Origin of the sequence: Marinomonas sp. CT5 (genome assembly GCF_018336975.1) — a bacterium.
GTDB lineage: Bacteria > Pseudomonadota > Gammaproteobacteria > Pseudomonadales > Marinomonadaceae > Marinomonas.
The window spans coordinates 4,671,176-4,728,846 of the sequence record NZ_CP025572.1 but is presented as its reverse complement, the minus strand read 5'-3'; the positions used below and the strand labels follow the sequence as shown (position 1 = coordinate 4,728,846).

General features: G+C 43.7%; 53 protein-coding genes (2 of these 53 running past the window's edge). 34 read left to right on the top strand and 19 right to left on the bottom strand.

Annotation, left to right across the window (positions count from 1 at the left end):
• Together C0J08_RS22430 and C0J08_RS22425 are read right to left on the bottom strand one after the other, a co-directional pair.
• A protein-coding gene (locus tag C0J08_RS22430; RefSeq protein ID WP_249344437.1) for a TetR/AcrR family transcriptional regulator crosses the window boundary here: on the bottom strand, positions 1-130 show its start. Its footprint begins 497 nt before the window's first position; the window shows 130 of its 627 coding nt (coding positions 1-130); the start codon lies at positions 128-130; its stop codon lies beyond the left edge, outside the window.
• A 133-nt stretch (positions 131-263) separates the two neighbouring features.
• On the bottom strand, positions 264-1,541 hold the full coding sequence (locus C0J08_RS22425; protein WP_212654069.1) for an NAD(P)/FAD-dependent oxidoreductase: 1,278 nt from the start codon (positions 1,539-1,541) through the stop codon (positions 264-266).
• Positions 1,542-1,791: 250 nt separating this feature from the next.
• Here C0J08_RS22425 and C0J08_RS22420 point away from each other — a divergent pair, with 250 nt between their 5' ends.
• Both C0J08_RS22420 and C0J08_RS22415 read left to right on the top strand, forming a co-directional pair.
• A complete protein-coding gene (locus tag C0J08_RS22420; protein ID WP_212654068.1) occupies positions 1,792-3,135 on the top strand; it encodes a glutamine synthetase family protein in 1,344 nt (447 codons plus the stop codon).
• A gap of 87 nt (positions 3,136-3,222) precedes the next feature.
• On the top strand, positions 3,223-4,344 hold the full coding sequence (locus C0J08_RS22415) for an extracellular solute-binding protein (RefSeq protein ID WP_212654067.1): 1,122 nt from the start codon (positions 3,223-3,225) through the stop codon (positions 4,342-4,344).
• A gap of 94 nt (positions 4,345-4,438) precedes the next feature.
• Here C0J08_RS22415 and aguA read toward each other — a convergent pair whose 3' ends face one another.
• Both aguA and aguB read right to left on the bottom strand, forming a co-directional pair.
• Entirely contained in the window at positions 4,439-5,515 is a 1,077-nt protein-coding gene (gene aguA, locus C0J08_RS22410) for an agmatine deiminase (protein WP_212654066.1), read from the bottom strand.
• Between the two features lie 8 nt (positions 5,516-5,523).
• Positions 5,524-6,402, bottom strand: a complete 879-nt coding sequence (aguB, locus tag C0J08_RS22405; RefSeq protein ID WP_212654065.1) for an N-carbamoylputrescine amidase — start codon at positions 6,400-6,402, stop codon at positions 5,524-5,526.
• 230 nt (positions 6,403-6,632) lie between these two features.
• Here aguB and C0J08_RS22400 point away from each other — a divergent pair, with 230 nt between their 5' ends.
• Both C0J08_RS22400 and C0J08_RS22395 read left to right on the top strand, forming a co-directional pair.
• Positions 6,633-8,123: an aldehyde dehydrogenase gene (locus C0J08_RS22400; protein WP_212654064.1), complete on the top strand. Its 1,491-nt coding sequence runs from the start codon at positions 6,633-6,635 to the stop codon at positions 8,121-8,123.
• Between the two features lie 116 nt (positions 8,124-8,239).
• Positions 8,240-9,523, top strand: coding sequence for an NAD(P)/FAD-dependent oxidoreductase (locus C0J08_RS22395; RefSeq protein WP_212654063.1), 1,284 nt, complete (start codon positions 8,240-8,242; stop codon positions 9,521-9,523).
• 133 nt (positions 9,524-9,656) lie between these two features.
• Here C0J08_RS22395 and C0J08_RS22390 read toward each other — a convergent pair whose 3' ends face one another.
• Complete coding sequence (locus C0J08_RS22390) at positions 9,657-10,070, bottom strand: winged helix-turn-helix transcriptional regulator (protein WP_212654062.1); 414 nt, start codon at positions 10,068-10,070, stop codon at positions 9,657-9,659.
• 83 nt (positions 10,071-10,153) lie between these two features.
• Between C0J08_RS22390 and C0J08_RS22385 the strand changes: the two genes are divergently transcribed.
• From C0J08_RS22385 to C0J08_RS22355, 7 genes are all read left to right on the top strand, one after another.
• On the top strand, positions 10,154-10,999 hold the full coding sequence (locus C0J08_RS22385) for an SDR family oxidoreductase (RefSeq protein WP_212654061.1): 846 nt from the start codon (positions 10,154-10,156) through the stop codon (positions 10,997-10,999).
• Positions 11,000-11,254: 255 nt separating this feature from the next.
• Complete coding sequence (locus tag C0J08_RS22380) at positions 11,255-11,929, top strand: GntR family transcriptional regulator (RefSeq protein ID WP_212654060.1); 675 nt, start codon at positions 11,255-11,257, stop codon at positions 11,927-11,929.
• Positions 11,930-12,013: 84 nt separating this feature from the next.
• On the top strand, positions 12,014-12,850 hold the full coding sequence (locus C0J08_RS22375) for a transporter substrate-binding domain-containing protein (protein ID WP_212654059.1): 837 nt from the start codon (positions 12,014-12,016) through the stop codon (positions 12,848-12,850).
• Positions 12,851-13,014: 164 nt separating this feature from the next.
• Positions 13,015-13,713, top strand: coding sequence for an ABC transporter permease (locus C0J08_RS22370; protein WP_212654058.1), 699 nt, complete (start codon positions 13,015-13,017; stop codon positions 13,711-13,713).
• Between the two features lie 13 nt (positions 13,714-13,726).
• The gene (locus tag C0J08_RS22365; protein WP_212654057.1) at positions 13,727-14,422 is read left to right on the top strand and encodes an ABC transporter permease; all 696 of its coding nucleotides are present in this window, start codon (positions 13,727-13,729) and stop codon (positions 14,420-14,422) included.
• Between the two features lie 58 nt (positions 14,423-14,480).
• Positions 14,481-16,073: a gamma-glutamyltransferase gene (ggt, locus tag C0J08_RS22360; RefSeq protein ID WP_212654056.1), complete on the top strand. Its 1,593-nt coding sequence runs from the start codon at positions 14,481-14,483 to the stop codon at positions 16,071-16,073.
• Positions 16,074-16,121: 48 nt separating this feature from the next.
• Entirely contained in the window at positions 16,122-16,949 is an 828-nt protein-coding gene (locus C0J08_RS22355; protein WP_212654055.1) for a sulfite exporter TauE/SafE family protein, read from the top strand.
• Positions 16,950-17,051: 102 nt separating this feature from the next.
• On the opposite strand, the gene gyrB is transcribed toward C0J08_RS22355, so the two are convergent.
• The 4 genes from gyrB to dnaA all read right to left on the bottom strand — a co-directional run bounded on the left by gyrB (position 17,052) and on the right by dnaA (position 23,361).
• A complete protein-coding gene (gene gyrB / locus C0J08_RS22350; RefSeq protein ID WP_212654054.1) occupies positions 17,052-19,475 on the bottom strand; it encodes a DNA topoisomerase (ATP-hydrolyzing) subunit B in 2,424 nt (807 codons plus the stop codon).
• Complete coding sequence (recF, locus tag C0J08_RS22345) at positions 19,476-20,582, bottom strand: DNA replication/repair protein RecF (protein ID WP_212654053.1); 1,107 nt, start codon at positions 20,580-20,582, stop codon at positions 19,476-19,478.
• A gap of 98 nt (positions 20,583-20,680) precedes the next feature.
• Positions 20,681-21,778 (bottom strand): DNA polymerase III subunit beta, encoded by a 1,098-nt coding sequence (gene dnaN / locus C0J08_RS22340; RefSeq protein ID WP_212654052.1) that lies wholly within the window; start codon positions 21,776-21,778, stop codon positions 20,681-20,683.
• A gap of 32 nt (positions 21,779-21,810) precedes the next feature.
• On the bottom strand, positions 21,811-23,361 hold the full coding sequence (dnaA, locus tag C0J08_RS22335) for a chromosomal replication initiator protein DnaA (protein WP_212654051.1): 1,551 nt from the start codon (positions 23,359-23,361) through the stop codon (positions 21,811-21,813).
• 513 nt (positions 23,362-23,874) lie between these two features.
• Between dnaA and rpmH the strand changes: the two genes are divergently transcribed.
• The 4 genes from rpmH to mnmE all read left to right on the top strand — a co-directional run bounded on the left by rpmH (position 23,875) and on the right by mnmE (position 27,681).
• Positions 23,875-24,009, top strand: coding sequence for a 50S ribosomal protein L34 (gene rpmH / locus C0J08_RS22330; protein ID WP_013663328.1), 135 nt, complete (start codon positions 23,875-23,877; stop codon positions 24,007-24,009).
• 8 nt (positions 24,010-24,017) lie between these two features.
• On the top strand, positions 24,018-24,416 hold the full coding sequence (gene rnpA / locus C0J08_RS22325; protein ID WP_212654050.1) for a ribonuclease P protein component: 399 nt from the start codon (positions 24,018-24,020) through the stop codon (positions 24,414-24,416).
• Positions 24,417-24,510: 94 nt separating this feature from the next.
• On the top strand, positions 24,511-26,166 hold the full coding sequence (gene yidC, locus C0J08_RS22320) for a membrane protein insertase YidC (protein ID WP_212654049.1): 1,656 nt from the start codon (positions 24,511-24,513) through the stop codon (positions 26,164-26,166).
• Between the two features lie 135 nt (positions 26,167-26,301).
• A complete protein-coding gene (gene mnmE / locus C0J08_RS22315; RefSeq protein ID WP_212654048.1) occupies positions 26,302-27,681 on the top strand; it encodes a tRNA uridine-5-carboxymethylaminomethyl(34) synthesis GTPase MnmE in 1,380 nt (459 codons plus the stop codon).
• 77 nt (positions 27,682-27,758) lie between these two features.
• Here the strand turns inward: mnmE and acuI are convergent, their stop codons facing one another.
• From acuI to C0J08_RS22300, 3 genes are all read right to left on the bottom strand, one after another.
• The gene (acuI, locus tag C0J08_RS22310) at positions 27,759-28,742 is read right to left on the bottom strand and encodes an acrylyl-CoA reductase (NADPH) (RefSeq protein WP_212654047.1); all 984 of its coding nucleotides are present in this window, start codon (positions 28,740-28,742) and stop codon (positions 27,759-27,761) included.
• Between the two features lie 70 nt (positions 28,743-28,812).
• Positions 28,813-29,484 carry an acrylate utilization transcriptional regulator AcuR gene (gene acuR / locus C0J08_RS22305; protein WP_249344436.1) on the bottom strand — a complete coding sequence of 224 codons (672 nt, stop codon included), beginning with the start codon at positions 29,482-29,484 and terminating at the stop codon, positions 28,813-28,815.
• Positions 29,485-29,588: 104 nt separating this feature from the next.
• Positions 29,589-30,467, bottom strand: coding sequence for an AraC family transcriptional regulator (locus C0J08_RS22300; protein WP_249344435.1), 879 nt, complete (start codon positions 30,465-30,467; stop codon positions 29,589-29,591).
• Between the two features lie 186 nt (positions 30,468-30,653).
• On the opposite strand from C0J08_RS22300, the gene C0J08_RS22295 reads away from it, so the two are divergent.
• Complete coding sequence (locus C0J08_RS22295) at positions 30,654-31,712, top strand: NAD(P)-dependent alcohol dehydrogenase (protein ID WP_212654045.1); 1,059 nt, start codon at positions 30,654-30,656, stop codon at positions 31,710-31,712.
• Between the two features lie 76 nt (positions 31,713-31,788).
• Here the strand turns inward: C0J08_RS22295 and C0J08_RS22290 are convergent, their stop codons facing one another.
• Positions 31,789-33,150 (bottom strand): 8-oxoguanine deaminase, encoded by a 1,362-nt coding sequence (locus C0J08_RS22290; RefSeq protein WP_212654044.1) that lies wholly within the window; start codon positions 33,148-33,150, stop codon positions 31,789-31,791.
• A gap of 691 nt (positions 33,151-33,841) precedes the next feature.
• Here C0J08_RS22290 and mnmG point away from each other — a divergent pair.
• The 13 genes from mnmG (at position 33,842) to C0J08_RS22225 (ending at position 45,394) form a co-directional block, all read left to right on the top strand.
• On the top strand, positions 33,842-35,731 hold the full coding sequence (mnmG, locus tag C0J08_RS22285) for a tRNA uridine-5-carboxymethylaminomethyl(34) synthesis enzyme MnmG (RefSeq protein WP_212654043.1): 1,890 nt from the start codon (positions 33,842-33,844) through the stop codon (positions 35,729-35,731).
• 51 nt (positions 35,732-35,782) lie between these two features.
• Complete coding sequence (gene rsmG / locus C0J08_RS22280; RefSeq protein ID WP_212654042.1) at positions 35,783-36,409, top strand: 16S rRNA (guanine(527)-N(7))-methyltransferase RsmG; 627 nt, start codon at positions 35,783-35,785, stop codon at positions 36,407-36,409.
• A gap of 3 nt (positions 36,410-36,412) precedes the next feature.
• Positions 36,413-37,180, top strand: a complete 768-nt coding sequence (locus C0J08_RS22275; protein ID WP_212654041.1) for a ParA family protein — start codon at positions 36,413-36,415, stop codon at positions 37,178-37,180.
• 45 nt (positions 37,181-37,225) lie between these two features.
• The gene (locus C0J08_RS22270) at positions 37,226-38,110 is read left to right on the top strand and encodes a ParB/RepB/Spo0J family partition protein (RefSeq protein WP_212654040.1); all 885 of its coding nucleotides are present in this window, start codon (positions 37,226-37,228) and stop codon (positions 38,108-38,110) included.
• Between the two features lie 164 nt (positions 38,111-38,274).
• A complete protein-coding gene (locus tag C0J08_RS22265) occupies positions 38,275-38,682 on the top strand; it encodes an ATP synthase subunit I (protein WP_212654039.1) in 408 nt (135 codons plus the stop codon).
• A gap of 48 nt (positions 38,683-38,730) precedes the next feature.
• A complete protein-coding gene (atpB, locus tag C0J08_RS22260; RefSeq protein ID WP_212654038.1) occupies positions 38,731-39,579 on the top strand; it encodes a F0F1 ATP synthase subunit A in 849 nt (282 codons plus the stop codon).
• Positions 39,580-39,642: 63 nt separating this feature from the next.
• On the top strand, positions 39,643-39,900 hold the full coding sequence (gene atpE, locus C0J08_RS22255; protein ID WP_012072127.1) for a F0F1 ATP synthase subunit C: 258 nt from the start codon (positions 39,643-39,645) through the stop codon (positions 39,898-39,900).
• A 57-nt stretch (positions 39,901-39,957) separates the two neighbouring features.
• Entirely contained in the window at positions 39,958-40,428 is a 471-nt protein-coding gene (locus C0J08_RS22250; protein ID WP_212654037.1) for a F0F1 ATP synthase subunit B, read from the top strand.
• Positions 40,429-40,439: 11 nt separating this feature from the next.
• Positions 40,440-40,976: a F0F1 ATP synthase subunit delta gene (locus C0J08_RS22245; RefSeq protein WP_212654036.1), complete on the top strand. Its 537-nt coding sequence runs from the start codon at positions 40,440-40,442 to the stop codon at positions 40,974-40,976.
• A 38-nt stretch (positions 40,977-41,014) separates the two neighbouring features.
• Positions 41,015-42,559 (top strand): F0F1 ATP synthase subunit alpha, encoded by a 1,545-nt coding sequence (atpA, locus tag C0J08_RS22240; protein WP_212654035.1) that lies wholly within the window; start codon positions 41,015-41,017, stop codon positions 42,557-42,559.
• 85 nt (positions 42,560-42,644) lie between these two features.
• The gene (atpG, locus tag C0J08_RS22235; RefSeq protein WP_212654034.1) at positions 42,645-43,505 is read left to right on the top strand and encodes a F0F1 ATP synthase subunit gamma; all 861 of its coding nucleotides are present in this window, start codon (positions 42,645-42,647) and stop codon (positions 43,503-43,505) included.
• A gap of 29 nt (positions 43,506-43,534) precedes the next feature.
• On the top strand, positions 43,535-44,911 hold the full coding sequence (atpD, locus tag C0J08_RS22230; protein WP_212654033.1) for a F0F1 ATP synthase subunit beta: 1,377 nt from the start codon (positions 43,535-43,537) through the stop codon (positions 44,909-44,911).
• A gap of 63 nt (positions 44,912-44,974) precedes the next feature.
• Complete coding sequence (locus C0J08_RS22225) at positions 44,975-45,394, top strand: F0F1 ATP synthase subunit epsilon (protein ID WP_212654032.1); 420 nt, start codon at positions 44,975-44,977, stop codon at positions 45,392-45,394.
• Between the two features lie 84 nt (positions 45,395-45,478).
• Here C0J08_RS22225 and C0J08_RS22220 read toward each other — a convergent pair whose 3' ends face one another.
• Positions 45,479-46,219, bottom strand: a complete 741-nt coding sequence (locus C0J08_RS22220) for a TrmB family transcriptional regulator (protein WP_212654031.1) — start codon at positions 46,217-46,219, stop codon at positions 45,479-45,481.
• A 110-nt stretch (positions 46,220-46,329) separates the two neighbouring features.
• On the opposite strand from C0J08_RS22220, the gene tcdA reads away from it, so the two are divergent.
• Positions 46,330-47,136 (top strand): tRNA cyclic N6-threonylcarbamoyladenosine(37) synthase TcdA, encoded by an 807-nt coding sequence (tcdA, locus tag C0J08_RS22215; RefSeq protein WP_212654030.1) that lies wholly within the window; start codon positions 46,330-46,332, stop codon positions 47,134-47,136.
• Between the two features lie 161 nt (positions 47,137-47,297).
• On the opposite strand, the gene C0J08_RS22210 is transcribed toward tcdA, so the two are convergent.
• From C0J08_RS22210 to C0J08_RS22190, 5 genes are all read right to left on the bottom strand, one after another.
• A complete protein-coding gene (locus tag C0J08_RS22210; RefSeq protein ID WP_212654029.1) occupies positions 47,298-49,052 on the bottom strand; it encodes a M14 family metallopeptidase in 1,755 nt (584 codons plus the stop codon).
• A complete protein-coding gene (locus C0J08_RS22205) occupies positions 49,049-49,900 on the bottom strand; it encodes an ABC transporter permease (protein ID WP_212654028.1) in 852 nt (283 codons plus the stop codon). The genes C0J08_RS22210 and C0J08_RS22205 overlap by 4 nt, the downstream gene beginning before the upstream one ends.
• A gap of 6 nt (positions 49,901-49,906) precedes the next feature.
• Positions 49,907-50,830: an ABC transporter permease gene (locus tag C0J08_RS22200; RefSeq protein WP_212654027.1), complete on the bottom strand. Its 924-nt coding sequence runs from the start codon at positions 50,828-50,830 to the stop codon at positions 49,907-49,909.
• 132 nt (positions 50,831-50,962) lie between these two features.
• The gene (locus C0J08_RS22195; RefSeq protein WP_212654026.1) at positions 50,963-52,492 is read right to left on the bottom strand and encodes an ABC transporter substrate-binding protein; all 1,530 of its coding nucleotides are present in this window, start codon (positions 52,490-52,492) and stop codon (positions 50,963-50,965) included.
• A 50-nt stretch (positions 52,493-52,542) separates the two neighbouring features.
• Positions 52,543-54,375, bottom strand: coding sequence for an ABC transporter ATP-binding protein (locus tag C0J08_RS22190; protein WP_249344433.1), 1,833 nt, complete (start codon positions 54,373-54,375; stop codon positions 52,543-52,545).
• A 210-nt stretch (positions 54,376-54,585) separates the two neighbouring features.
• Between C0J08_RS22190 and C0J08_RS22185 the strand changes: the two genes are divergently transcribed.
• From C0J08_RS22185 to C0J08_RS22170, 4 genes are all read left to right on the top strand, one after another.
• Positions 54,586-55,509 (top strand): LysR family transcriptional regulator, encoded by a 924-nt coding sequence (locus C0J08_RS22185; RefSeq protein WP_212654025.1) that lies wholly within the window; start codon positions 54,586-54,588, stop codon positions 55,507-55,509.
• 62 nt (positions 55,510-55,571) lie between these two features.
• Positions 55,572-56,402, top strand: coding sequence for a helix-turn-helix transcriptional regulator (locus tag C0J08_RS22180; protein WP_212654024.1), 831 nt, complete (start codon positions 55,572-55,574; stop codon positions 56,400-56,402).
• Positions 56,403-56,453: 51 nt separating this feature from the next.
• A complete protein-coding gene (locus C0J08_RS22175) occupies positions 56,454-57,038 on the top strand; it encodes a LysE family translocator (protein WP_212654023.1) in 585 nt (194 codons plus the stop codon).
• Positions 57,039-57,608: 570 nt separating this feature from the next.
• Positions 57,609-57,671, top strand: the 5' portion of a protein-coding gene (locus C0J08_RS22170) for a LysE family translocator (protein ID WP_212654022.1). 555 nt of this gene lie beyond the right edge of the window; only the first 63 of its 618 coding nucleotides appear in the window; the start codon lies at positions 57,609-57,611; its stop codon lies off the right edge, out of view.

Here is a 57,671-nt window from a genome sequence, read left to right as displayed (position 1 = left end):
CAATAATCGCCGTATTTAGATCATTTAATCCCACTGTTTCCAAAAGTTCGCTGGTCACGTCTAAGATTTGCTTTGCACGTTTAATTGAACGCGACTGTACTGGCTCACTACGCGGCGAAACAGGTTGCATGGTTTTCACTTGGGATGGAGGGGTGGCCATGGTCGAAGTTGACTTCCTTTTAACAGAGTTCGAAAAATTGGTTGCTTAAATTATACACATGGCACCTCACACTGGACATGGCAATGCCAGTTCATCCATTACATTAGGGCAATCGATCCAACAGAGAGTAATACAACATACCTGCCACTAGGCCTGGCCAGCGCAGTAATGTACCGCCAGGAAAATCACGTGAAGGCAATTTTTCAAATGCATCCACTTCTTCTAGTGAGCCTTGTACCGCTTTGGCAAAAATCGCTCCGGCATAAGTCGCCAGCGCGACACCATGACCGGAGTACCCTTGTGCGACAAAAATGTTCTCTTGTTGGCGCGTAATCTGTGGCATGCGATTAAGTGTAATCGCCAACGTGCCGCCCCAAGCGTAATCAATGTGGTATTGGGCTAACTCTGGGTAAGTCGCCAACATGTGCTTTTTAACAAATCCGGCAATGTCTTTCGGGAAAGAAGGGGTATAGTTTTCACCACCGCCCCATAACATTCTGCCATCGCTGGATAAACGATAATAGTTGACCACAAACTTAGAGTCCGCAACGGCCAAGCGCTCAGGATTGATAAGCTCTGTCACTTTATCTGGCAAAGGTTCGGTAGCAATAATAAAGTTATTAATCGGCATGATTTTTCGCGCCGCAGGACCATTCAAATTGCCCAAGTAGCCATTACAAGCAAACAATAAATAGCGACATTTGACACGACCTTTATTGGTAATTACTTCAGGCTCTTTACCATCTGTATATTCAATAACTTCTGAATGCTCATAAAGTGTCGCGCCATGAGACTCAGCGGCGTTAGCCAGTCCCAAGACAAAGTTCAAAGGGTGAATATGAGCTCCATCTTTATACCATTCACCGCCAAAGTAACGATCTGTACCCAATTTAGCCGCCACCGCGTTCGCATCAAGATAATCGACCTTGTCATAGTTTAGCTGTTGCCGTTTATATTCTACTGCTTGTTTGATGTCATCGGCATGACGAGACTTCGAGGCCACATGCAATACGCCCGACGTTAAATCACAATCAATTTGGTATTGTGCAATCAGATCTTTGACTATCTCTACAGAATCGACAGAGGTTTGCCAGAGTAAATCTGCCGTCTCTTTTCCCACCTTAGCAACCAAATCCGCATGACCCATGTTATGACCTTGACAAATTTGACCGCCATTACGTCCTGATGCCCCCCAACCAATATGATTTGCTTCCAACAAAGTCACCTTATAACCGGCCTCGGCAAGGTGCAAAGCGGCCGAGGTTCCGGTAAACCCACCACCAATGATGCAAATATCTGTACTGTGATCACCAACGAGCTGCGGACGGTTTTTTACTGCGTTCGCCGTCGCCTCGTAGTAAGACGATTCATGTTTGCTCAATGGGCACTCCTGTATAGTCAAAAAGCTCAATAACCGAATGATTGATCGATTATATATTTGTGTCAATTGTAATTTGAACTTATTTTTAAACAAGGTGTTGATTTAAAAATCAAACTAAAATAATGTTGAAACCGAATCATTGTTCGGGTTGTTGTGAAGTATCATCCTCCTAACTAGGGCCCAATAATTCAAATCAATGTAAGTATACTGATCAGAAATATTCGTTAAGTAGCCAAAGTTAAGGTGAGTTATGACAGAGTTTGAATCTTTTTTAAAAGAGCATGGCATTACGGAAGTCGAGTCGACATTAGCAGACCTAACAGGGAATGCACGAGGTAAGTTTTATCCTACCTTTAAGTTTCTTGCCGAGAAGACTGGACGAATCCCAGAAACGGTACTCGTTCAAAGTGTCACCGGTGATTGGGCCGATAATCACTATGACATTATCGACTCCAGTGATCGCGACATGATCCTCAAACCAGACGCCAATACCTTGCGCATGGTGCCATGGGCGGACGAACCGACCGCTCAGGTGATTAATGATTGCTACACCACAGATGGCAATTTGCACCCATTAGCAAGTCGTACCATCTTACGTAATATTTTATCCCTCTATGAAAAAGAAGGGCTAAGCCCAATCATTGCGCCCGAAGTAGAGTTCTATCTTATCCACCCCAACACAGACCCTGACTACGAACTCAAGCCAGCAGTGGGTCGTTCTGGTAAACGAGAAACCTCGCGTCGTTCCTACAGTATTGATGCCGTTAATGAATTCAACACCATCATAGATACCCTTTACAGCTATTGCGAAGCCCAAAATTTGGATGTCGACACATTGATTCATGAATCCGGCGCCGCACAAATGGAAATCAACTTTATTCACGGTGACCCGCTTGATCTGGCCGATCAGGTCTTTGTGTTTAAGCGCACCTTACGTGAAGCCGCCCTAAAACATGGTGTTTATGCGACCTTTATGGCAAAACCGATGAAAAACGAGCCTGGTAGCTCCATGCATATCCATCAGAGCTTAGTCGATACCAAAACAGGCAAAAACGTCTTTGATGATAATGGCCAACCCAGCGATCTGTTTTTCCACTATTTAGGCGGCTTGCAACAGTACACACCAAATGCGATCTCCTTCTTTGCGCCAAACGTCAACTCCTATCGACGCTTCTCACCTGAAATGGCGGCTCCCATTAATATGAACTGGGGATTTGATAACCGCACAGCAGGTTTACGTATCCCTTTTGCACCACCTCAAGCAACACGAATAGAAAACCGCTTTCCGGGAGCCGACTGTAACCCCTATCTCGCTATTGCGGCGACATTGGCCTGTGGCTACTTAGGTATGAAACAAAAGCTTCAACCAACAGAACCGGTCAAAGCAGAAGTAACACCATCGGAATATCCAGATGTAGAAATAGCTCGAACACTTGAAGAGGGCTTACGCCTGTTGGAAGAATGTGAGCCACTGTGCGATATTTTAGGGAAAGATTTTGTGGCCGCTTACATGGGAGTGAAACGCAGTGAGTTCGAAACTTTTAACCGCGTGATCAGTTCGTGGGAGCGAGAGCATCTATTGTTGAACGTGTAACCATTGTTAATCTGCTTTACGCCGCCACGACAAGGATAAAAAAGCCTTGCGTGGCTCTAATGACTTCATCATTAAAGGAACTAAATCATGACACAAAAGAATCGTAAGATCCTCAAAGCACTTCCCATTGCCGGCATGGCGTGCGCTCTAGGTGTAATGGCGACCCCCGCAGTAGCCGAAACACTTAAATTTTTCAACTGGTCGGATTACATGGCTGAAGACACAATAGAGCGCTTTGAAGCCAAAACAGGAATAGAAGTTATACAAGACGTTTTTGACAGCAACGAAGTTTTAGAAGCCAAACTGCTGGCAGGCAACTCAGGGTATGATTTAGTGGTTCCGACGGCGTCCTTCATGGGCCGTCAAATCAAAGCCGGAGTATTTAGTAAGCTGGATAAAGATAAGTTGCCCAATCTTAAACACCTGGATCCAGAACTCATGTCTTTCCTTGAAGCCGTCGACCCAGGTAACCAATATGGCGTACCTTATTTATGGGGTACCACAGGAATTGGCTACAATGTCGATAAAGTCAAAGAAGTACTGGGTGACGATGCGCCAGTAAACAGCTGGGATTTGGTATTTAAACCAGAAAACATGGAAAAACTGCAAAAATGTGGTGTTATGTTTTTAGACTCTCCAGATGAACTGTACCCACTAACTCTCAATTATTTAGGCAAAAACCCAAACAGCCGCAACCCACAAGACTATGCTTTAGACAGTGAAGCCGTGACATTGCTTAAAAGTGTACGACCTTATATTAGCCAATTCCATTCTTCGCAATACATTAGCGCCTTGGCCAATGGCGACATCTGTGTGGCCATTGGTTGGTCGGGCGATGTGATTCAAGCACAAGATCGTGCAATTGAAGCCGGTAATGGTATCAATATCGAATACAGCATTCCCAAAGAGGGCACACAAATCTGGTTTGATATGCTAGCTATACCAAAAGATGCCAACAATAAAGCCGCCGCTTATCAATTTATTAATTTCTTATTACGTCCTGAAATCATCGCGGATATTTCCAACTATGTGGCCTACGCCAACCCCAACTTGGATGCAATGGAACTGCAAGACCCAGATATTTCTAGTAATGAAGGCATCTACCCAAGCGCTGAGGTGAAAAAGAAATTGTTCGCCCAAAAAGTACGAGGGTTAAAAATCGAGCGCTTAATGGTGCGTTTATGGACGGACATTAAAACCGGACATTAATCTGAGCAATCCCACAGATTCATACCATGATAAAAAAATGCCTAGCGATATGAGTCGCTAGGCATTTTTATTCACGCTCTATTAAAAAGAGAAATTAAGCTGGTATTTGCTGTGTAATACAGTGAAGATTACCGCCGCCGAGTAAGATATCTCGAGCAGGGATGCCGATGATCTCGTGTTTAGGAAACGCCGCCTGCAAAATAGCGTGAGCTTGTGTATCCCTTTTTTCATCCAATAACGGATAAAATACCGCCCCGTTACAAATCAAGCAATTCGCGTAAGAGCCAGCTAAACGATCATTTGCGCCGCGTTCCATACGTTCTGGTTGCACTAATCCTGAAGACTCTTCTTCCGTCATGTACAAAGGACCAGGTATAGGCAAAGCGTGAACAATGATCTTACGTCCGCGAGCATCGCGGGCCTCTTCCAGCACTTTCAACGCTTGCTGACTAATGGCATATTGCGGATCATTTTCATCGTCACACACAGCGAGCAAAACTTCCCCAGGCCGCACAACATGTAAAATGTTATCGATATGCCCATTGGTTTCGTCGTTGAACACGCCCAAAGGTAGCCAAATAATTTTTTCAACGGATAAAAAGTCTTTCAGCAAAGACTCAATCTGTTTTCGGCTTAAATCTGGGTTACGACTAGGATGCAGCAAACATTCTTCCGTGGTGTAAAGCGTGCCTTCACCGTCGCTGTGAATAGAACCACCTTCCAAAATAAAAGGCGCGTCATAACATTCAACGCCTTCATTGGCTGCAACTAACTTGGCGACCAATTCGTCATTCGACCAATCATCGTACAAGCCATCTAGCTCACCACCCCAAGCATTAAACTGCCAGTTGACGGCACGCTTCTCGCCCGCCTCATTGATCACCATGGTTGGCCCTATGTCGCGCATCCATGCATCATCATAAGCCATTGGAATAATCTCAACAGCACTCGGTAACATGCTTCGCGCTTGAGCTTCGTATTCAGGCAAGACCGCCAATTTTACGGTGACGTAACCCGCTAGACGCTCAATAAAGTGCGCAAAAGCCGCTTGTGCTGGCAAGCCGTTATCGCGCCAATTATCTGGACGCGTTGGCCAAGCAAGCCAAACCGCACTCTGTGGACTGTGTTCGCCCGGCATCCAAAATTGATCTGCTTTTGGAGTGGTTAACATGAAACCTCCTATTTTACTTGGCCATCCAGTGTATTGATAACGCCATAATGTTCTGGACGACGGTCGCGGAACAGTCCCCATGCTTTACGCTGAGTACGCACTTTGTCCAAATCAAACGTATGCACAAGAATCGCTTCACTCTCACGGTCTGCTTGTTCGATCAGTTCACCGCAGTCGTCACAAATAAAGGAAGAACCGTAGAAGGTCAGTTCCAAGTCACGATGTTGTGCTTGCTCTGTACCAATACGATTGGACGCGATCACAGGGATCTGATTCGCGGCGGCATGACCACGCATGGTATTCGTCCAATGAGGCATACTGTCTAAATCTGACTGGCTCGGCTCGGAACCAATGGCCGTTGGGAAAAGCAGTATATCCGCACCCATTAACGCCATGGAACGAGCGGTTTCTGGGAACCACTGATCCCAACAAATCCCCACACCAATGCGACCAAACTTGGTGCTCCAAACTTTAAAACCGGTATCACCAGGGCTGAAATAATATTTTTCCAAATAACCATCACTATCTGGAATGTGTGTTTTACGGTAAACGCCAAGCAATTCACCACCAGCATCTATCATGGCAACCGAGTTAAAACGTACTTGTCCCGCTTTCTCAAACCAACTGAATGGCAATACGACATTCAGCTCCGTAGCCAATTCTTGAAAGCGTTTAAACGCCGCATTTTCATCTAATGTAGTGGCCAAATCGTGGTACGGTTCGTGGATCTCAATGCAAAAGTAGGGCGTTTCAAACAGTTCTTGAATCAGAATAACTTGGGCGCCTTTTGCAGCCGCCGAACGTATTAATTTTTCAGCACGATCAAGGTTTTCTTTTTGATTCCACGTGCAATGCATTTGCGTAGCGGCAACGGTTACCTTAGACATAATTTGAATTCTCCAAGTGATATTTTGCTGAGGATTTTTTCATTCTTTTATACTACTTACTACTTTGCATTACTAAACGATGTTAGCAAGCCATTTTGACATCTTATACAAGTCGCAAGATTACGATATACCCCCACGGGGATATGGTGTGAAAGAACACTGACTGTTAGTTTAGATTCAAAGCAATCTTATTCAGCGTTTTGATTGAACGCCAAAGAAAGGAATTACGTATGAAAACTTACCAAGAATGGCAAGCCCTTCGTAACACAATTACCCTACATTCCGACGCATATATTAACGGTGCGTTCACGCCAGCACAAAGCGGCGAAACGTTCGATTGCATCAATCCAACGGATGAATCTTTATTAGCCAAAGTCGCTAGCTGCGATGAAGCCGATGTAAACCTTGCTACCGCTGCAGCCAAAAAAGCATTTAAAAGCGGTGTTTGGTCAAACATGGCGCCAAACAAACGCAAACGTATCCTACAAAAATGGGCCGATTTGCTCGAAGAGCACCAAGATGAACTAGCCCTGATCGATACCTTAGATATGGGTAAGTCGATATCAGAAATGGTTGCCATTGACGTACCAGACTCCATCGATAGCTTACGCTGGTCAGCGGAGTGCATTGACAAATTGTACGGTGAAATTGCGCCCACAAACCCAGACAATTTAGCGCTAATTAGCCGCGAACCTTTGGGTGTTGTCGCTATCATTACGCCATGGAACTACCCATTAATGATGGTGATGTGGAAGATTGCACCAGCTCTCGCCGCAGGCAACAGCATTATTTTAAAACCATCTGAGAAATCGCCTTTGAGCGCTCTCAGAATTGCCGAGTTAGCAACGCAAGCAGGGGTTCCCGATGGTGTATTTAACGTCCTCCCAGGCTTTGGTCACACCGCTGGGAAAGCCCTTGCGCTGCATAATGATATTGGTACCTTGGCCTTTACCGGCTCTAGTCGTGTTGCTGGTCTATTAATGCAATATGCAGGTCAATCCAATATGAAACGCGTTTGGCTAGAAGCGGGCGGTAAATCACCTTGTATCGTTTTTGAAGACTGCAAGGACATTCAAGCCGCGGCTAAAGGTGCTGCGACTGCCATCTTCACCAACCAAGGGGAAGTCTGTATAGCCTGTTCTCGTTTGTATGTTCACAGCAGCATCAAAGAAGAGTTTATGGTCGCGTTACTGGACGCAGCCAAAGCTTATGTACCAGGTGATCCACTAGATCCGGCTACCAAAATGGGGCCAATGGTCGATAAAGCCCAGCTCGATACCGTGACAGGTTTTATCGAAAGTGCCATTGCTGACGGTGCCACTCTGGCACTTGGCGGCGCTCCTGATTACCAAGAAGGGCAAGGTTTTTACGCTAAACCAACCATCTTTACGGATGCAAGCCATGCTATGAGCTTCGTACAGGAAGAGATTTTTGGTCCTGTTTTAGCCGTGATGACATTTGATTCTGAAGCCGAAGCCATTGAGTTGGCAAACGATTCAAAATACGGCTTAGGCGCTTCTGTTTGGACCAATGATTTGGGCCGCGCACACCGTGTCAGTCGTCTACTAGAATCCGGCATGGTATGGGTGAATACATGGGGCGATGGCGATACAACGGTTCCATTTGGAGGCGTGAAAGCGTCTGGAAATGGCCGAGATAAATCATGGCACGCACTAGAAAAATACACTGAGATTAAAAACACTTGGATCAGTTTGAAATAAGCCAATCCTAGAACTCAAATAACTTAAGTCGAATAGGGGCGTTATTCGCCCCACTTTTTTTACACTACTGTAGACGCACAATGTAAAGCGTCTACACGCTATAGGAGAGGTTCTATATGTCATCCCCTACTCATGCAAACTCATACTACGCGGCCTCCGCAAATGATAAAGCCATTCGTCCACAGCTAACGGGTGAGCATCGTTGTGATGTCTGTGTCGTTGGTGCTGGGTTCACTGGCATATCGACCGCATTAAGCCTAGCGGAAAAAGGAAAGCGCGTTATTGTGGTTGAAGGCTCACGCATCGGTTTTGGCGCTTCTGGTCGTAATGGCGGTCAAATCGTAAATAGCTTTAACCGTGATATTGACTACATCTTCCAAAATTACGGCGAAGAAGTTGGCCAGAAAATGGCAAAAATGGCCTTTTCTGGTTCTGAGTTAATTCGTCACCGTATCGAAAAATACAACATCGATTGTGATCTAAAACATGGCAACGTCTTTGCTGCCTGTAATAAAAAACAATTCGAAGAACTCAAAGCTAAAAAAGCCCTTTGGGAAAGTCATGGGCATAACGAGTTAGAGCTTTTAACGGCTTCTTCTATTCAAGATCATATCGGCTCAGATCGCTATGCTGGTGGCTTGTTGGATAAAAAAGGGGGACACATTCAACCATTGAACTTGGTACTTGGACAAGCCAAAGCATTCGAGGAACTCGGTGGTCAAATATTCGAAGATTCTGAAGTCATCCGCTTAGAAAAAGGCAAACCAGGCAAAGTCGTCACCAATCAAGGTACGGTCGTCGCAGATACTATCGTCGTTGCTGGTAACGCCTATGTATTTGGCTTACTGCCAGAGATAGAGAAAAAGGCCATGCCATGCGGTACTCAAGTCATCGCAACAGAACCACTATCGGAGGATATGCAGAAGCAGCTGTTACCAACAGATCGTTGTGTTGAAGACTGTAACTACGTATTGGATTACTACCGTCTATCAGGGGATGGGCGCCTTATCTATGGAGGCGGCACAACCTATGGTGCTCGTGATCCAGGTAAGATTGAGTCCATCATAGTGCCAAAGATGTTGGAAACCTATCCGATGCTCAAAGACACCAAAATAGACTTTGCTTGGACTGGTAACTTCCTACTGACCATGATGCGCATGCCACAAGTGGGTAAAATTGGCGATAACCTTTATTATGCACAAGGCTACTCAGGTCATGGTGTGACCAACTCACATCTGATGGGAGAAATCCTATCCGATGCAATTGATGGGGACATGGAGCGCTTTAATGTATTCGCCAGCATGCCTCAATACCCATTTCCAGGAGGAAGACTACTGCGCATACCATACACAGTCGTAGGCGCGATGTACTACAATATGCGTGATAAATTCGGCATATAAGTTCAGTTATCTGTCACTTCCACTAAGCACGCCGCTTACCAGCGGTGTGCTTAGCTTCAAGCAAAAAGTAAGTATTTACTCTCATAGAAATCTTAAAATACACACACTCAGAACGACTTCCCACGGTTCTAATTCATACATTTAATGAATTATTTTGCTCAGACTGAGCCGCTAAAATATCGGCAATATTGTCTTCAATCCAATCCGCTAAACTGGCGACACGAGCAGACACTTCAACCCCTAACGCCGTCAGACTATATTCCACATGAGGTGGTACAACGGGATAAGAAGTACGTAAAACAAAACCATCTAATTCCAAGGATTGCAGAGTTTGTGCGAGCATTTTTTCGCTCACACCAGCAATCTTACGACGCAATTCACTAAAGCGATGTGTCTGTCCATCTTTTAGGGCAAACAGAACCAATACTCCCCAACGACTCGTAACATGCTTCAAAATATCACGAGAAGGGCATTTGTCTGAAAAGACATCGCCCTTATCAAATAAGCGTGACATACCGTTCTGAGAATCTTGTAAATTATTTTCCATACTTACCTTTTTGTGCGTACTTACTAAAAGTTTGTTAGTGATATATTCTACTTTTATCAACTTAAAACGCAAAGGAGAATAATATGATTTTAGTAACAGGTGCATCGGGTCAACTTGGTCGTCTTGTCATTGCTTCACTTTTAGAAAAAATACCAGCAAGCCAGATTATTGCCGCGGTTCGTAGTCCAGAGAAAGTTGCAGACCTAGCTGAAAAGGGCGTTCAAGTTCGTCAAACCGATTACAACGATATGGCATCACTGGTGGCGGCCATGCAAGATGTAGAGAAAGTACTGCTGATTTCTTCCAGTGAAGTAGGCCAGCGCACCACCCAACACAGCAATGTGATTAATGCCGCTAAACAAGCCGGTGTTTCTTTGCTGGCTTACACCAGTATTTTAAACGCGGATAACTCGCCACTTATCTTGGCACAAGAGCACGTAGCCACAGAAAAATTATTAGCAGAATCAGGTGTTCCTTATGTTCTACTTCGCAACGGCTGGTACTCGGAAAACTACACAATGGGCGTGGCAACCGCATTACAATACGGTGTTGTTGGCTGTGCAGGAAACGGCAAACTGGCTACCGCGGCACGTGCAGATTATGCTGCCGCGGCCGCGGCCGTACTGGTAAAAGACAGACAAGCAGGCAAGGTCTATGAACTGGCTGGCGATAATGCTTTCACGTTAAGCGAATACGCCGCAGCGATCAGCAAGGTATCAGGTAAAACCGTCGCTTATCAAAACGTTCCTGAAGCGGAATTCACCAAAATCCTCGTTGGCGCAGGTTTACCAGAAGGCTTCGCCGCCATCCTTGCTAACTCAGAAATTGGCGCATCCCAAGGTGCCTTGTTCAGCAACAGTAAAGATCTATCCACTTTAATTGGCCGCCCAACCACATCCATTGAAGACAGTATCAAAGCGGCCTTATAAGCCTAACGCGATTAAAAATAGCTAAAAAAAATGCCATTCAAGACTTTCTTGAATGGCATTTTTTTATTCTCTTTTCCTTCTAATATGATTTTTCCTATATAAATCAAATAATTAAATTCATATAGGTGAACTTTCTTACTTTTTTCTCTCATCTACCCCTAGGGGGGTATACAAAAAATAAAATTTGCCAAATATGATATTTGTGTATTATTGGATAAATGTATCCAATTTATAAAGTGATAGGAAAATCAGATCATGCCATTTACAACGCAAGCAGCGACAGCAGAAGAAGAAGCTTACCGCCACATTCAGAATAAATTGAGAATGGGCCATTATCCGCCCAACTCCAGATTGATCGCGGATGACATAGCCACTCAAATCGGTGTCAGCCGAATGCCTGTACGAGAAGCTTTAAGACGCTTAGCGGGGGATGGTTTGGTTATTTTACGATCCAATCGCAGCTGTATTGTAGCTGGACTGACACTTGATGAACTCTACGAAAACTTCGAAATACGTTCGGTACTAGAAGGATTAGCGGTTCGATTAGCGATGCCGCATATAGACCAAGATGTGATTGCCGAATTAGAGTTTTTACTCGACAGAATGGAATTTGCTGGATCAAAAAGTGGTACAGATTGGGTTGTCCGACACCAGGAATTTCATAATTACATCGTTCGTCTGTCGGGCCGACCAAAACTTATCCGACAAATTGCAGCACAACACATCATCATCGAACCCTATATGCGTATTTGGTTTGATTCAATCGAAAAGCCCATTAGTTCACGACAAGAACACCAAGAGCTGATCAATGCCTTCAAATCGGGTGATATTAATTTGGCTGAAAACGTTATCAAAGAACACATACTTGAGACAGCACCTTTGCTGGCCGAGTATGCAACCCCCAATCCTCGCCCTACAGGCGTCGATTGATTCTAGATACTGACGGATAACTCCGCAGTATTAACCTCCTAAAAGACTGTAAAAATACAGCTAGGAACAAAAGGAACTCAAGTTATGAAAAAGAAATTTAACCTGATCGCGACCTTACTCGCTTTAAGTGTTTATCAAGGTGCTCACGCCGCATCAAATTCCATTACTATTGCTACCGAAGGAGCTTACGCCCCTTGGAACTTCACGACAGCAGACGATCAATTGGCTGGTTTTGAAGTGGATTTAGCCAATGTACTGTGTAAAAAAATGGCGATGGATTGCACGATTATTGCTCAAGACTGGAGCGGTATGATTCCAGCACTTAATGCAGGTAAATTCGATGTCATCATGGCTGGCATGTTCATTACCGACAAACGCCTAGAGGTAATGAACTTTAGTCAACCTTATGCGATTGACCCTTCAAGCTTTGCTGTTGAAAAAGACAGTAAGTTAGCCAAATCAATCGACTCTGAAAAAGTTTCTTTAAATGACACCCAAAAAGCCAAAACAGCAATAGAAAAATTACGTCCGTTACTCGAAGGTAAAACGATCGGTGTGCAAGCCTCCACTACGCTGTATGAATTTCTAAAGAAATACTTCGGCGACGATATTGATATCCGTACCTACAAAACAACGGAACAACGAGATCTTGACCTAGAAGCAGGCCGTATAGATGCCATTTATGGTCAACGTACTGTACTAGCAGCAACGTTAAAAAATGATGGTTTCCAAGACTTCACCATTGCCGGTCCTGGCTTTTACGGCGGTATATTTGGCCGAGGTGTTGGTGCAGGAGTTCGTAAAGATGATAATCAACTTCGTGAGAAGTTAAACAAAGCCATTCAATCCGCTACGGCTGATGGAACCATTAAAAAGCTTTCTGAAAAATGGATGGGCGTAGACATTACCCCTGGCAGCTAAATCACGGACATAATCGAAAAGTCATTGCTCCAGCTCTTCCATAGAAAAACCTTTCTATGGAAGAGCTTAAGGTCGCAATCGCTCTATCGTTCATGCCAATTTTAGTAATCCGCTATAGCGCTTCTTACCGAAGCTATTTACCTAATTTCAGAAAGGCTCGTAATATGATTGATGTATTACATTTTCTTGGCTTTGGAGACGGTGGCTGGGGGAAATCTCTGCTTGCCGCCACCTTAGTCACGCTCCTTCTTTCCTTTTCTAGTTTTTTAGTTGGCATCCTATTTGGTGGTGTCATTGCAACATTTCGTGTTGGAAAGTATCGGGCTTTAAACATCTTTGGTCGCAGCTACTGCACTTTATTTCGAGGTATTCCAGACCTTCTTACCATCTATTTGCTTTATTACGGCGGCAGCATGTTGCTGACATCAACAGGTAAATTGTTAGGTTGGGATGGCTTTATTGGTTTACCGACCTTCGCCACAGGTATGTTGGCGTTAGCCATTATCTCTGGAGCTTATCTAGCGGAGATTTTTCGTGGCGCGTACTTAGCTCTTGATAAAGGCCAATTGGAAGCCGCCCAAGCCCTAGGCTTGCCAAAGTGGCCGACACTGCGATTCGTCATTATGCCGCAGATAATGCGCTTAGCCTTACCCGGGATTTCCAATGTTTGGCAGTTAATCCTTAAAGACTCAGCGTTAATTTCAGTGATCGGTTTAGTGGAATTAATGCGACAAGCACAAATTGGCGCAGGTTCAACTCGAGAACCGTTTATTTTTTATATCGCAGCGGCTTGCCTCTATCTGGTAATAACCGTCCTGACGGGGTTCGTTTTTAAATACGCAGAAAATCGAACCTCTCATTGAATAGGACAATCATATGGATTTTTCGTTTTATCTCATCATTATTCCTAAACTGTTGTCCGGACTGCCAGTTACCTTGCAGCTAACGGCCATCTCGGTCAGTTTAGGTTTTATTTTGGCACTGACTTTGGCTCTGCTTTTACAAACTAAGCAACGTCTAGTCACGCTACCTATACGCACCTTTGTCGCCGTGTTTCGTGGAACGCCACTATTACTGCAAATTTTCCTTATCTATTATGGCTTAGGTCAGTTTCGTAAAGAGCTGCAGTTTGTGGGGTTATGGGGCTTTTTCCGTGAACCTTATTGGTGTGCCATTCTGGCATTAAGCCTAAATACGGCCGCCTATGGCAGTGAAATTCTTCGCGGAGCAATTCAATCTGTTCCGAAAGGGTTAGTCGAAGCGGCACGCGCCTCGGGCTTATCTTATTACTTAACCATGCGTCTTGTCGTTCTTCCTATCGCCTTACGACAAGCGATTCCTAGCTACGGTAACGAAATTATTCTGATGGTAAAAGGCACATCCCTCGCATCGGTAGTCACCTTGATGGAAGTCACTGGCATAGCCCATGGCTTAATTTCTGAAACTTATCGAGCAATTGAAGTTTTCGTCTGCGCTGGAGCCATTTATTTAACCATCAATTTTTTAATCATTCGCGGGCTCGCCGCTTTGGAGTATCGATTATCACCGCCTTATTTACGAAAACGAACCTAACCAGATCATCAATACCCATTAACACAATGACTCTTTAACATGATGAAAGACACTTATTATGAGAAATTTTGAAAGCCCAACACGTTCAACAACAGTCTCTACTCAAGCGATGGCAGCAACCTCACACCCCACAGCGACACTCATTGCCACGCAAATATTAAATGCGGGCGGAAATGCGATCGATGCAGCGATCGCCGCTTGCGCCGTTCAGTGTGTTGTCGAACCTTGCTCAACAGGAATTGGCGGCGACTGTTTCGCTTTACTCTCTTTAAAAGGCAGCGACAATATTCTGGCCTATAACGGCTCTGGAAAAACACCAGCCGGTTTGGATTTTAAAGCATTTCAACAAGGCCCGGACGACAAAGTAGAGCGCCAATCCCATTGGGCCATTACCATTCCTGGTGCTATTGACGCTTGGACTCAATTACACAAAGACCACGGTAAACTACCTTTTGAAGACTTGCTCGCTCCGGCAATCCAACTGGCTGAGAACGGCTATGCTATTGCGCCTAGAGTCCACAATGACTGGGCATTAGAAGAATCCTTGCTCTCGAAAAACGATACGGCAAAACGTATTTTTCTACCCAAAGGACGCGCACCAAAAATAGGGGAAATTCACAAGCAACCAGAGTTAGGCGCAACCTTACGACAAATAGCAAAACAGGGCAGAGAAGGCTTTTACAAAGGCCCAGTCGCAGAAGACATGGTGGAATACTTACAAAGCATCGGTGGCTCTCATACTCTAGAGGACTTTGCCAATGCTCGAGGAGAGTACGTTACGCCAATAAAAACTCGCTTTTTAGATCACGACGTTTTCGAATGCCCGCCCAATGGACAAGGCATCATAGCCTTGATGATTTTAAATATTCTAGCGCGCTTTAAAGATACAGAAGATGCATTATCTGCAAATAGGCTACACCGTGAAATTGAAGCCACAAGGCTCGCTTATGCGGCTCGCGACGCATTATTGGCAGATCCTAACGTTGCCAAAGTGCCCACAGATTACCTTTTGTCAGACGAGTTAGCCGACGAGCTTGCCGCTAAAATCGATCTTGAACATGCTATTCAAGACTTACCTGAATTTGCCAGCCCAGTTCATCGCGATACCGTCTATATTTCTATCGTTGATAAAGACCGCAACTGTGTGAGCTTTATTAATTCAGTATTTGATAGTTTTGGTACTGGGTTTGTCGCACCAAAATCAGGTGTCTTATTTCATAATCGTGGTGAAAGCTTTTCTGTCGATCCAACGCATCCAAATTGCCTTGCGCCCAATAAACGACCACTACACACCATTATTCCCGGCATGCTAGTCAAAGATGGCAAAGCCGTCATGCCTTTTGGTGTCATGGGAGGGTATTACCAAGCCATGGGACATGCTCACTTACTGGCTAAAATATTGGACTGTAAAATGGATATACAAGAAGCCATCAACTTACCACGAGTTATGCCCGTCTCAGGATCAACCAATGTCGAAGCCGAGCACACGCTACCCGCCGATATAGTTCAAGAATTGGAGCGTCGAGGTTTCCATATTGTCCCTGCTGAAACGCCCATCGGTGGCGCTCAAGCCATCTTTATTGACTGGGAGAAAGGTACTTTACTGGGCGGTTCTGAGCCGCGTAAAGACGGTTGTGCACTTGGCCTTTAAAGGCCAAGTTCAATAAAAATATATTTGAACAAAAAACAGGAAATCAAAATGGATCAACTTATGGCGATATGGCCTATCGGCCTAGCTCTTATGGCTACCGGGGTCCTAGCGGGAATTTTAGCAGGTTTATTTGGTGTGGGTGGTGGCATTGTCATTGTGCCAGTATTGTATTTTTTATTACAAAACTTCGGTGTCAGCCCCAACTCTGCCATGGCGATAGCAACCGCAACCAGTCTGGCAACCATTGTGCCAACAGCCATTTCGTCCATTCGATCGCATCATCAAAAAGGCAATGTCGATGTCGCATTATTAAAACTCTGGGGCGGGTTCATACTCATAGCTTCCATTGTAGGAAGTTATGTTGCCACCCGCGTTTCTGGTGATTTCTTAACTTGGATGTTCAGTATCATCGCTATTTTTGTCAGCCTAAACATGCTCTTTCGAGCCAAATCATCCGCACTGTTTCAGTCATTACCAGGAAAAATAGGACAAATGATTATGGCGGTAATAGTCGGGGGATTATCAGTGATGATTGGTATCGGTGGTGGAACCATAGGCGTTCCTTTACTCACCAGCTTCAATGTTTCAGCCCATAAGGCTGTCGGCACCGCTGCGGCTTTTGGTCTGCTGATTGCCTTACCGGGTGTAATCACCTTACTAGCAATTGGGCAAACACCCGCCGATGCACCGGTCGGTACTTGGCGATTAGTTAATATTCCCGCCTTTGTTTTCATTATTCCATTAACCATCTTATTCGCTCCCGTAGGGGCGAAAATCGCCGCTAGGCTGAATCAGCAATCCCTCAAACGCGCCTTCGCCGTGATGTTATTTATCACAGGAACACGCATGTTAATTCAGGTTTCAGGAATACTGTAAATAACCAAAAGAGTAGTGACACAGAGTCTTGCAGAGGATTTCGAGTCATAAAAAAAACCCTGACGTTTATACGTCAGGGTTTTTTATTGATAAAACTCAGTATTAAACGTCTAGATTGGCAACACTCAAGGCGTTGTCTTGGATAAAGTTACGACGTGGTTCTACTTCATCCCCCATCAAGGTTGTGAACATTTGGTCGGCCGCTACGGCGTCATCAATGGTCACACGAAGCATACGACGTGCATCTGGATCCATGGTGGTTTCCCAAAGTTGCTCAGGGTTCATCTCACCCAAACCCTTATAGCGCTGGATGGTCATGCCGCGAGACGCTTCCTTCATTAGCCAAGCTTTCATGTCGCTGATGGTTTTCACCGTTTCACGACGTTCGCCACGCTGAATGTAAGACTCTTCACCAAACAGTTCTGCTACGGTCTCAGACATCGCCACAATGCGCTTGTACTCAGGCGAGTTGAAGAAAGAACCTTCAAAACGATAGCGGTTAGACACACCGTGAGACATGATGTCGACAACTGGTAAGTAGATGTTACGTTCTTCGTCTTTTTCAACCGAGAAGTCAAAACGGAAACCAGTACGCGCATCAAGTGGCATCTGGCTACGAATCGCTTCAACCCATTCCAATACTTCCGCTTCGTTGGTCAAATCTTCTTGGGTTAATGGTTTACAGTACAGAAGCTTACCCATTACATCTTTAGGGTACACACGCGCCAAACGCTCCACATCCGCTTCAATGTGAATATAGTCACGCATTAGTTTCGCTAGGTGTTCACCTTGGATACCCGGTGCGTCAGCGTTCACGTGCATGTGAGCACCGTCCAAAGCCACTTCAATCAAATGTTGATCTAATGCCGCTTCGTCTTTGATGTATTGCTCTTGCTTACCACGTTTGATCTTGAATAGCGGTGGTTGTGCAATAAAGATGTGGCCACGTTCGATAATTTCTGGCATTTGACGGAAGAAGAAGGTCAAAAGCAGGGTACGGATGTGCGATCCATCCACGTCGGCATCGGTCATGATAACAATGCTGTGGTAACGCAATTTGTCGGCGTTGAATTCGTCACGGCCGATACCACAACCCAATGCGGTAATCAGAGTCCCCACTTCAACGGACGCCAGCATTTTATCAAAACGCGCTTTTTCGACGTTCAGGATTTTACCTTTCAGAGGCAAAATCGCTTGTGTACGACGATCACGACCTTGTTTTGCCGAGCCACCCGCAGAGTCACCCTCCACTAGGTAGATTTCGGAAAGCGCTGGGTCTTTCTCCTGACAATCGGCCAATTTACCTGGCAAGCCAGCGATATCTAGCGCGCCTTTACGACGAGTCATATCACGGGCACGACGAGCCGCTTCACGAGCACGGGCCGCATCAATCATTTTGTTAACGATGATTTTGGCTTCGTTCGGTTTCTCTAGTAAGAACTCAGAGAAACGCTTAGTCATTTCTTGCTCTACCGCGGTTTTCACTTCAGAAGACACTAATTTATCTTTGGTCTGAGAAGAGAACTTCGGATCAGGCACTTTCACCGATACAATAGCCGTCAAACCTTCACGACAGTCATCACCGGTTGTCGCCACTTTTTGTTTCTTCGCTAAACCTTCTTTTTCAATAAAAGAGTTCAACGTACGCGTTAATGCACCGCGGAAACCAGCAAGGTGAGTACCACCATCACGTTGCGGGATGTTATTTGTGTAACAGTAAATATTTTCTTGGAAGCCTTCGTTCCACTGCAATGCCACTTCTACGGCAATGCCATCATCTAGGTCATCACGTTGACAAATGAAGTGAAAAATATCGTTAATCGGTGTTTTGTTGGTATTCAAATGCTCAACAAAAGAACGCAAACCACCTTCGTAGTTAAAGAATTCTTCTTTCCCAGTACGCTCATCTTTCAGTTTGATGGCAACACCAGAGTTCAAGAAGGACAACTCGCGAAGACGTTTCGCCAAGATGTCATAATAAAATAGGATATTACTAAAGGTATCAGCAGAAGGTTTGAAATGAACTGTGGTACCAGCACCATCAGAGTCACCGATAATAGCCAATGGGGCTTGTGGTACACCGTGCTTGTAATGTTGCTCGTAGACTTTGCCGTTTTTACGAATTGTCAAAGTCAGTTCTTCAGACAAAGCGTTTACAACAGAAACCCCCACACCGTGCAGACCACCAGACACTTTGTAGGAGTTATCGTCAAACTTACCACCAGCGTGAAGTACTGTCATGATAACTTCGGCAGCCGAGACGCCTTCTTCTTCGTGCATATCAACCGGGATACCACGGCCGTTATCCGACACAGAAATGGATTCATCTGGGTGAATCAAAACGGTAATGGTGTCACAGTGACCAGCAAGGGCTTCATCAATGGAGTTATCCACGACTTCAAATACCATGTGGTGCAAGCCGGTGCCGTCATCCGTATCGCCGATATACATCCCCGGACGTTTACGAACGGCATCTAGCCCTTTGAGCACCTTGATACTGGACGCTTCGTAATTATTTTCACTCATTTAACTCTCCTGCAAACCTTTGCTCAATAAAGACAATTCGCCGTTATTCATAGCAAATTGACGAACGTCTGTTGTATCGGCCCACGTAAAATCCGTGGTATCGGGCTCGACACTGGTAATAAAAATTTGACTGTTTAACGACTCTAATAACTGACATAGTTTCTGTCTGTGATTAGCGTCTAATTCGGCTGGTAAATCATCCACTAAAAATACCAAAGGGCGACCCATATCAATCAGTAATTGTCCCTGAGCGATTTTCAGCGCCGAAACCACCAACTTCTGCTGACCTCGAGACAAGGTATCTAATGCATCACCTGTCGCCGTTTTAACACGTAAATCGGCTCGTTGGGGGCCTGTGTGCGTGTAACCTAGTTCGATATCCCGCTCACGTCCTGCTTCTACCGCCTTGGCTAAGTCTTTTTGCGCATCCCAGCCTTGAAAGAACTGGAGATTCACGGATAACTCTGTGGTTAGCTGCGATAAAACCTTCTCAAAATGCGGTGTTAACTTTTCCACATAGTCTTTTCGAGATTGGTTAACCTGCTCACCCAGCCGGATCAATTCCTGATCAAATGCCGCCAATAAACTGAGGGATATTTTACCACGTCTGAGCAAGGTATTCCGCTGTTTTAATGCTTTTTGCCAGCCTCGCCACGCTTGAATGAAGTCTTTATCAAAATGAAATGCGCCCCAGTCGATAAATTGGCGCCGAATGCTTGGAGAACCTTCCAATAATCGAAACGCATCAGGGTTAATAAGCTGCACGGGGAGACGTTCTGCCAGCTCAATAACAGATTGCGCTCGTTGCCCTTGGATACGTACATCTATTTGACCATCACGATAACGCTGTAAGCCAACTCGAATCGGGCTACCCTGTGTCTGATGAAGCTGGGCAAAGACAACACAAGCCTCATTTTCATGCTGAATATAGGTTTTGTGTTTATGACTACGAAAGGAGCGACCAAACGACAGTAAATGAATGGCTTCTAAAACCGAGGTTTTACCACTGCCGTTTTTACCCACAATGACATTTACTTGGGGCGAAGGTTCAAAGCGCACACTAGAAAGGTTGCGAACATAAGAGATGTCCAAACGCACCAGCGGCATAACTCTTAAACCTTCATTGGGGGAGGGAAGACAACCCGCTTAGCATATAGTCTTTCAAACATACTAAGCGGGTGATAGGTCTATCATCTAACCGATGTTTATAGACGCATCGGCATCACAACGTATTGTGCGGCGTGGCTTTGTGCTTCTTCGATCAAGGCACTGCTGTTTGAATCGTTCAATGATAAACGGACTTCTTGTGCATCAACCACACCCAATACATCAAGTAGGTAACCCACATTAAAGCCAACTTCTAAATTATCACCTTGGTATTGTACCAATACGGATTCTTCGGCTTCTTCTTGCTCTGGGTTATTGGCAAACACTTGCAACATGCCATTAGACAAAATCAAACGCACACCACGGTATTTCTCATTAGACAGAATCGACGCGCGTAGGAATACTTGACGTAATTCCAAACGATCAGCAATAACGATTTTGTCGTTGTTACGAGGGATAACACGGTGGTAATCAGGGAATTTGCCGTCAACCAATTTAGAGGTAAAGACATATTCAGCGACTTTAGCGCGAATGTGGTTTGTACCTATCGTTAGCTCAACCACCTCATCCGTATCGTTTAACAGACGATTTAGTTCCAACACGCCTTTGCGAGGTACGATAACTTGCGTTAAATCACCACTCACTTGAGCGTCTTCAACGGCCGTTGCCAAACGGTGTCCATCGGTTGCGACCACTCGTAATTGGCCGTCTGCCACTTCAAGTAACATACCATTTAGGTAATAACGAACATCTTGGTTCGCCATAGCAAAACCTGTACGATCAATCAAACGGCGTACACTGTTTTGTGCGATAGAAACCGTTAAATCGCCTTGCATATCTTGGATATTTGGGAACTCATCGGCTGGCAAAGTAGACAAGCTAAAACGTGAACGACCTGAACGAATAACCGCTTTTTGGTCATCCAAGGTAAATTCAATCACAGCGCTGTCTGGTAAGCTTTTGCAAATATCCATTAATTTACGAGCTGGCACGGTTATACGGCCTTCTTCGCATTCATCTAATGGCACATGCCCCACCAATTCGACTTCTAAGTCAGAACCAGTAAGCGTCAGTACTTGATCTTTGACTTCCACCAATACGTTGGCCAAGACAGGCATGGTTTGTTTGCGCTCTACAACGCCTGCCACTAGTTGAAGTGGCTTAAGAAGTGTCTCGCGGACGACTGAAAACTTCATTATTTTCCTCGTAAACTCAAAGTCTTAGACCATCAGGTGGTCAGAATTCGCATCAATTGTTTGTAGTCTTCACGGATATCAGAATCCGTATCTTGCAGTTCTTTAATCTTGCGAATCGCATGCAAGGCTGTCGTATGATCACGCCCACCAAAGGCATCACCAATTTCTGGCAAACTATGGTTAGTCAATTCCTTTGCCAACGACATCGCTACTTGGCGAGGACGAGCAACAGATCGACTACGACGTTTCGACAGCAGATCACTGATCTTAATTTTGTAGTATTCCGCCACAATTCGCTGGATATTATCGATGTTTACTAGCTTATCTTGCAAGGCCAAAAGGTCTTTTAACGACTCACGAACAAAATCCGGTGTAATCGCTCGACCAGTAAAATGCGAATTGGCGATAACACGTTTTAACGCACCTTCTAATTCTCGAACGTTAGAACGAATTTTCTGAGCAATAAAGAAGGCAGAGTCATAAGATAACTTAATGCCACTTTCATCGGCTTTACGCATTAAAATGGCAACACGTGTTTCTAGCTCAGGCGGCTCAATAGCCACCGTTAACCCCCAACCAAAACGTGATTTCAAACGATCTTCCAAGCCTTGAATCTCTTTAGGATAGCGATCACAGGTCAAAATCATCTGTTGACCACCTTCTAATAGCGCATTAAAAGTGTGGAAAAACTCTTCTTGTGTACGGTCTTTACCGGCAAAAAACTGAATATCATCAATTAATAATGCATCAACAGAACGGTAATAACGTTTGAAATCGTTAATCGCGTTCAATTGCAAGGCTTTTACCATATCCGCAACAAAACGTTCAGAATGCAGATAAACCACCTTGGCATTCGGATTGTGGCGCATTAACTCAGTACCAACCGCTTGCATTAAGTGAGTTTTACCCAAGCCAACCCCACCGTATATAAAAAGAGGGTTGTAGGCACCGCCTGGATTCTCAGCAACTTGTAATGCGGCCGCATGAGCAAGCTGGTTAGATTTACCTTCGACAAAGTTATCAAACGTAAATGAGTTATTTAAATTCGCACCATGATTAATGCCCCCTTCAACTTGCACCTTACGCTTAGGGGCTGTTAATGGTAACTGTCCCTGTTCATAAGGCTCAAGCTCACTACGTAAACCTGTTCCCGATAAGGTTAGCGGCGCTTCGAATTCAAGGTCGGCATGCGGTGGCCCCTCTTCTTCATCCATCAAACCAAAACCGGGACGATAACCTGACTCCCTAGCGACTTCATTGTTTAAAGGACTGACAGCTGGCTCACTTGAGACAGGCGGTGGGGGCGGAGGTGTGGGATTTGCTTGGGCAAAATTTTGTGACTTCACAGCTAGCTTTAATGTAGGCGCTAGATCATCACCAGCAAATTCGGATAGTAATTCTTTAATTCGCGTTTGATATTTGTTACTCACCCAATCCAACACAAAACGGTTTGGTGCACTTAAGCACAACTCTCCATTCGGCAGCATTTCAGCCTGTAACGGACGAATCCAGGTGTTGAACTGCGATGTGGAAAACTCACTCTGCAAGCGTTGCAGACAAAGATTCCAATGCTCCAAAGACACTTTAGACGTACTCCCTGGTTGAGTGACAGACAAGAAGCGGATTTTACATCGGGGATAAAAAGTTATCCACATATAAATAGAAAAAAAACCTGAGAGGGAACAAGGCAAGAAAATGTTAATAACATAACAGGTTATACACAACAGTAGATAATAGGTTTCTCATGTGCATAAAACCAAAGGTTATACACAAGATAAACTCGTATTATTTTTTATTTACACACAATTAAAAATAAATTCATCCATTTGATTTTTATACACATTAAGGTAAGAAAAAAACGCCCTGTGGATATTTTATAGAAATCTTTTTTCTTTTATCCACTAATAAGGTACAACCCTGTGTGTAAGTATTTCATACTTTGTGCAGTGATTATTTTTGTAATTAAGCAACGCTAAGCATTGAATTTACTGAGGAAAGGCTCTAAAATCCGCGCCCTGATTTGACCAATCAATTGTAGAGGCTTGGCGGTCGCTAACCCTCAAAACTCAAACACTGCATTCAGTGAGAGAATTAAGATGAAAAGAACTTTCCAACCTAGCGTTCTAAAACGCAAACGTAACCACGGTTTCCGTGCTCGTATGGCTACTAAAGGCGGACGTCAAGTTATCGCTCGTCGTCGTGCTCGCGGCCGTAAGGCTCTAAGCGCATAAGTACGCTGATGACCGAATATTGTTTTCCTCGGCATGTCAGACTTCTGAATGCCGGGGATTATCAATCTGTCTTTAATGACACCTCCACCAAAGTCTTTGCAGGCGAATTCCTTTTACTAGCACGAAAACGAGATGACAACCAAACGCGGTTGGGTCTTATTGTGTCTAAAAAAACGGATAAACGCGCAGTTGGTCGGAATCGTATCAAACGTTTGGTGCGCGACTCCTTTCGCCATAACAAAATTCCTCTTTCAGGTCTTGATATTGTTTTCTTAGCAAGACAAGGTATTAAAGAACTGGAAAACGCTGATTTGCATAACCGACTAGATAAAGCATGGAGTCAGTTGGCAAAAAAAGCCCAAAAAACCACTCAAAATAAAAAACGCGACCAATCTAGACAGAAATAGGCTGAAAAAACTGCCAAAGGCTGGTTTAATAGCGCGTGATTTTTATAAGGGTTCTGTGAACCTATTGTCCAACCAAACAAATTAGTTGAATACCATGGATTTCAGACGTTACTTTTTATGGGGTGCGCTTTTTATCAGTGGCTACCTACTGTTTTTACAGTGGAGCCAAGATTATGGTCCTCAGTCCACTCAAAGCGTAGCTCAAAGCACACAGTCTCAAACAGAGACAAACTCTCAAATGAGCGATGATTTGCCTATGGCAACTCAAAGCACAACCGAAGCCAATGCCGAGATTCCTCAAAGTGTGAGCCAAATCGCACCAGGAAAATTGATTGAAGTAACGACCGATACCCTTCGTGTTGCAATCAATCCTGTCGGTGGTGACTTAGTAGAAGCCGCTCTTCTCCAGTACAAAAAAGAATTAGGCAAACCTGATCCTTTTGTCATCCTTGAAGATGGTAGTGAACGTACTTATGTGACACAAAGTGGTTTGGTTGGTCGTAATGGTCCAGACGCTTCGTCAGAAGGGCGTCCTGTTTATCAATCAGAAAAGACTTCTTATACCTTAACGGACGGTGAAGACTCTCTTGATGTCAATCTGTACTACACAGATGCTAATGGTGTGAAATACACCAAAACCTTCCGTTTCATGAAAGGTAAATACCGCATTCGCCAGTTGATTACGGTAGACAATACTTCTTCAAGCACTTGGCGCGGTAACCTATTTGCTCAGATCAAACGTGATAACACGCCAGATCCAAGTAAAGCCACTAGCATGGGCTTACAGCCTTATCTAGGTGGTGCTATTTCCGATGAGCAAACGAAATACAGCAAGGTGTCTTTCTCTGATATGAGAGAAGAGCCAGTAAAAGTCACCACAACCAAAGGTTGGGTTGCTTTGCTTCAGCATTATTTCGTTTCAGCTTGGATTCCAGAGCAAGGCCAAAAGGTCACTTTGCAAGCCCGTACTAACGGTGACTTTAATATTATTGGTTTCACAGGCTCTCCAGTTGAAATTGCACCAGGTAAGCAAGGAACACTAAGCTCCACGTTCTACGTTGGTCCAAAACTACAAGATCATCTAGAAAGCACAGCGGAAAACCTTGATCTAACCGTCGATTACGGCTGGTTATGGTGGTTGGCTAAACCATTATTCTGGTTACTAACCTTAATTCAGTCTGTTGTAGTCAACTGGGGTATTGCGATTATCTTGGTCGTAGTCTGCGTAAAAGCCGTCTTCTTCAAGTTATCAGCAACAAGCTACCGTTCTATGGCGAAAATGCGCAAGTTCGGTCCTGAAATAGCCAAACTGAAAGAAAGATACGGTGACGATCGTCAGAAAATGTCACAAGAAATGATGGCTCTGTACAAGAAAGAAAAAATTAACCCATTAGGGGGTTGTTTGCCTATCTTGGTTCAAATGCCGGTATTCCTTTCTTTATACTGGGTATTGATGGAATCCGTTGAGTTGCGCCAAGCGCCATTCTTCCTATGGATTCACGATCTATCTGTTATGGATCCGTACTTCATACTGCCAATTTTAATGGGTATCAGTATGTTTGTTCAGCAATCGCTTAACCCAACACCACCAGATCCAATGCAAGCTCGAATCATGAAGATCATGCCAGTGGCATTCTCTATCTTCTTCTTGTGGTTCCCTGCTGGTCTGGTACTTTACTGGGTAACAAACAACACCCTATCCATATTGCAACAGTATGTGATTACCAAACGCATCGAAAAAGAAGCTTAAGACTCAAATCTAAGCTTAAGTTTCGATTAAAAAGGCTTCCCATTGGGAGGCCTTTTTTACGTTTAGATTGCCATGCTCGCCTTGCTAACGGACAATAACGAACACTTCTATTTATTTTTCGCACAGAGTTAGATTATGACTGATTTCCAATACGCCACAGACCAAGACACGATTGCCGCACAAGCCACTGCTCCTGGCCGAGGTGGCGTAGGGATCATTCGTTTATCAGGCCCTAAAAGCCTTGCCATTGCGAAGCAGATCATCGGCTTTGAGCCTACACCGCGTTATGCTCATTACGTGCCTTTCAAAACCACCAATCAAGAGCAACTCGACGAAGGCATCGCCTTGTATTTTCCTGGGCCAAATTCCTTTACTGGTGAAGATGTGTTTGAGTTACAAGGCCACGGCGGTCCCGTTATTATGGATATGCTACTGAGCCATTGTGTTGCGCTTGGGGCACGTTTGGCTCGTCCAGGCGAGTTTTCTGAGCGTGCGTTCATGAACGACAAAATGGACTTAACTCAAGCAGAAGCCATTGCCGATTTGATCGACAGTACATCAGAACAGGCCGCTAAATGTGCATTGCGATCCCTACAAGGGGCTTTCTCAACACGCGTTGACGAACTGGTTGAAGCCTTGATTCATCTACGAATTTACGTTGAAGCGGCGATCGATTTCCCAGAAGAAGAAATCGACTTCATCGGTGATGGTAAAGTGGCTGCTGAACTGGCTGGCATCCAATCCAAACTGGCAGAGGTACTCAAAGAAGCCAACCAAGGGGCCTTGATTCGCGAAGGCATGAGCGTCGTTATTGCAGGCCGCCCAAATGCCGGTAAATCCAGTCTATTGAATGCTTTATCCGGTAAAGAGTCGGCCATCGTCACCAACATCGAAGGCACGACTCGTGACGTATTGCGCGAACACATTCACCTTGATGGCATGCCATTACACATCATAGATACAGCGGGTTTGCGTGACAGCCCTGACGAAGTAGAGCGCATTGGTATTCAGCGCGCATGGGACGAGATCAACAAAGCCGATCGCATTCTTATGATGGTCGACAGCCAATCAATAGATTCAAAAGACCCGAATGAAATTTGGCCTGAGTTTATGGAAAAACTTGGCGATACTCAACACCTAACCTTAGTACGCAATAAAGTCGACTTAACCAAAGAGGGAACAGGCATAGAAACCGTCTCAGGCGTCCCTGTGGTCTCTCTATCGGCAAAAACAGGCGAGGGCGTTACTGATTTGACTGAACACCTAAAAGCCGTCATGGGCTTCGACAGCACGACTGAAGGGGGCTTTATCGCTCGTCGTCGTCACATAGAAGCGCTTAACAAAGCCAACCGCTTCTTAGATGCGGGTAATGAACAACTACACGGTTATGGCGCAGGGGAACTACTCGCAGAAGACCTAAAAGAAGCCCAACAAGCTCTTAGCGAAATCACTGGCGCCTTCACCAGCGATGACCTGCTAGGCCGCATCTTTGGCTCGTTTTGTATTGGTAAATAATAAATACCAAGGTTAATTCGTAATTTCGAATTAACCTTGGTATTGCTGAATGTACCCGCATTGTAGGTACATTCAATTTAAGCTTTTACGTTCACTAATACTCGACCACGAACTTTACCATCAAGCAGCTTATTAGCGGTTTCCACCACCTCGTCCAAACCAATCTCTTCACTAATGGTGTCAAAGTCTTCTGGTTGCAGTAATTCGCTTAGGCGTTGCCACGCTTCAAGACGGTCCGCTATGGGGCGCATCACGCTGTCGATACCGATTAATTTAATACCACGTAAAATAAAGGGCGCAACCGAAGCAGGGAAGTCCATACCTTGGGCCAAACCACAAGAGGTCACCACACCGCCGTATTTTGTACTTGCACAAGCATTGGCTAGAGTGTGACTACCGACACAATCGATCACGGCAGCCCAGCGCTCTTTTTGCAAAGGTTTGCCTGGCTCAGATAGGGTATTGCGATCAATAATGTCGCTTGCTCCAAGGCTCTTCAAATAATCGCTTTCTTCCATACGTCCTGTCGAAGCAACCACATGATAGCCAAGACGATTGAGTAGACGAATCGCAAAACTGCCTACACCACCGTTTGCGCCCGTCACTAGAATTTCGCCAGAATCTGGCGTAACACCTTGTTTTTCAAGGGCGAGTACTGACAACATAGCGGTGTAACCTGCTGTACCTATTGTCATTGATTGCTTAGCATCTATACCTTTTGGCAGTGGAATAAGCCAATCACTTTTGAGTCGAGCTTTTTGTGCAAGCCCACCCCAATGCATTTCACCTACACCAAAACCATTCAATATGACGAAATCACCTTCAGAGAAGCGACCAGAGTCGCTTTGTAAAACTTTACCGACTAAATCGATTCCCGGCACCATAGGAAAAGAACGCACAACAGGAGACTTACCAGTAATGGCTAAGCCGTCTTTGTAATTTAACGTGCTGTAATGCACCTCAATCAACACATCACCTTCTGGCAGCTGATCTTCCTGCAGCTCAACCACGGATGCTGTACTTTTCTTGTCTTCTTGGGTGATCAATAAACCTTTGAACATAAATCCTCCACTTTAGACCGTTCGTCTAGTTAAATAGCTAAAAACCCAGGCTTTGCTGCCTGGTTTATTGTTAATGGGTTTTGCTTTGAATCGCTTGGATAAAAAAGTTTATAAATAAGCGTAATGGCTGAGTACTTTTTACTAATCTAGAACGATGAACCGCTCCTTCCCAGCCAATCCAAAATGCTTGAGAAATCTCTTCAATGCTGCCTTGTAGATCGATTTCTTCTTGTTGTTGGCTTTCTAATAAACAGGTGGCAACGCGTGACTGCCAACTTTGATAGGTCGCTTGTAACTGCTCTCGAAATGCTTCTGACAACAGGGTAGATTCTTGCTCCAAATTCCCAACCAAACAGCCACGCTTGAATTCATGGCGGACAATCCCGTCTTGGGCGTCTTGAGCAAAACGCTGTAATCGCTCTAGAGGAGAAAAAGCCTCGTCCAGTAAGAAACCATCTAACTTAGCTTCGAAATAACGGCGATAACGCTCTAAGACGGCCAAACCAAAGGCTTCTTTACTAGAAAAATAATGATAGAAAGACCCCTTTGGCACACCAATCGATTTTAAAATCGGATCTATACCACTGCGGGTAAAACCAGATTCCGTCAGTATCAGCATGCCTGCACGCAGCAAAGCCTCTTTGGTATCCAAAGAATCGCTTGGTTGTTTTTTAGGACGACCACGACGAGGTTTATTTGGCAGATTAACTGTGGTATCTGGTTCATCAAGGATAGAGAGCAAGTGTTTATACCTAGGCAATAAAATACGATAGGTATTAATTTAGACCACTCGTCTATTAAATTCAAGAAGGTTAATTAAAGAAAGTAAATTCAATAAGGAAAAAATTATATTACGGCGTCTTCTCTTAGCTTGTCTTTTGTCGGAGGCGAACCGAAGTAGCGTTTATAATCGCGGCTAAATTGATGCACACTTTTATAACCAACTTCTAAAGCAATCTGACTGACATTGAGGTGACCTTGGTTTAACAGCATTTGCGCTTTTAAAAGACGTAGACGCTTCAAATACTGCAAAGGAGAAGATCCAGCGATATTTTTAAAATGATGGTGAAAACTGGAAACACTCATGTTGGCGTCTTCAGCAAGTTGCTCAATGCGAACTTCTTGATCCAACTGCTGATGTAACTGCTTGAGAGAGTTCACTATCAATGAAAAGCGCCCTTGGTTTAACACTAAGGCGCGTAAAGCATCACCTTGTGGGCTTTGTAAGGCTTCAAAAATGACCTCTCTAACTCGACTTTGTCCCATGATTTTTGCGGTATACGGATCATGTAACGCTTTGATAAGGCGAGACACAGATTCGATCATATCATCACTCATTGGCACCGATGACATAGGAAAATGAGATACAGATGAGTTTAATGTCTCTTCAGAAGAAACAGAAACTAACTCAGATAATACTACAGGGTCGATATCAATAGAGACCCCCAGAAGCGGTTCTTGTTGGCTGGCAAAGGTTTCGCATTCGAAAGGCAAGGGCAAGGTTTGCACCAAGTAGTGACCAGAGTTGTAATGGATTTCACGGTCACCTAAATAGCCAATTTTTCGCCCCTGAACAATGATGGTGAGTCCTGGCCGATAAATAAGCGGCATTCGAGGTAATGATTTTGCACACTTCATCAAACGAACATTGGCAATCAAGGTATCGCAAAAGCCATCGTCACTCACCAGAGGTTTGAGCAAATCGACTAAATTTATATCGCTCATCTTTGATCCACCCATCTATAAAAATCAATGGAGTTATTATGCATACAAGATTGTGTAGGAAAAGTTAAGTTTTAGGTATTTGGAGGAATAGGCAAAACAACAGCAAGAATGCACAACACAAAACGAACAAGTTTACTCTACACTGGATAATACGTATTTCATGTTCAAACACTGGAGTAACAATTTATGAGCCAAGCAAAATCCTATGCTGCACTCTCGGCAACAACCCCATTAGCACCATTTTCATTTGAGCGCCGCGACCTTCGCGAAAACGATGTAAACATCGATATTCTTTATTGTGGTGTTTGCCATTCTGATATTCATACGGCGGAAAGTGATTGGGGCCCAAGCAATTACCCAATCGTTCCTGGCCATGAAATCGTCGGTAAAGTGACAGAAGTTGGCAGTAAAGTCTCTAAATACAAGGTAGGCGATATTGTCGGCGTGGGTTGTATGGTCGACTCTTGCCAACATTGTTCCCATTGTGCGGCTGACTTAGAGCAATATTGCGATAATGGCCCAGTTGGAACGTATGGTGCTCACGATTTAATCGACGGTACTTTAACCTACGGCGGTTATTCTGATCACATCGTTGTGCGTGAAAAATTCGTCTTATCCATTCCTCAAGCCTTGGAATTGAGTAAAGCTGCGCCTTTATTGTGTGCTGGTATCACGACGTATTCCCCACTTCGTCATCACGGCATTAAAGCAGGTGATAAAGTCGGCGTTCTAGGTATGGGTGGTTTAGGCCATATGGGCGTGAAATTCGCTAAAGCCTTTGGCGCGGAAGTGACTATTTTCACTCGTTCTGAAAGCAAAATTGCGGAAGCGAAAAAACAAGGTGCAGATCACGTCATTGTGTCGACAGATGAAGAGCAAATGAAAGCGGCCGCGATGACGTTTGACTACTTATTAGATACGATTCCAGTTCAACATGAGTTGAATGGTTATCTTAATTGCTTAAAAGTTGATGGTGTTCATATTCTAGTTGGCTTAGTAGAGCCGATGGAACCAGCGCCTCACACAGCAAGCTTAATTACGAAACGTCGTACTATTACAGGCTCTATGATTGGTGGTATTGCAGAAACACAAGAAATGTTAGATTTCTGTGCGGAGCATAATATCGAATGCGATGCCGAAATGATCAATATCCAAGATATTAATCAAGCTTATCAGCGCATGAAAAAAGGCGATGTGAAATACCGCTTTATTATTGATATGAAAAGCTTGAAAGAAGAAGCTTAATCGAGCGTAGGTCCTTTAGGCTGCCTTAAAATAGCTTAATAGTTAAAAAGCGCCTTTGATGGGCGCTTTTTTGGCTTTATTTTTTAGCTAATAACTTACTGGCTAAACGCTGCGCATGAGCAGAGTGCTCAGCCATCAATTGTTGTCTATCAATACCAATTGCATGACCATCTTCTACCGTCCATTTTCCCGCGATCATTACTCGATTGGCTTTTTGTGCACCACATAATAGAAGTGCCGCTAGAGGGTCATGACTGCCTGAAAAGCGTAATTCATCCAATTTAAACAACGCAAAGTCAGCCTGCTTCCCAACAGCGATTTCACCAATGTCTTCACGCCCCAGTACCGCAGCTGAACCTTGGGTCGCCCAACGATAGGCATCGAAGTGAGAAACATTGGCGGAACCATAGCGTAATCGTTGGATATATAAGGCTTGGCGAACTTCCATGATCATATTCGAGCCATCGTTTGACGCAGAACCATCAACACCTAATCCAACCAAGGCACCAGCCGCTTCTAATTCATTGTTTCTTGCAACCCCTGAACCCAACATCATGTTTGAGGTTGGACAGTGACAAATTCCCACTTTAGCTTTACCTAGACGACTTATTTCATCTTCATCAAAGTGGATACCGTGTGCTAGCCAAGTTCTATCATGTAACCAACCGACACTTTCTAAATAGTCGACCGTACGCATACCAAAACGTTTTAAACAGAAAGCTTCTTCATCTAGGGTTTCAGCAAGGTGAGTGTGTAAGCGCACATTTTCATTTTTCGCTAATTCCGCGCTGCTTTTCATAATGTCAGTGGTGACGGAAAACGGTGAACAGGGTGCTAAAGCGATTTGAATCATCGCACCTTCACCTCGCTGATGATGGGCTTTAATCAACCGCGCACTGTCATCGATAATGGTTTTTTCATCTTGAACGGTAGATTGAGGCGGCAAACCACCGTCTTTTTCCCCCAAACTCATGGAACCACGAGTAAACATAGCGCGCATACCAAGAGATTTAGCAACATCAACTTGTACATCAATGACATTTTCCATACCGGCGGGGAATAAGTAATGGTGATCTGCTGCAAGCGTACAACCGGATTCCATTAATTCCACCATGGCAAGCTTGGTCGCACTCGCTAGCATATCTGGCTCTAATTCAGCCCAAAGCGGATAAAGAGTCTGTAACCAAGGAAATAACGCTTTATTAAGCGCATCAGGAAAAGCCCGAGTGAGCGTTTGATAAAAATGATGGTGTGCATTGATTAGTCCAGGTAAGACAACATGATTAGAAGCATCAAAAATAACATCATAGTGGCTGGTGGGCGTTTTCCCAGCAGCAACCAACTCACAAATTTTTCCATCGCGAATCACCACACCAGCATCCGCATTGGATGCCAATATCGCTTTAGGTGATTGAATCCAAATCGCTTGCTCAATCATAGAAATCCTCATCTTGGTCGTTTGATCTGACAAAGATTACTACAAAAGCAAAATAGTTACTCACAGGTGAATTTTTTCTGAATTGTCTTTCTTTCTCCACAATGCTCCAAGACCTTCTAAAACAGAAGGATAGAATAATTATTCACATCTATTGGATAGCGAAAAATAAAAAAATTTCACTTTTTTTATTTTTTTACTTGTGGATTAATTTTTCATAAAAAAAAGCCATTTCTCAGCTTAAAAAGACAAAAGACCTTATTAAACAGACACTTATTTTATTAACAAAACAAAAAAACACCTGTTGATAAGTTTGGTGATAGATTGATAGGAAGTTTTGCACAGTTTTTAACAACTATGAGCTTAAAAATTCCCTCTGTATAACTACCTATTTTATACACAGGCTCAGGTTATCCACATCACAAGATAACCCGCCTTGTCTTAACAAGATGTTATCTACATAAATATTTAATAAATATAGATTTTTTATTCTTATGCACAGATTTTGGCTTGCTATATAGACATAACATACATAAAAGAACTTAAATACTTACTTAAATATATTAATATTGATGACCGGGTTAAAGAGATTTCGATCCCTTTCTTTTTGGAAATTAGCCTATATACTAAGCGGCCTCAATCGAGGATTGATCGTTTTTTATTCATTTTATTTATTCGTAATACCGAGGTTCCTGTGGATTTCCCAAGTCGCTTTGATGTGATTGTGGTTGGTGGCGGACACGCTGGTACAGAAGCGGCATTAGCTGCGGCACGTATGGGTGTGAAAACTTTGTTACTTTCTCACAACATTGAAACTTTAGGACAAATGTCCTGTAACCCCGCCATTGGTGGCATAGGGAAGTCCCATCTAGTAAAAGAAATAGATGCTTTAGATGGCGCTATGGCTTTAGCTACCGATCAAGCTGGCATCCAATTTCGTACATTGAATTCCCGAAAAGGTCCTGCAGTTCGAGCGACTCGTGCTCAGGCTGACCGTATATTATATAAAGCGGCTATTCGTCATAAATTGGAAAACCAAGAAAATTTATGGCTGTTTCAACAGTCTGCAGAAGACCTTATTGTTGAAGATGGCGAAGCACGTGGTGTCATTACTCAAACAGGCATACGTTTTAACAGTAAAACGGTTGTGTTAACCGCTGGCACATTTTTAGGTGGTGTCATTCATGTTGGTTTACAAAATCATTCTGGTGGTCGAGCAGGGGATCCGCCATCCATTGGCTTAGCAGAAAAACTTCGTGCTTTACCATTCCGTGTTGATCGCTTAAAAACTGGTACACCACCTCGTATAGATGCCCGTACTGTTGATTTTTCGCAAATGCAGGCGCAACCAGGGGATGACATTGATCCTGTGATGTCCTACATGGGTAACCGAGCGATGCACCCTCGTCAGATTGAGTGTTTTATTACTCATACGAACGAGCGTACTCACGATATTATTCGTGCAGGGATGGATCGATCTCCTATGTATTCAGGGGTTATTGAAGGTGTTGGCCCACGTTACTGTCCTTCTATTGAAGATAAAATCGTACGTTTTGCGGATAAAAACTCGCATCAAATCTTTATAGAACCAGAAGGTTTAACCACTCATGAGCTGTATCCAAATGGTATTTCGACGTCTTTACCATTTGATGTGCAAATAGAGTTAGTACGCTCAATGAAAGGTATGGAGAATGCTCATATTATTCGTCCTGGCTATGCTATTGAGTACGATTATTTCAATCCACAAGATCTGAAGTATTCTCTGGAAACGAAACACATGCCTGGCCTGTTCTTCGCAGGACAAATCAATGGGACAACGGGTTATGAAGAAGCCGGTGCTCAAGGTTTGTTGGCGGGGTTAAATGCCGCCTTGCTTGCACAAGGTAAAGAAGCGTGGACACCACGTCGTGATGAAGCGTATCTAGGTGTGCTTGTTGATGACTTGATCTCAATGGGCACCAAAGAACCGTATCGTATGTTCACCAGCCGTGCCGAATACCGTTTGATTCTTCGTGAAGACAACGCCGATATGCGTTTGACAGAAAAAGGTCGTGAGCTTGGTTTGGTTTCGGATGAGCGCTGGGCGGCTTTTTGTAAAAAACGCGAAGCGATTGAGCTTGAAACTCAACGTCTTAAGTCTAGTTGGATTGTGCCTAATTCACCGGAAGCAGAAAGTATTAATCCAAAATTAGAAACGCCGATTACTCATGAGTACAGTTTATTAGACCTGCTTAAACGCCCGAATGTTGTCTATTCAGATATTGCTAATTTGAAAAATGCACCAGAAGAAGCGGTGGATGAGCAAGTGTCTGAGCAAGTACAGATTACTGTGAAGTACGCAGGGTATATTGCTCGACAGGCTGAAGACATTGAGCGTTTGCGCCGTCAGGAAAATACAGAATTGCCTGATGATTTGGATTATTCGAAGATGGAAGGCTTATCAAATGAGATTAAGCAAAAGCTGACTGAGTTGCGTCCTGCCACGCTTGCAGCGGCTTCTCGAATCCAAGGTGTAACGCCTGCCGCTGTATCCTTACTGTTAATTCACTTGAAAAAACGTGCGATTGCACGCAAAAGTGCCTAGAATCATCAGCCGATAATCCCTAATTGCTATCTTTATAGAAATGGATCGACTGTGACACACTTTGACACTATTCAAAAAGGCGCCCAACAAATGGGCGCTGCTTTATCTGATGAAACGATTCAGATTCTTGTTAAATATTTAGCCATGCTGGAAAAGTGGAACAAGGCTTATAACCTGACTGCTATTCGCGATGTTGAGCAAATGATCTCTTTGCATTTATTAGACAGTTTGGCGACTTTACCTTATATCACTGGAGACAATATTATAGATGTTGGTACCGGTCCGGGCTTACCTGGTATGGTGCTTGCTATATGCTATCCAGACAAACATTTCACTTTACTTGACAGTAACGGCAAAAAAACACGTTTTTTGACGCAAGTAAAAATGGAATTAGGTATTCAAAATGTAACGGTAGCAAATGAGCGTGTTGAAAAACATGTTCACCAAGGGGAGTACGATCATGTAATTTCCCGTGCTTTTGCCTCTTTACAAGATATGATTAATTGGACGTTACCTCTTCCAAAAGAGACTGGTAATTTTTTAGCCATGAAAGGGGTTTACCCTAGTGAAGAAATAGCGGCGCTACCAAAAGAGGTTGATTTAGTCTCTGTAGAACCTCTTAATGTGCCAAATGTTCAGGCGGAGCGTCACATGGTAGTGATGACGCGTAAAGGATAAATCATGGCAAAAATCATTGCAGTTACCAACCAAAAAGGCGGCGTGGGTAAAACCACCACCTGCGTCAATTTAGCGGCATCATTGGCGGCAATGAAGCGTCGAGTATTATTGATTGATTTAGATCCGCAAGGTAACGCGACAACGGGAAGTGGTTTTACTAAAGAAGAGTTAGATACCAGTGTCTATGACGTATTGATCGGTTCTCATGGTGTTAAAGAAGCTATGAAGAAAAGCATGCCTGGTGACTATTGGGTATTGCCTGCCAATAGCGATTTAACGGGGGCGGAAGTAGTTTTGCTGGATTTACCCAGTAAAGAAACCCGTCTTCGTGCTGGGCTTTATGAAGTAGACAATGACTTTGATTACATTTTGCTTGATTGTCCTCCTGCTTTGAATATGTTGACGGTTAATGCCTTAGCCGCTTCTCAAGGCGTGTTGATTCCTGTGCAATGTGAATATTATGCATTGGAAGGGCTGACGGCGTTATTGCAAACGATTAGTCGAATTACCCAAGCGTTAAACCCATCATTAGAGATCGAGGGGATTTTGCGAACCATGTATGATCCTCGCCCAAGCTTAACGCATGATGTTTCTGGACAGCTTCAAAAGCATTTTGGCGATAAAGTTTATGACACAGTGATACCTAGAAATATTCGGTTAGCAGAATCACCAAGTTATGGTTTGCCTGTTTTGCATTATGAAAAACAGTCCCGTGGTGCCATTGCTTACCTTGCGTTAGCGGGTGAGTTTATCCGAAAATCTGTTGCATAGTGACAGTTCAATAAGCGTAGTTTAATACCAATTAGGGTTAGTGAAATGACGATGAAAAAAAGAGGTCTAGGTCGTGGCTTAGATGCATTATTGGCACCACAATCAACGCCAACCAATGAGGCTGATAGTGATTCTAATAGTGAACAAATAAAAGGCCTGACTTATTTACCTGTGGAATGGCTTTCTAAAGGTAAATTTCAACCTCGTCGTGACATGAATCCTGCGCAATTAGAAGATTTAGCTTCATCAATCCGAACTCAAGGCATTATGCAGCCTATTGTTGTGCGTCCAAATGGCCACAATCAGTATGAAATTATTGCTGGCGAGCGTCGTTGGCGAGCGGCCAAATTAGCGGATTTAACACAAGTGCCGGTTATTGTTCGGCATGTTGAAGATGCCGATGCTGTGGTTCTTGCATTGATTGAAAACATTCAACGTGAAGACCTAAATCCAGTGGAAGAAGCACTGGCATTACAGCGTTTAGTTGAAGACTTTCATCTTACACAACAAGAAGTGGCCGATACTGTCGGTAAATCTCGTTCTACGGTTGCTAACTTATTACGACTATTAGGCTTAACCCCTGAAGTTCGTCGTCTTCTCGAGCATGGTGATATTGAAATGGGTCATGCGCGAGCGTTATTGCCTCTAGAACACGATAAGCAAATTCAAGCCGCATCACAGGTAGTGACAAAATCTTTGTCTGTTCGTGAGACTGAGAGATTAGTTAAAAATTTTCAAGTCACAGAAAAAAATCAAGATAACAAACCTCCTCTGCCTGATTTGAGTGCAGAAGCAGAACGCATTAGCCAAAAGATTAATGCCGCGGTAAAAATACAACCTTCTGCCAAAGGTAAAGGCAAGTTGGTTATTGAATACCGCAACCCTGAACACCTAGAGCTCTTGATCAGTGAATTGCTTGAAGGGAAATGAAGCAATTTGTGATAAGAGGGTTTTTCTATCTAGACAAGATGCTACTAAAGTGATCCTGTAAATCAGTTTAAGTTGAACAAGGCCGCTATTACCCCTATAATGCCTCGAATTTTGTAAATCATCACATTGATTGCACTTTTATTGTGCGCAAAGAGAGTTGGGGAATGGAGACAAAAAAGCCAAGGCGCGCGAGTGAAATTATTAGCGCAAAAAAGAAGGCTATATTTCGTTTCCTTTTATTACAATTATTACTCACTTTTTTTGTTTCTTTGGGAATTTTTTACATTGCTGGTGGTCTGTATGGGTACTCATTTATATTGGGGGCTTTGACCAGCATTTTACCGAGTATTTATATGGCTTGGCGGATTTTCGGGTACAAAGGAACTCGCCCAGCAAAGGATGTTGTTAGATCATTCTATCGAGGAGAAGCCGGTAAATTGGCTATGACAGTGGTTTTATTGTCGCTGGTTTTTCTTCTGATTAAACCGTTAGCTGCAGGGGCTTTCTTTGCAGGTTTTGGTGGCGCAATTTTGAGTCATTGGCTCAGCCCTATCATGCTTAGAAATGCCTAGCGTGATAGGTAATAGGATTTTAATCATTGAGAGAGCGTGGATATAAGTATGGGTATTGAAAGTCCAACAGCTTCTTCATATATAAAGCATCACCTTCAGAATTTGACCTTTGGTCAACATCCTGATGGTACATGGGGTCTTGCCCATGATGCTAAAGAAGCAGCAGATATGGGATTCTGGGCAATTCATGTAGACACTATGGCGATTTCGATTGCTTTGGGGTTATTGTTTTTGTGGTTGTTCCGTAAAGCAGCAAAGAAAATTTCGACAGATACACCGTCTGGTCTACAGAACTTTGTAGAGTTGATGGTTGAGTTTGTTGATGGCAGCGTCAAAGAAACCTTTCATGGTAAGAGCAAGGTCATTGCACCCCTGTCTCTAACCATTTTTGTCTGGGTTTTCTTGATGAACTTCATGGATTTGATCCCTGTAGACTTCTTGCCTGCGACAGCTCAATGGATTGGTGCGACCTTATTTGGTGCTGATCCTCATCATGTGTATTTCAAATTTGTTCCAACAACAGATATTAATGCCACATTAGGCATGTCACTTTCTGTGTTTGTTTTGATTGTTTTTTATAGCATCAAAGTGAAAGGCATTAGTGGATTTGTTGGTGAACTGACGTTACAGCCATTTGGCAAATGGATGATCCCTTTCAACTTATTGCTTGAAGGTGTTGGTCTACTTGCGAAACCTGTTTCATTAGCATTGCGATTGTTCGGTAACTTGTATGCTGGTGAATTGATCTTTATTTTGATTGCTATATTGCCATGGGGTCTACAATGGGCTCTGTCTGTGCCATGGGCAATCTTCCATATTTTGATCATCGTGCTTCAAGCCTTCATCTTTATGATGTTGACTATTGTTTACTTAAGTATGGCGCACGAAGATCACTAAAAGTGTGTTCTTTAAAGTAATAATTTAAACCTTATCTAAAACTGTGAAAATGTAGGAGTTAAAATGGAAACTGTAGTTGGTCTTACTGCGATTGCTGTAGCCCTTCTAATCGGTCTAGGTGCCCTAGGTACTGCGATTGGTTTTGGTATCTTGGGTGGAAAATTCTTGGAAGGCGCTGCGCGTCAACCAGAAATGGTTCCAATGCTGCAAGTTAAAATGTTCATCGTAGCGGGTCTTCTAGATGCCGTAACAATGATCGGTGTAGGTATCGCATTGTTCTTCACTTTCGCGAATCCTTTTGTTGCTTTGGTCGCTGGTTAATATTCTGCAAAACATTGCGGAAATAATTTTTAAACGACTAAAAGCGAGGGTATTAGCGTGAACTTAAATCTCACACTTCTAGGCCAAGCTATATCGTTTGCGATTTTTGTCTGGTTCTGCATGAAATATGTATGGCCACCAGTTATTACTGCGCTCGAAGAGCGCAGTAAAAAAATTGCGGACGGTTTGGAAGCAGCGAATCGTGCTTCACGTGATCTAGAGTTGGCACAAGAACAAGCCGCTCAAATTTTACGTGAAAGCAAAGAAAACGCGGCCGAGATAATTGAACAAGCCAACAAACGTGCGAACCAAATGGTCGACGAGGCAAAAGAGCAGGTGATTGCTGATGGCAAGCGTCTGCGCGAAGCAGCTCAAGCAGAGATCGAACAAGACGTAATGCGTGCTAAAGAAGCATTGCGTGCTCAAGTGTCCGTTCTTGCATTTGCTGGTGCCGAGAAGATCTTGGGAGCCACCATTGACGAAAAAGCACATAGCGAGATCGTTGAACAGCTCGCCAAAGAGCTTTAAGCGAGGGTCTAATGGCTGAATTAAAAACAGTCGCGCGACCGTACGCTAAAGCGGTTTTTGAAGTTGCTAGAGAACAAGGCCACATTACTGAGTGGGCTGATATGTTAAACGTATTAGCTACTGTAACAGTTGAGCCTAAGCTTAAAACAGCACTTGAAAATCCTGCTTTTAGTGCGGAAGAGAAGGCAAACGCTCTAGCGGACGTTTGTGCAGAAGTAACAACTGAGCAAGGTAAAGCATTTTTGTTGGCCTTGGCTGTGAATAAGCGTCTAGCGCTTCTTCCTGCTATCTCTGAGTTATTTTTACAGTTCAAACTGAATTTTGAAAAAGCCGTAAATGTTGAATTTACGTCTGCATTTGAATTAACAGCTGAACAAACACAAGCATTAGCCGCTTCACTGACTAAAAAGTTGGACCGTACTGTCAACTTAACCAGTGAAACAGACGCGAGCCTAATTGGTGGCGTGGTTATCCGTACCGGTGACTTAATCATCGACGGTTCAGTACGCGGTAAATTAGCGAAACTAGCCGAGGCGATAAACTCCTAGTGTTTCGTTAAGTCGAAACCAGGGTTGAGGAATGTAGCATGCAGCAACTGAATCCATCTGAGATCAGCGAGATTATCAAGAAGCGCATCGAGAACCTCGATGTATCTTCTGATGCCCAAAATGAGGGCACAATTGTCAGCGTGGCAGACGGTATCGTTCTGATCCACGGCTTGGCAGATGTTATGTACGGGGAAATGATTGAATTCCCTGGTGGTGTTTACGGTATGGCCTTGAACCTAGAGCGTGACTCTGTAGGTGCGGTTGTATTGGGTCAATACCAAGACCTTGTTGAAGGTCAAAAAGTAAAATGTACAGGCCGTATTCTGGAAGTTCCAGTCGGTCCTGAATTGCTAGGTCGTGTTGTTGACGCATTGGGTAACCCAATCGACGGCAAAGGCACTATCGATGCAAAACTAACGGATAAAGTTGAGAAAGTGGCACCGGGCGTAATCGCTCGTCAGTCAGTAGATCAACCAATTCAAACTGGTTACAAGGCAATTGATGCCATGGTTCCAGTAGGCCGCGGTCAGCGTGAGTTGATCATCGGTGACCGTCAGGTTGGTAAAACAGCGCTAGCGATCGACACCATTATTGCTCAGAAAAACTCTGGCATTAAGTGTGTGTACGTTGCTATCGGTCAAAAGCAATCTACAATTGCAAACGTAGTACGTAAGCTTGAAGAAGCGGGCGCTATGGAATACACCACTGTTGTTGCAGCGGGTGCATCTGATCCAGCGTCTATGCTATTCATTGCGCCATACACTGGCTGTACTATGGGTGAATACTTCCGTGACCGCGGTGAAGATGCATTGATCATTTATGATGACTTGACGAAACAAGCTTGGGCTTACCGTCAGATCTCTTTGCTACTTCGTCGTCCACCAGGTCGTGAAGCTTACCCTGGTGATGTATTCTACCTTCACTCTCGTCTTCTTGAACGTGCATCTCGTGTAAACGTAGAGTACGTTGAGCAGTTCACTAATGGTGAAGTGAAAGGTAAAACAGGTTCTTTGACTGCATTGCCAATCATCGAAACACAAGGTGGTGACGTATCGGCTTTCGTACCGACTAACGTTATCTCTATTACAGATGGTCAAATCTTCCTTGAGACGAGCTTGTTTAACGCAGGTATCCGTCCAGCGATGAACGCCGGTATTTCTGTATCTCGTGTTGGTGGTGCAGCGCAAACTAAGATCGTTAAGAAACTAGGTGGCGGTATTCGTCTAGCATTGGCTCAATACCGTGAATTGGCAGCATTTGCTCAGTTCGCATCTGACCTAGATGAAGCGACTCGTAAACAGCTAGAGCACGGTAAACAGGTTACTGAACTGATGAAACAGAAGCAGTTCTCTCCTATGTCTGTAGCTGATATGGGCGTAGTTCTTTACGCTGCTAATGATGGCTTCCTTGAAGATGTTGAAACAAGCAAAATTGGTAGTTTTGAAACGGCTTTGTTGAGCTACATGAACAGTGAACACACTGATCTTATGGCTGACATTAACAAAACTGGTAATTTTAACGGCGAGATTGAAGCGACATTTAAAGCGGCAATCGAGAAGTTTAAAGCGACGCAAACTTGGTAATGACTTTGGTGACAAACTAATCTGTTAGCTTGTCACCATTTTCTTGCAGTTTGTGAAATAACATTCTCACAAGGGCAGTTCTATTATGGCAGTCGGAAAAGAGATACGCACTCAGATTTCGAGCATTAACAATACGCGTAAAATTACTCGCGCTATGGAAAAAGTAGCAGCAAGTAAAACGCGTAAAGCTCAGGATCGTATGGCCGCTTCTCGTCCGTATGCGGAACGAATTCGCCAAGTAGTTGGTCATTTGGCCAACGCGAATCCTGAGTATAAACACCGTTACCTTACCGAGCGTGAGGCGAAGCGTGTTGGTTATATCGTAATCTCTTCTGACCGTGGTTTATGTGGCGGCTTGAACGTTAACGTGTTCAAGGCAGCTATTAAAGATATGAAACAGTTTGCTGATTCAGGTGTTGAAATCGACATCTGTGCGATTGGCTCTAAATCCGTTTCATTCTTTCGTAACTACGGCGGAAATGTCACAGCAGCACACACTGGCTTAGGTGATGCACCGAAAGCTGACGACCTAGTCGGTAGTGTAAAAGTGATGCTAGACGCATTTGATGAAGGTCGTATTGATCGTCTTTATGTAGTTTCAAATGAGTTTGTGAACACCATGACTCAGAAACCGACGGTTGAGCAACTTTTGCCATTGAAAGCGGAAGAGAATACAGAGTTAAAGCACCACTGGGATTATATCTACGAGCCTGAAGCCGTTGAAATTTTAGACGGATTATTGGTTCGCTATATTGAATCTCAAGTATATCAGTCAGTGGTTGAGAACATTGCGTGTGAACAAGCAGCTCGTATGCTTGCGATGAAAAACGCAACCGACAACGCTGGTGATATCATTGATGAATTGCAGTTGGTGTACAACAAGGCTCGTCAAGCAGCGATTACTCAGGAAATTTCTGAGATAGTCAGCGGCGCGGCAGCGGTTTAAGGTATTTAGGTATTTAAGAGGATCCGAACATGAGTAGCGGACAAATCGTACAAATTATCGGTGCGGTTATCGACGTGGAATTCCCACGTGATGACGTGCCAAAAGTATATGATGCCCTGACAATTGAGGGCAAAGAGTTGGTGTTGGAAGTTCAACAGCAACTAGGTGATGGTGTTGTTCGTACTATCGCCATGGGTTCTACCGATGGAATGAAGCGTGGTTTGGCTGTTCAAAACACAAACAAACCGGTTTCTGTACCAGTAGGTACGCAAACTCTAGGACGTATTATGGACGTTCTAGGTAACCCTATTGATGAAAAAGGTCCTATCGGCGAAGAAGAGCGTTGGTCTATTCACCGTTCTGCTCCTTCTTATGCTGAGCAGTCTTCTAGCAACGAATTGCTAGAAACGGGTATCAAGGTTATCGACCTTGTTTGTCCTTTCGCGAAAGGTGGTAAAGTTGGTCTGTTTGGTGGTGCCGGTGTAGGTAAAACCGTAAACATGATGGAGCTTATCCGTAACATCGCGATCGAGCACAGCGGTTACTCTGTATTCGCAGGTGTTGGTGAGCGTACTCGTGAAGGTAACGATTTCTACCACGAGATGACTGACTCGAACGTAATCGACAAAGTATCTCTAGTATACGGTCAGATGAACGAGCCACCAGGTAACCGTCTACGTGTTGCTTTGACTGGTTTGACTATGGCAGAAAAATTCCGTGACGAAGGTCGTGACGTACTTTTCTTCGTAGATAACATCTACCGTTACACGCTTGCCGGTACTGAAGTATCAGCATTGCTAGGTCGTATGCCATCTGCGGTAGGTTACCAGCCTACACTTGCTGAAGAGATGGGTGTTCTTCAAGAACGTATCACCTCTACTAAGACGGGCTCTATCACATCTGTTCAAGCGGTATACGTACCTGCGGATGACTTGACTGACCCTTCTCCAGCAACAACCTTCTCTCACTTGGACGCAACGGTTGTATTGTCTCGTGACATCGCATCTTTGGGTATCTACCCAGCGATCGACCCACTTGATTCTACTTCTCGTCAGCTTGACCCACTTGTTATCGGTCAAGAGCACTACGATGTAGCGCGTGGCGTACAAATGGTATTGCAACGTTACAAAGAATTGAAAGACATCATCGCAATCTTGGGTATGGACGAGTTATCTGAAGAAGATAAGCAAACGGTTAACCGTTCTCGTAAAATCCAGCGTTTCTTGTCTCAGCCTTTCTTCGTAGCAGAAGTATTTACTGGTGCTCCTGGTAAGTATGTTTCTTTGAAAGACACAATTCGTGGCTTCAAAGGTATTTTGGATGGTGAGTTTGATGACCTTCCAGAGCAAGCGTTCTACATGATTGGTAGCATCGACGAAGCTGTCGAGAAAGCTAAGAAACTTTAACCATCACGCGAAGCAAAAGCGCACTTAAGCGCTTTTGCTAAGTATGACTAAGAGAGGCAACTTATGGCTATCACAGTACACTGCGATATCGTAAGCGCTGAACAAGAGATTTTTTCCGGTACGGTACAATCTCTTGTGGCTGCAGGCAGCTATGGCGATTTGGGCATTATGCCTGGACATGCGCCATTGTTGACGACTCTGCAACCAGGTCCTGTTCGTGTGGTTAAAGAAAATGGTGACGAAGAGTTTATCTTCGTGTCCGGTGGCTTCTTAGAAGTTCAACCGCACCGTGTCACCGTCTTGGCTAACACAGCCACTCGTGCAAGAGATCTGGACGAAGAGGCGGCACTAAAAGCTCAGGCACATGCTAAAGAGCTTTTAGCTAACCAAAAACCAGACGTCGACTATTCACGTGCGACAGCAGAATTGGTAGAAGCCATGGCTCGCTTACGTACACTTCAGCAGTTTCGCGATAAGAAATAAGCGGAAAGGTTGAGGGAAAAGACAAAAAAGCAGCTTTCGAGCTGCTTTTTTTATTGACTGAAATTTGGCTTGCTCGATTGGCGTTTAAAGCATCTTCCACAGAGTATCAAAGATGATCTGCTGTGCTTTGGCAATGTCTTTTGAATCTAGTACGACTGCCGACGGGAAGTTGTTACTGGCTAACGAGATGATTGCACACTTGGGTGGGTAGATAGCAATATAACTGGCGTCGACTGAACCCTCGGTTTTAATCCATTTCCTTTCCGATAATTCGGCTTCTTCACCACCATCTCCTAAGGCGATTACCTTTACGTTAATACCTAGTTTTACTCTTTGCTTCGTATAGTTGGGGAATGGGCGATATAAAAAAGGCCGAATCGGTTTAGAAGAAAACACACAATATTCTTTATGGTTTTGTTGCGACACCACGTTTAAAATGTCGCGCAACACCCACTCTATACCATCATCTCCTTCGTAATAACGAACATTGGTTTGATGATAATCTGGTTGCTGTTGGTGCAAATTAGGAATAATCGTATTTTTAAGATTTTCGATAGTTTTGTCCAAGCGGTTGCGCTTTTCTTCCGCTAGATTTAATAAAATATCGGGATTTTCTGCGCTAAAAAGTCGTCGCTTTCCTTTAGGGAAATAGCTCACAACGCCTTTACCTTGTAGCTGTTTTAGTGACTCATAGGTTGTACCGCGATTAATGCCACTGTGTTCGGCAATGTCTCGAATTGAAGAGGGTCCGAGCTTTAATAAGGTTTGATAAAGTTGCATTTCTCTTGGTGTTAACCCAAGCATTTCAAAGGCTTGCTGAATCATAGCGCTCACAGTACAAAATGATTGATAAAGTTTAATTACCATTTTCTAAGTGCAAGAATACACGTATTAGGATGAAAAGCGCAGGGTAGACCCACTGCGAGGAGACAAAATTGATAAATGATCAACGCTTTGGTGGCATTCGCCGTTTATATGGGCACGCTGCCTATGAATACTTCACGCAAGCTCATGTGTGTGTCATTGGCATTGGTGGCGTTGGTTCTTGGGCTGCGGAAGCTTTGGCGCGCTCAGGCATAGGTAAAATTACACTGATCGATATGGACGACGTGTGTGTCACTAACACCAATCGCCAAATTCATGCGCTGGATGGCAACATAGGTAAGGCCAAAGTAGAGGCCATGGAAGAACGAATAAAGCTGATTAACCCCGATTGCCAAGTGACGTGCATCGAAGATTTTATTACTCCAGATAATATCTCTGAGCTGCTTTCTGAGCCATTTGATTATGTTATTGATGCGATTGATAGCTTAAAGCCAAAAGCCGCTCTAATCGCTTGGTGTAAGCGCAATAAGCGAAAAATTATCACCGTTGGTGGGGCTGGCGGTCAAATTGATCCAACGCAGATCCAAATTGCTGATTTATCGCGTACAGAGCAGGACCCTTTGGCCGCTAAATTGCGCAACTTTTTAAGACGTCACTATAACTTCTCACGTAATACCAAACGTCGCTTTGATATCGAATGTGTGTACTCCTTGGAACAATTAAAATACCCACAGTTGAATGGAACAGTTTGCGAGCAACGCCAAAAAGGGGATACAGAAACCAAGATGAATTGCGATACAGGTTTTGGTGCTAGCACAGTTGTTACGGCCACTTTTGGCTTTGTGGCTGTCAGTCGAGTGTTGGAAAAACTGGCGCAGAAGGCTAATCAAGTAGGATCTCAGTTAGCCGATGCATGATGTTGAAAATGGATGAACAGCTCTACTAGGGAATGGATTTTTTCATCTTTAGTTTTGCCTAGCTGCCGATCTGATACCTTTAAACTATTTGAGATATATCTGTAATAAAAGGTTTTAGGCTATAGATCAGACAAATACTCTTTGTCCGATCTATATTTTTGCTATGAGTTCGAAGATAGCCGCTGATGTACTTCGTAGGCGGCTAAGACGGTGGCTTTCTGTACGTCATGGCCCGTAATGAAATGCTCCCCATAGATGGTTTCATCAGGATATTCAGTAATAAGTTGTATAGGAATGTCTTCGGGTTTGCCATGAGAAATAAGACAAGGAAAACTGTTTATTATACGAAAGTCTGTTTCTCCTGCATGCTTCTTATAAAGCTCAATTTGTTCATGATTAAACGCCAATACACCTGGAATATTGCTCAGTTTTAGTGTGACTTGTTGAATGAATTTTTCGGCATAGGCCGCCCATTTTTCATTCATGCTGTGACGTAAAATTAAGAAAAAACCTTTTGGTATAGTCCACATATCAAAACCGTGAGGAACATAACCAGAAAGAGGCCGAGTCCATTCATGAGATGGATAACCATGAAGGTTAATATGCAACTGTGCTTGGCTTATTTGTCGAGCTTTATGGCGAATTTCTTTTTCGTAAAGAATGCCTGTGTCTCTATACTCCAAATCATCACCCAATCCTGTGTAGCGAGCAGCATGATGCATATGTTGCGGGTTGTCTTTGATTAACCTTTGGTGCAAAGCGTAACCATCAGGATTTTCCAATGGCGAGATCGTAAAATGGCTGCCTTCTTGTTGATTCAGAACGTGAGCTGCACGCAAAGCTCCAACAACACCGGTTGTTTCATTAGCGTGTTGTCCACCACTAATCATCACAGAGAAGTCTTGGCCTGGGTGGTAGCGAGCATTTACTTTTCGGCCTGCTATTGTATCAGCCGTAAAAATATCACCTGTGATTTTCGCGAGTTCATTTTCAACTTGCGACATACTGATTGGCCCTTCGGCCGTTTCTAGGCTTTGCTGACTTGCCGAGTTTTCTGTTTGATATACTCTTGTTTCTATGGCGATTGTTAGGTCATTCGTTTCTGAATAATGTATCTCTGGAACAATTTGACCCGGCTGACTAATCCTTTCACTAGGAAGGTAACCCGCTTTTGCTTTGAACCATTCTTGTAATGAAAAATAGAAATCCTCATGCAAAGCTTCGCATAGACTAATAACTTCATGCCGATAAGGGAGAGGTTGGTCTTTCCAAGGCAGGGACACTTGGATATTTAATTCTTCGAAATAGGGTTCGTTTTCTTTCCAAGTATGTTCTGTAATAGCTGCCATACCAGCGTTAAACAGGGTTTCGTAATCAGTTATTAAACGCTCATTCACCGTGGTTTTTCCGGCGGTATCTGTGATTTTTAACCAACCTGTTGGTGACAGATGTGTTTGATTAGTAAAATCTAGATGCAGATGATTAGGAGCGAATACTTTATGTTGCGTTTGAATACCTGTTTCAGATCGAAGGATAACATCGTAAAAATAAGACGCTTTAGAGTGAGCGACAAAATGAATCTTTGCTTTTCCCACCAAAGTAGAAAGCGGGTAGGTCTCTAGTAGAAAACGCTTTTCCGATGCAGATTGATCAACGGGGTAGTGCACTTCAATGCGAGTAACATTACTCGAAATAACGTCCATTTCTTCTAAAAAAAAGTGCAAAAGTGGTTTATAAGCACTTCTAAATTTGGCTTTGACTCCTAATTCTAGTAAAGCTGATTCGGCATATTGACGATGTTCTTGATTGGCAAATACCCATGCTTCTATTAATTGGCCTTGATATTCTGTCTTACCAAATTGCTTGATCAATTGCTGTAAGGTTGGAGTCTGAGTGGAAGAAAAAATAGTGCTCATCGTGATGTCCTACCTGTCGGATCAAGGCTGTCACGAAGCCAATCACCTAGAAGGTTCAATCCTAGAACCGTTAATAAAATAGCGAAGCCTGGAAACACACTGACCCACCAAGCATTTTGAATGTAAGTACGGCCATCAGCGAGCATGCCCCCCCAGCTTGGAGTTAATGGATCTACGCCAAGACCAAGGAAAGTTAGACTACTTTCTAGCAAGATGTTGTTTGCCACATTCAGAGTCATTAGTACGATGACAGGACCAATAAGGTTCGGCAGTAAATGACGAAATAAAATACTAAAGTGACTAACCCCAATGGCTTGTGCTGACTGGATGAATTCTCGATCACGCAGAGATAACACTGATCCTCTAACTAATCGAGCGTATTGAACCCATTGAGAGATAATTAGCAAGAAAATCATGTTTGCTAAGCCACCGCCAACAATGGCAATAAATGTAATGGCTAAAAGAATAAATGGCATGGCCAGTTGTACATCGGCAAAACGCATTACAATGACATCCCAGAAACCTCGGTAATAACCTGAGATTAATCCCATTATTACGCCGAATACCACGGCGCCTGCTACAGATAAAAAGCCCACTTGCAAGGAAATTTTACCGCCTGATACAACGCGAGCCATCACATCTCGTCCTAGTGGATCTGTACCAAAGAAATGCCCAGCATGAGTAAAAGGCTCTAATAAGCGAGCGGATAAATTGATTTTATCGGCTCCTGGAAATAAGAAATCAGAAAACAGTACTAAAAAGCAGATTCCTCCAGTGAGTAACACGCCGAGAATGAACTCTAAGCTCTTATATTGAGACAAACTGACATTAAAACGCTTGGCTGACATCTTGTGTTACTCCGTACGAATGCGTGGATCGATCAAGCCATACGCAATATCAACCAACAGGTTAACGCTAACGATGAGCATGGATAAAATGGTGATAACGGCCTGTAATACTGGATAATCACGGCTACTCACTGCATCGAAAGCCAATGTTCCAAGGCCAGGCCAGTTGAAAACGCGTTCGATGATGACAATACCGCCAAGTAGCCCACCGAACTGTAGACCGAAGTATGTGATGAGTGGAATCGCACAATTGCGTAAGGCATGTTTATAAAGCACGGTGTTTTCGCTTAGTCCTTTAGCTCTTGCCACCATAATGTATTGTGACTGAAGGGTTTCAAGCATTGATGAACGAACAAGGCGTACATTGATGGCGGTTAAAATAATCGCCATGGTGAAAGCAGGCATTAAGAAACTAGTGAAGCCATTCATTCCACTTGGTGGTAACCATTGTAGCCATACAGAAAACATCAGCACCAGCATTAGAGCTAGCCAAAAGTTGGGAAAAGACAAACCAACTAAAGAGACGATTCGAATAGTTTGATCGACCCATTTACCTTTAGAAACGGCCGCTTTAATACCCAAAGGGATAGAGATCACGATCGATACAAACATAACCGCTGAGGCCAGCATTAACGTGGCTGGTAAGGATTTACTAATTAGATCGGCAACCGGTGTTCCACCTAAGAAACTACGACCAAAATCGAAGCTGAATAAGCCTTTTAGAAATTCAAAATACTGAACAAAAAAGGGCTTATTGATGCCCAATGCTTCACGAATTAACATCAGGTCAGCTTCAGTCACACTGCCGGCCCCTTGAGTCAGCATAAGTGCTGGATCCCCTGTTAAACGTATAGCAAAAGCAACGATTAAGGTGACTGCTAACAGTACGAATACCGCTTGCAGAAATCGTTTCATTAAAAAGTTTGCCATGACCTTTCCTTTAAATTGAACTTATTTTTTAAGACAACCTGATAGGGCAGTCTTAAAAAATAAGTTGCATTGCCCAGTTATAGGTTAGTGTTCTGAGCAATGCGCCTTATCGAATAGAGAGAAGTTAGAGTTTTATTCCACTGTAACTTCGTTTAAACGCAAACGGCTATCAGGTACAGGAGTAAAGTTTTTCACTTTTTTAGAGACAGCGAAAATAGCGTTTAAATTATACAAAGGCATTTCTAGTGCCCTATTGGCAGTGTAGTTTGCGATAGACTGGAGTATTTCTAATCGCTTAGCGCGATCAGTTATAGAGCGCTGAGACTCTAACTTCTTATCTAACACTGGGTCACTGTCGTATGGATTCCATTTTTCGCCTGTGTGATACATGAAATACGCAGTATTATCGTAGTCTAATGTCCATCCACCCCAAGATTGCTGGAACATTTCACCTGTTTTGCCAGCGGGAATAATGTCATTAAGTAAAACATTGGTTTCATAGGGTTTGATGGTGGCGTTTAGTCCTATAATTTGCAGATAACTGGCTATTGCTTGCGTCACTTCATTGAAGGTGGCGTCGTTACCGCGAATATCGATTTGAATCTTAGTACCCGGTTTAACTCCCGCTTCTTTTAATAGTTGCATCGCTTTTGTGGGGTCATAGGGCAGTGGTGACATACTAGGGTCATCACCAAATGAAATAGCACTTTGGAAGCTGGCAATTTGTGCCGCTTGGCCACCCAAGATGGAGTTGATGATGGCCTGACGATCCACACCGTAAATTAAGGCTTTACGTACTTTTTCATCCTTCGTTATGCCGTTTTTGGTGTTGAACCGCATAGCATAAACTGTTGGGCTAATCGTCGTTGCGATTTCAAGGTTGGGATCTTTTTCAATCGTTGTGATCATTCCAATCGGGATAGTTGGCGGAATTATCAAATCAACGCGACCAGATTGAAGTTCTGCAACGGCCGTTGAAGGTTCGCTGATGAAGCGGTAATTTAGGTTAGTTAACTTTGGCGCGCCGCCCCAATGGCCTGCAAAGCCTTCCAATTTAATACCAACTTTTGGTTCGTAAGAAGCAAATTTAAACGGACCGGTTCCAACAGGATGGGTGTTAAAAAAATCTTCGCCTTTTTCTTGGATATATTTTGGTGGCACTATCATCGCACCATAGCCGGCAAGCTTGGTTAATAAGACTGGATCCGCAGCTTTAAGGTGAAAATCGACTGTGTAGTCGTCAATGATCTCGACAGAATCTATGGCTGAATAATTAGAGCGTTGTGGCCCTTTTTTACCTTCGTCACCCATCAAACGATCAAAGGTGAACTTTACTGCAGCAGCATTAAAATTTTCACCATCGTGAAACTTAACCCCTTGTCGTAGTGTAAAACGAATACGCTTACCGTCATCCAGTTGCTGCCAAGATGTTGCAAGACCAGGTTGCAATTTCAAGTCTGGACCACGATAGGTTAAGCCATCATAGATATTGGTGGCTACAGAAGCCCAATTCACCAAAAAAGTATCAATTGGGTCCCAGCTACCGGGATCTTGTGGAGAAGATACTGTTAATGTGCTGGCAAAGCTGAAACTTGCAGCAGTTAAGCTGCTGGTAATAGCGAGGGCTTTAAAAATCGACCCTAACGTCTTTTTACTGTTCATTATTTAACGCTCCGTTCTGTCTTTTGTGATCGTTGGATAGCTCTTTATAGTTATGGTGCCTCGGCGACAAAGTGTCCCGGGGCGATTTCTTTATGTGGAAGAATCCGAGGTTCATCACCTACACGTCTGACTGGACTTGGGATTTCGCCGCTAAGGCGTCCTAAATCTCTTTCAATGGTTGGATCTGCAATGGGGACGGCACTAAGCAAGCGCTGTGTGTAAGGATGGGTTGGTTTTTCTAAGACTTGTTGGCGAGAACCAAGCTCGGCTACTTGACCAAGATATAATACAGCGACTCGGTGACTCATTTTTTCAACAACTGCCATATCATGACTGATAAACAAATAAGCAATGCCGTGTTCTTCTTGCAGTTCCATGAAGAGATTGATGATCTGGGCTTGAATAGAGACATCGAGCGCAGATAAGGCTTCATCGGCAATAATTAATTTGGGATTCGATGCCAATGCTCGGGCAATACAAATACGCTGACGTTGGCCACCTGAGAATTGATGAGGATAGCGTTTAGCCTGTTCAGCCGTTAAGCCAACACGTTCCAATAACTCATGAACACGCTTTTGAATATTTTTTTCACCGCGAATAAGGTTGTGAGTTTTGATTGGTTCGGCAATAGAAAAACCTATGGTCTTTCTAGGATCAAGTGAAGCTAAAGGGTCTTGAAAAATGTATTGGATTTCTCGACGTAAACGCTGTCGGTCTCGTTTACTCAAGGAGGTAAAAGGCTTGCCTTCAAAGCTAATATCCCCGCTGGTGGCTTTCTGCAACTGTTGTATGGTGCGCCCAATCGTTGACTTACCGGAACCAGATTCTCCGACCAAAGCTAATGTTTCGCCACGAAAGATATCAAAGCTGACGTTTTCTACCGCATGCACTCGGTGCGTGACGCCTCCCCAAAAGCTTTTTTTACTATCGAAGCGTGTAACAAGGTTACGGACTGATAATAATGGGTTTTCATTATAGCGTGCGGTATCTTGTATTGTTTCTTTTCCTACTTGGCGAGGTGTTCCATCATCCATTACTGTAATCGGAAAACGTTTGGGGAAAGCTTCTCCGGCCATACTTCCAAGTTTTGGCACGGCAGATAACAAAGCTTTGGTATAAGAGTGCTGAGGATTGGCAAACAAGTCTTTTACTGGTCCTTGTTCAACTTTCTTTCCCTTCCACATGACAACCACATCGTCTGCAATTTCTGCGACGACTCCCATGTCGTGAGTGATAAAAATCACCGCCATGTCGAGCTCTTTTTGTAAGTCACTAAGGATGGTTAAGATTTGTGCTTGAATGGTGACATCAAGTGCTGTGGTGGGTTCGTCAGCGATCAACACTTTTGGACGACAAGCCAATGCCATAGCAATCATCACACGTTGCCTCATTCCGCCTGATAATTGATGAGGGTAGCGTTTGAGCATTTCTTCTGCATCGGGAAGGCGAACCATTTTAAGTAACTTGACACTTTCCGCGAGAGCGTCTGTTTTACTAACTTTTTTGTGTAAAGAGAGGGATTCGGCTATTTGATCGCCGATAGTAAAAACAGGATTTAATGAGGTCATTGGCTCTTGGAAAATCATCGCAATATCTTTACCACGAATAGAGCGCATTTTGTCTTGTGACAACGTCAATAAATCCACTTCCCCTTGTTCGGAAGTAAACCGGATCCGTCCTGTTGGGTAAGTTGCTCCAGTTCCCTCAGCTAAACGCATAATGGATTGTGATGTAACAGATTTTCCTGACCCTGACTCTCCAACAATAGCCAGTGTTCGGCCTGCCATGACGGAAAAATTAAGATCGTCAATGACACGAGATTGACCAAATTCTACCGATAAATTCTCGACGGTCAGTATTGGTGTGGATGAAATGTCTGTCACTAAAATAATCCTTACTATTAAGAGGCGTTTGGCTACAGGCACTTTAATCTAATCACGGCCTATTTAAGTGGGCGTTTGACAGAAATCATAAAGTAGCTATGAAAATTCTCATTCTTTACCTACTTTCATGATGTGTATTTAAGTCGATGACTTCCACTTATATTATTGTATGCTTGATAATTAAATGTTATTGAAAAGGATTGATTTTGTATGAAATTCAGGCAAGTAGAGGCTTTCCGTTACATCATGCTACGAGGAACGACGGCTGCTGCCGCGGCAGAAATGCATGTTTCTCAGCCTGCGGTAAGTCGTTTACTGAGTGATTTAGAGCATTCGTTGGGTTTCTCATTATTTGATCGACGTAAGGGGCGCCTGCACCCAACTCATGAAGCAACGGAATTTTTTCGCTCAGTTGAGGAGAGTTTTTTAGGGTTAGAGAAATTAGAATCTGTGGCTTCTAAAATACGCACTCGAACGCCAAGTGAACTGAAAATCGGTAGTACGTCAGCCATTGCAAGTACCTTATTGCCTTTAGCTTTGTTGGAACACAAGAAGTTTTTTCCAGATGAGCGCGTCACTATTCATACGGATGGTATGGCTGAATTAGTGATGAAATTACAAACTAATGCCGTTGATTTGGCGATTGGTTTGGAATTACCACAACTGATTGGAATCGAACGTGAGTTTATAGGCAATGCACGTTTTGTTTTTGCAGCCAAATCGGATCATCCTTTGGCAAAAAAAGAAGTAATTTGCGCACAAGATTTGATTGGAGAGTCTGTGTTGACGGTTGTTGATAGTTCGCCTGTATATTGGAGTGAGCTGGGCGGTGCATTGAGTTCTGTTAAGTCTCAGATTAAGCAACGTATTCTGATAGATACTTCCCATACTGGCTATGCAATGATTGCAGCGGGTCTAGCCGTGGCGGTATTGGAACCTTTTGCTGCGCGAGTTTGGGAAGGCAATGATGTTGTGATTCGACCTTTTGAACCTGCCATATACTACCCGTATGGTTTGGCTTATCCTACCAATACTCGCCAGCATAAGTCTCTATTCAGCTTTACACAGTCGATTCAAAAAGTGGCTAAAAATATGCGAGAGTTTGATAACGACTGTGTTGTCATGCAGAAATAAGCAGAGTGACTATCACTAATTATCTGGTTGCTGCAAATGTGTAATAGGAAGGATATCTAGCAATGCACAAAGGTGAATATTGTCATGCTACGAGTAACCAATCTTTAGATGGCCTTGAGGTGATTCATGCGCAATTCACGGATACGGTATTTGGTAAGCATGCTCACGCTGATTACGTGATTTCTATTGTTGATGCGGGAGTGATGCACTTTAGTCACAAAGGTGCTACGCATAATGCTGTGCCTGGTGAGTTATCTATCGTTAGCCCTGATGAACTGCATACGGGCTCTAAAGGACAGGGTGAAGGTTGGCGTTATCGTGCTTTATACCCTTCTTTAGATTGTATGGGCAGATTATATCAAGAGTTGTTTGGGCGATCTGGTTTGCCAAGCTTCGATGGGAGCATTTTGGCAGATAAACGCTTGAGTCTCGAAATGCAGTTATTATTGGCTAAACTCGAATCGGATGCTGAGACATTGGATTTAGAAGTGCAATGGGAATTGTTTCTAGTCAACCTGCTGAAAAAACACGCAACGCAACGGGGTCAATCGCCAAGAGCGCTCAGATCGTCTCAATCAAACATTGAGCTGGTGCGGGATTATCTTGCTGATCAGTATCAACACAAAGTGTCATTGGAAACCGTCGCACAGCAGGCTGGTATCAGTAAGTTTCACTTAATCAAAGAATTTAAACGCTGTTATCAGTTAACTCCTCATCAATATCAAATCCAACAACGTTTGAATCACGCTAGAGCACAATTGAAGGCGGGAGCGAGTGCGATAGATGTCGCCCATCGTTGCGGTTTTCATGATCAAAGCCATTTCACAAAAGCGTTTGTGAATGCGATGGGAATTACACCATCGGCATACCGACAGCAATTTTTTACAAGATAACGCGGACTTGCTTTATTACTCTGATGGTTTTGTTGCCTTAGTGAGTGTTTTATGGAAAGTCAGTGGGCCTTTTTGGTGGTTTGTCTTGCGTCAGCATTATCCCCTGGACCGGGAGGTTTAGCGGTTGTGAGTAGCAGTATTAATCAGAGCTTGCGTGGAACTTTGCCTGTAATTTTTGGCATTGCTATCGGACTGATGTTAGCTTCTTTACTGGCTAATACATGGCTGTTAGCTGTCATTCATTCGAGTGAGCAGGCCTTTCAAATTATGACGTGGCTTTGTAGTGGTTATATTGGCTATTTAGGTTGTAAAGCACTGTATTATGCTGATAGTGAAATGAATATAGCGGCAAAGGGCTATAGCTTTAAAAATGGTGTATTAATCTCGTTATTAAACCCAAAAACACTGGTGTTCTTTGGAGCATTGTTCCCTATGTTCGTACCATCCAATGAGTATTTTGTGTCCTATGCTATTTTACTTACCATCGAACTGGTGACGATTACCTTTATTATCCATGTGTTGATTTCATTAACTATTGATAAGGTATCTCACTTACTGAAACACCATATCGTACTTATTAATCGTATTACGGGATTATTATTTATTGCTTTGGGTATAGCGGGTTTTATCTATTAATAATTGAGTATAGATTAAGGAAGGTGCGAATAAGTCTACTAAGCCTCAGTCTTTCAGAGAAATCGTCAAATAAGGCGCGACTCTGAAGGAATGTAGGTACCTTTCAAAGAGTCGCAACGACATGTGGCGTTTTCTCTGAAAGACCCGCAGGGCATGGCCTAAAAGCCTGTATTCTTTGTTGAGCACCTCGAAAATAGAACCACTATTCACATTCGCTACTCGCCTCGAATAACAGGCTTTTATCCACATGCTGAGACAAGAGGACTTGTTCGCACCTTCCTTAAGCGTGTATTTGCTTTAGTTCTTTAACTAAGCTCTAGATGGAGACTGATACACCATGTTTGAGTTTGGCATCGCTGTCGGCTTTGAAGGCGTATGCCATTATTTTCTGAAATGATAAGCCACACGGCGCTTTCACAGCTGTTACTTTGTTATCTTAAGTCTGTTCTTCAGTAGAAAGTCACGGTACTGTTTTGCTTAATTGAAAATTTTAGGGAAACCTAAGATTAATAACCTAAAACAAGTTGATAACGAAAAATTTTAATTCAGATATCAGTAGGGAGAATGAAGATGGATTATTGGTTGTTTTTGCTGATCTGCTTGGTAGCGACTTTTTCCCCCGGTCCAGCGGTG

Bases quoted from the DNA above. Each gene is read 5' to 3' on its own strand.
- C0J08_RS22290 (WP_212654044.1), bottom strand. From the start codon at position 33,150: ATGATTGAGCAAGCGATTTGGATTCAATCACCTAAAGCGATATTGGCA.
- C0J08_RS22245 (WP_212654036.1), top strand. From the start codon at position 40,440: ATGGCTGAATTAAAAACAGTCGCGCGACCGTACGCTAAAGCGGTTTTT.
- C0J08_RS22225 (WP_212654032.1), top strand. From the start codon at position 44,975: ATGGCTATCACAGTACACTGCGATATCGTAAGCGCTGAACAAGAGATT.
- C0J08_RS22180 (WP_212654024.1), top strand. From the start codon at position 55,572: ATGCACAAAGGTGAATATTGTCATGCTACGAGTAACCAATCTTTAGAT.
- C0J08_RS22390 (WP_212654062.1), bottom strand. From the start codon at position 10,070: ATGGAAAATAATTTACAAGATTCTCAGAACGGTATGTCACGCTTATTT.
- C0J08_RS22270 (WP_212654040.1), top strand. From the start codon at position 37,226: ATGACGATGAAAAAAAGAGGTCTAGGTCGTGGCTTAGATGCATTATTG.
- C0J08_RS22380 (WP_212654060.1), top strand. From the start codon at position 11,255: ATGCCATTTACAACGCAAGCAGCGACAGCAGAAGAAGAAGCTTACCGC.
- C0J08_RS22415 (WP_212654067.1), top strand. From the start codon at position 3,223: ATGACACAAAAGAATCGTAAGATCCTCAAAGCACTTCCCATTGCCGGC.
- C0J08_RS22200 (WP_212654027.1), bottom strand. From the start codon at position 50,830: ATGGCAAACTTTTTAATGAAACGATTTCTGCAAGCGGTATTCGTACTG.
- C0J08_RS22375 (WP_212654059.1), top strand. From the start codon at position 12,014: ATGAAAAAGAAATTTAACCTGATCGCGACCTTACTCGCTTTAAGTGTT.
- gyrB (WP_212654054.1), bottom strand. From the start codon at position 19,475: ATGAGTGAAAATAATTACGAAGCGTCCAGTATCAAGGTGCTCAAAGGG.
- rpmH (WP_013663328.1), top strand. From the start codon at position 23,875: ATGAAAAGAACTTTCCAACCTAGCGTTCTAAAACGCAAACGTAACCAC.
- C0J08_RS22220 (WP_212654031.1), bottom strand. From the start codon at position 46,219: ATGATTCAGCAAGCCTTTGAAATGCTTGGGTTAACACCAAGAGAAATG.
- mnmE (WP_212654048.1), top strand. From the start codon at position 26,302: ATGACTGATTTCCAATACGCCACAGACCAAGACACGATTGCCGCACAA.
- C0J08_RS22210 (WP_212654029.1), bottom strand. From the start codon at position 49,052: ATGAGCACTATTTTTTCTTCCACTCAGACTCCAACCTTACAGCAATTG.
- C0J08_RS22365 (WP_212654057.1), top strand. From the start codon at position 13,727: ATGGATTTTTCGTTTTATCTCATCATTATTCCTAAACTGTTGTCCGGA.
- C0J08_RS22265 (WP_212654039.1), top strand. From the start codon at position 38,275: ATGGAGACAAAAAAGCCAAGGCGCGCGAGTGAAATTATTAGCGCAAAA.
- C0J08_RS22420 (WP_212654068.1), top strand. From the start codon at position 1,792: ATGACAGAGTTTGAATCTTTTTTAAAAGAGCATGGCATTACGGAAGTC.
- recF (WP_212654053.1), bottom strand. From the start codon at position 20,582: ATGCCGCTGGTGCGTTTGGACATCTCTTATGTTCGCAACCTTTCTAGT.
- aguB (WP_212654065.1), bottom strand. From the start codon at position 6,402: ATGTCTAAGGTAACCGTTGCCGCTACGCAAATGCATTGCACGTGGAAT.
- C0J08_RS22295 (WP_212654045.1), top strand. From the start codon at position 30,654: ATGAGCCAAGCAAAATCCTATGCTGCACTCTCGGCAACAACCCCATTA.
- C0J08_RS22205 (WP_212654028.1), bottom strand. From the start codon at position 49,900: ATGTCAGCCAAGCGTTTTAATGTCAGTTTGTCTCAATATAAGAGCTTA.
- atpA (WP_212654035.1), top strand. From the start codon at position 41,015: ATGCAGCAACTGAATCCATCTGAGATCAGCGAGATTATCAAGAAGCGC.
- aguA (WP_212654066.1), bottom strand. From the start codon at position 5,515: ATGTTAACCACTCCAAAAGCAGATCAATTTTGGATGCCGGGCGAACAC.
- rnpA (WP_212654050.1), top strand. From the start codon at position 24,018: ATGACCGAATATTGTTTTCCTCGGCATGTCAGACTTCTGAATGCCGGG.
- ggt (WP_212654056.1), top strand. From the start codon at position 14,481: ATGAGAAATTTTGAAAGCCCAACACGTTCAACAACAGTCTCTACTCAA.
- atpD (WP_212654033.1), top strand. From the start codon at position 43,535: ATGAGTAGCGGACAAATCGTACAAATTATCGGTGCGGTTATCGACGTG.
- acuI (WP_212654047.1), bottom strand. From the start codon at position 28,742: ATGTTCAAAGGTTTATTGATCACCCAAGAAGACAAGAAAAGTACAGCA.
- C0J08_RS22370 (WP_212654058.1), top strand. From the start codon at position 13,015: ATGATTGATGTATTACATTTTCTTGGCTTTGGAGACGGTGGCTGGGGG.
- C0J08_RS22400 (WP_212654064.1), top strand. From the start codon at position 6,633: ATGAAAACTTACCAAGAATGGCAAGCCCTTCGTAACACAATTACCCTA.
- C0J08_RS22385 (WP_212654061.1), top strand. From the start codon at position 10,154: ATGATTTTAGTAACAGGTGCATCGGGTCAACTTGGTCGTCTTGTCATT.
- atpE (WP_012072127.1), top strand. From the start codon at position 39,643: ATGGAAACTGTAGTTGGTCTTACTGCGATTGCTGTAGCCCTTCTAATC.
- C0J08_RS22355 (WP_212654055.1), top strand. From the start codon at position 16,122: ATGGATCAACTTATGGCGATATGGCCTATCGGCCTAGCTCTTATGGCT.
- C0J08_RS22195 (WP_212654026.1), bottom strand. From the start codon at position 52,492: ATGAACAGTAAAAAGACGTTAGGGTCGATTTTTAAAGCCCTCGCTATT.
- yidC (WP_212654049.1), top strand. From the start codon at position 24,511: ATGGATTTCAGACGTTACTTTTTATGGGGTGCGCTTTTTATCAGTGGC.
- C0J08_RS22300 (WP_249344435.1), bottom strand. From the start codon at position 30,467: ATGAGCGATATAAATTTAGTCGATTTGCTCAAACCTCTGGTGAGTGAC.
- atpB (WP_212654038.1), top strand. From the start codon at position 38,731: ATGGGTATTGAAAGTCCAACAGCTTCTTCATATATAAAGCATCACCTT.
- atpG (WP_212654034.1), top strand. From the start codon at position 42,645: ATGGCAGTCGGAAAAGAGATACGCACTCAGATTTCGAGCATTAACAAT.
- C0J08_RS22395 (WP_212654063.1), top strand. From the start codon at position 8,240: ATGTCATCCCCTACTCATGCAAACTCATACTACGCGGCCTCCGCAAAT.
- C0J08_RS22175 (WP_212654023.1), top strand. From the start codon at position 56,454: ATGGAAAGTCAGTGGGCCTTTTTGGTGGTTTGTCTTGCGTCAGCATTA.
- C0J08_RS22275 (WP_212654041.1), top strand. From the start codon at position 36,413: ATGGCAAAAATCATTGCAGTTACCAACCAAAAAGGCGGCGTGGGTAAA.
- dnaN (WP_212654052.1), bottom strand. From the start codon at position 21,778: ATGAAGTTTTCAGTCGTCCGCGAGACACTTCTTAAGCCACTTCAACTA.
- C0J08_RS22185 (WP_212654025.1), top strand. From the start codon at position 54,586: ATGAAATTCAGGCAAGTAGAGGCTTTCCGTTACATCATGCTACGAGGA.